A 57,671-nucleotide genomic window follows, 5' to 3' on the forward strand; every position below is an offset into this window, starting at 1 on the left:
AGAAATAATACTGACTATCCAATAGGTGATACTTGTTGCAATACCTGCTCCAACACCGCCAAATGCCGGTATTCCCAGCTTGCCAAAAATAAATATATAATTTAGAAGTGCATTAATTGGCAGAGAAATTAAGATAATAATCATAGAAGCTCTTGTTTGTCCCAACCCATCCATAAAGCTTCGGACGGTATGGAAAATAAATAATGGCATAATACCGGTAGCGAGTGATACTAAATAATATTTTGCTACATGATGTACGTCAGGCTCCAGACTCATCAGATGTAAAACAGGATCTAAAATAAAGAAGCCTGCAATAAGGATAATACAGGATAATACAATGGAAAGGTAAATACCTTGCTGAATAACTTGCGGGATATCTTTTTTCTCTTTAGCACCGATCAGCTGAGCGATGATAGGAGTTATTGCGAGAACAATGCCGTTTACAGCTGTTAAAATAGGTATCCAAAGACTGGAACCAATCGCAACTCCAGCTAAATCTACTGCACTGGCCTGCCCGGACATGACGGTATCAAAAAAATTCATCAGGTTCATACTGACCTGGGTTACAAGGATTGGCAGCATAATGATAATAAAAAGTTTAATCTTTTGTCTTCGGTTTGTTGTTTCATACATAGTTAATCTATCCTAACATTTCGTAATTAAGTTTTTAGTTAAATTAATAGGTGCATTGGTAATTATACGCTGATATAATAATTTGGGAAAGGATGAATTAATTCCATGGAAAAAAGAAATAAAAAACGTATTATATTTACTGGCGGCGGGACTGCCGGGCACGTCATTGTTAATTTAGCACTTATACCATATTATCAGGAGCAGGGTTATGCAGTAGAATACATCGGGTCATATGAAGGAATTGAAAGAAACTTGATTGAAAAGCTGGATGGCGTAACGTATCATCCAATATCTACTGGTAAACTGCGTCGCTACATGTCTAAAGAAAACTTTAAAGATCCATTTAAAGTCTTAAAAGGAACGATGCAGGCTTTTCGCATTTTGGGAAAAAGAAAAAAGCCGGCAGTTGTATTTTCTAAAGGCGGTTTTGTATCCGTACCAGTAGTTGCGGCTGCAAAATTAAGAGGAATTCCGTCTGTTATTCACGAGTCGGATTTTACACCAGGTCTGGCTAATAAGCTGTCCATACCATTTACAAGAAAGGTACTGGCAACATTTCCTGAAACAATGAAATATCTTCCGGAGAAGAAAGCCTCTTATGTTGGAGCGGTTATCCGTGATGAATTATTCACAGGGGATAAAAAGACAGGATTGGAATTTGCGCAGCTCCAGGGAGAAAAACCTGTTCTATTGATTATGGGAGGGAGCGGCGGATCTGAGAAGATTAACGAAACTATCCGTGAAGCGTTGGGTGAATTACTGACTACCTTTGAAATTATTCATATTTGCGGAAGCGGGAAAGTAGATTCATCTCTTCGAGTACCAGGATATGCCCAATTTGAATATGTGCATGAAGAATTAAAGGATATTTTTGCAGCAACAGATTTTGTTGTGTCTCGGGCCGGCTCCAATGCCATTTTTGAATTTCTGGCTTTACGGAAGCCGATGCTGCTAATTCCGCTTTCACGAGGAGTGAGCAGAGGAGATCAGATTATTAATGCAAATTCTTTTAAGAAAAAAAACTATGCCAAGGTTCTTGAAGAAGAAACATTAACAACTGAAAAGCTTATCCAGGAAACAGCTGCTCTGAAAAAAGCTGCTCCAATCATGCTGGATGAAATGAAAAAATATAAAAGTGAAGAATCAAGAAATAAAGTAATTGAAATTATTGAATCGGTTCAAAAAAAATAAGAAAGCTGCATTTTTAAAGAAAGGACCTCAGCAAACGCTCAGGTCCTCCTCTTATTTCTTTTAGTCTTCTCTTGTAACAACATCTAATTTGCCTGTTTCGGGGTCAATAACAAGTCCGTGAACTTTTACTTCCTTTGGCAACAGCGGATGATTACGAATTATCCCTACGCTCTGTGTTACAGAGTCTTCGATTTTTTCAAAGCCATGGAACTCTTTGTGAAGATTAATACCAGAATGCTCCAGGGTATGTAACGTTTCCTCTGGTATTCCACGATCCAGCATAGACTGTTGTAATGCTTCTGTATCTACGTTGGACATTCCGCAGCCATGGTGCCCGATAACAACAACTTCCTCTGCTTTTAAACTATAAATTGCTACAAGTAAACTTTTCATAATACTGTCAAATGGTTTTCGGATAATTGCTCCGGCATTTTTAACCATTTTCACATCACCATTACGAATATTCAATGCTCTTGGAAGCAGCTCTACTAAACGGGTGTCCATACATGTAAAAATGACCATCCGTTTATTTGGGAACTTGTCCGTTGTATATTCTTCATATCCTTTACTATCGACAAATTTTTCATTGAAATCTAAAAGTTGATCTAAATTCATTTTCTCATCTCCTTAACTAAAAATAATAGCACGTAATATAAAATATGAAAATAAATAGAATGTTAAAATCGGTTATAAAATTTAATGAATAAGTTAAATGAAAGGTCTAAATCTGGCGTCAAAGTGCGGTTAATCGCATTTCTATCAAAAATCTTTGCAAATGTATATTATCATTTATCCCTTTTTATGAAGGTAAGCAAAAGGACATAATTTATATACTATATCGGGATAAACAGCAGTGAAAAAATAATATATAATTTTGATAAAATTAAAAAAACAATTGACTTGCGATTTGGAAAAATATATAATGATAAGGCATTCAATTTTCAAATAAATGAGAAAAGGAGGATAACACAAAATGAATAACTTACAGCATCAAATTAATCAAACGAATCAATCTAACCAATTAAAACAGAATATGATTTTGTGGCCTCCAAAAACAAAAGGATGCTTTTTCTTCTAAATTTCTGGGGAGAAAAGTGCGTGTATGGCCGCGAATTTCCATGTGGCCGGCTGATAAGGGGATAAATAGGTTTTTTATAAGCATATGCCGACAAATGGTATATGCTTTTTTGGTGCTTTTTTAAACAGAAAATGGAATGTAAACAAATTTAATGGAAAAAGTTTAAGATGTAGGATGCTACATAGAAAGCAGGTGAAAAGATGTTTGCGGTTTTTAAGAAATTAAGCTGGTTTTTTGCACATTATTGGAAACGATATACATTTGCAATTATAGCGTTAGTTCTTGCGAGTGCAATTGGATTAATCCCTCCAAAATTAGTGGGATATATTATAGATCATATTCAATTTGAAACGTTAACGGCGCAAATCCTGACAGCAGTTATCGCAGGATATATAGTATTGCTTATTGTGCATTATATTATTTCATATTTATGGGATTATACACTTTTTGGCGGAGCTGTTATTTTAGAACGCTGGATGCGGAGTAAGCTGATGAAGCATTTTCTATCCATGTCACCGACATTTTTTGGGAAATACCGGACTGGTGATTTAATGGCCAGGTCGACTAATGATTTAAAAGCAATCAGCCTGACAGCAGGTTTTGGAGTACTGACGCTGATTGACTCCAGTATATTTATGCTGATGATTATTGCAGTAATGGGGTTAACAATCAGCTGGCCTCTTACTATTGCTGCTTTACTCCCTCTGCCAATCATGGCGGTCATTATGAATTTTTACGGCAGCGCAATCCACCAGCGTTTTACGAAAGCTCAGGAGGCTTTTGGAGAAATGAATAACAGTGTCCTGGAATCCATACGCGGTGTTCGGGCTATCCGGGCATTTGTTCAGGAGGAGCACGAGAAAGAACGGTTTGAGGATATGACGAAGGATGTGTATGACAAAAATATAGAAGTTGCTAAAATTGATGCTTTATTTGAACCGACGATGAAAATTCTGGTCGGGTTGTCTTACACCATTGGAATTGGTTACGGGGCAATGCTTGTCTTTGAAAACAGATTGACTTTAGGAGACCTTGTTACCTTTAATGTCTATTTAGGAATGCTGATTTGGCCAATGTTTGCAGTGGGAGAGCTGATTAATATCCTGCAGCGGGGAAACGCATCCCTGGACCGGGTAAATAAAACATTATCCTATACGCCGGATGTCCGGGATGTGCTGGAGCCGAAGCTGGTTGAAACGGTTAAAGAAATCTGTTTTCAGGATGTATCCTTTAACTATCCAAATACGGCAGAGAAGGCTTTAAAGGGAGTTTCCCTGGATGTGCAGGTTGGAGAGACCATTGGTGTTGTCGGGAAAACAGGAGCAGGAAAAACAACGTTATTTAAATTAATGCTGAGACAGTATCCGGACGTACAAGGAAATATACTCATCTCCGGAGAGAAAATAGAAACCATTCCATTAAAGCAAATCCGTGATTGGATAGGGTATGTACCACAGGATCAAATGATGTTTTCCAAAACAATCCGTGAAAATATTCAATTCGGTAAGGAAGCTGCGACAGATAAAGAAATATTCCATGCGCTTGAGCTTGCGTATTTCTCAAGTGACATTCTGCAGCTGCCTGAAGGATTGGATACCCAGGTTGGGGAGAGCGGGATTACATTATCAGGAGGACAAAAGCAGCGAGTAGCTTTGGCACGGGCTTTTATTAAAAATCCGGAGGTTCTTATTTTAGATGATTCCTTATCTGCAGTGGACGGCAAGACGGAAGCAGCAATTATTGCTCATCTAAAAGAGGAACGCAAAAATAAAACCACATTTATAGCTGCACATCGCTTATCTGCTGTAACACATGCTGATCATATTATTGTTCTGGAGGACGGCAGGATTGCAGAAGAAGGAAGTCATGAGCAGTTAATGAAAGAAAAAGGCTGGTACTATACACAATACGTTCAGCAGCAAATGGAAGAGGAGGTGTAAGAATGAAGAAGAGTACAGAGCGGCGGTTATTTCAATATGCCTTAAAATATAAAAAAGGAATTATTATCGGTCTTATCTGTTTAGTCATAGCTGTTGCTTTGGAGCTTGCCGGTCCTTTGATTGCCAAACGGGTTATTGATGATCATATTTTAGGTGTGGAGGGCTATTGGAAAGCAGTGGAATCAGCCGATGATACAGCGGCTCCTTATCATGGCGTGTTATTAAAACGGTCAGATCGTATTTCAGAGGAAGATATTCTCTCTGGGGATACTTATACTTTGTTGCAAATCGGTATTTCCTACTACATTTTTGAAGGGGAACTGCCGTTGACAGGACAACGGGAGATGAATGATGACGAATTAACTATCGAATTAAATGATAACGTTGTTCATGTTGAAGGAGAGCGTTTATCTGTTCAAGAAGCGTATCCATTTTTTGAACCGGAGAAAACACCAATTATCTGGTTATTGGTATTATATATGGTTTTATTAGTGATCGCTGGTGTTTTTCAGTTTTATCAGACATTTTTATTGCAAAAGTCTGCAAATCAGATTGTAAAGCAGATGCGGACGGATTTATTTGCACACACAGAGCGGCTGCCGATTAATTATTATATTGATCAGCCGGCTGGAACGATTGTTGCGAGAATTACAAATGATACCGAAGCAATTCGTGATTTATATGAGCGTGTTTTATCTATTGTTGTTACCAGTTTAATATATATGGCTGGAATCTTTGTTGCTTTATTTATTTTAGACCCTAAGCTTGCAGCACTCTGCCTGCTTGTCATTCCTTTATTATACGGATGGATGCAGCTTTATAAGTATTTTGGCAGTAAGTATAATAAGGTCATTCGAAAAACAATCAGTCAAATTAATGGGAACATCAATGAAGCAATTCAAGGAATGCCGATTATTCAGGCTTTCAATAAGGAAAAAGCGGTAAAAGAGGATTTTGAAGTATTAAATAACCGTAATTATACATTTCAAAAGAAATTGATCCGCTTAAGTGCGTTAACATCGTATAATTTAGTAACCGTATTTCGTAACATAACATTTGTCGGCTTCATCTGGTATTTTGGATCTTCTTCCTTTGATACGGCAAGTATGATTTCTATCGGTGTTCTATATGCTTTTGTGGATTATATTAACCGTTTATTTGAGCCGGTGACGGATATTGTGAACCAGCTCCCGTTAATTGAACAGGCAAGAGTAGCAGGCAGCCGGGTATTTGAACTGCTGGATCAGCCTGCTGAAGAAACAGATAACACCGAAATTGACAAGTATAGAGGAACTATTTGCTTTGACCACGTATATTTTGCTTATCAAAAAGAAGATTATGTTCTAAAGGATATTTCTTTTAAGGTAGATGCCGGCCAGACAACTGCCTTTGTAGGTCATACAGGTTCAGGGAAAAGCTCTATTATGAATTTACTGTTCCGTTTTTATGATCCGCAAAAAGGAAGGATTACCATAGACGGGATGGCCACATCTTCTTTATCCAGACAGCAGGTCCGTAGTCATATGGGGATCGTTCTTCAGGATCCGTTTTTATTCTCTGGTACTATTTTGAGTAATGTAACAATGCAGGATGAAAAAATTACAAGAGAAACAGCAATTGCTGCATTAAAAGCGGTGGGGGCAGACCGGTTTATTGAAAAGCTGCCGAATGGCTATGAGGAAGAGGTAACTGAAAATGGGTCTACCTATTCATTGGGCGAGAGACAATTAATTTCCTTTGCACGGGCGCTCGCCTTTGATCCATCTATCTTAATCCTGGATGAAGCGACAGCAAATATTGATACAGAAACAGAGCTGTTGATTCAACATGCACTTGAGGTGCTGAAAAAAGGAAGAACAACACTTGTTATCGCTCACAGGTTATCAACCATACAGCAGGCAGATCAAATTATTGTTCTGGATAAGGGAACTATTATTGAGCAGGGGAACCATGATACACTGATTGCAGAGCGCGGGTCATACTATCAGATGTATCAAATGCAGCAAGGGTCCTTGAAGGTTAGTGTTTAAAATAAAATCGAATGATTGTCAAAAGAAGGCTCATATATTCTTAAACAAAAGAGTATATGAGTTTTTTAAATAGAAAAAAAGGCTGCTTTTAATAATATTTGTTAAAATAAAGATGATTGATTTACAAGCAGAAGGGAGGCTGGGTGTTGTACAGTCAGGATGAAGATGACCGAACAAATAAACAGATGGATGAAGACTTAATTGAAGATATAGATGATGAGGAAATGCATGAACTGGTTATGCAGGCGAAGGCAGAAGCGTTGGCAAGAGCACAAGCAGAAAAAAATGAGCCTAAACCAAAGCGGCGATTTTCAAAGATAATAACAATTTTGATAGCTGTTGCAATGACTTTTTATGTCATTTCATTATTCCCCAGAGTCATATCCATTCCTGCTATAGAGTTTCTCCAGGCATCCAGCCGCTTATCGCAGGATGAAGAAGTGGCAGCATACAAAGAGGCAGTAGTTGTTATTGAAGCAGGGGATAGTAAAGGAACAGGATTTGCTATCTCTGAGGAAGGGACGATTTTAACGAATTATCATGTCATTGAAGATAATCAGAGTGTTACTGTAGCTTTCCCTGAAGAAGGTCTATTTCAAGGAGAAGTAGTAGAAGAGTATCCCGAGATTGATTTAGCAGTTGTTGAAGTTGACGGTGAAAACTTTCCATATTTAACTTTAGAGGAAGATGCTTCTGTAGAACATGGAGATTATATTCGCTTTATAGGTAATCCATTATTTTTCAATGGAATTGCCAATGAAGGTACTGTATTAGGTCCATTGCAGCTTTCCAGCTGGGAGCTGGAGGTCATGATGATCAAAGCCCCTGTGTATCGCGGGAATAGCGGCAGTCCTGTAATTAATGAAGAAGGCTACGTGATTGGAGTTGTTTTCGCAACATTGAATCACGAGGAGCATGGACGTGTAGGTCTTTATGTGCCTATAGATTATTTTACAAATTATTAACAATCCAAATAGAGCTGTTTAATTCCCCGGTAAAAGGGTATTAGATAATAAAACCTTTTACGGGGGTGTTTTTATGTTTCTCGGCTCAACATTAACAAATTTAAATATTCATGCTGTAGACGGAGAAATAGGAAAAGTAAAGGATTTATACTTTAATGATGATTGGGAGTTACGATTTATTATTGTGGATACAAGAAAATGGCTGCCCGGCAAGAAAGTTCTTTTGCCTTTCCATGTACAAGAGGAGATTAATTTAGAGGAAGGCTATATGAAAGTAGACAGACATAAAGAAACGATTCGCGAAAGTCCTAAAGTTCCAGAAGATAATGATTTAATTTCGTCTTATCAAGGAACTGTATTAGATTATTTTGGCTGGAATAATTATAAGGAAAATGCTGTGCTTGACTCAGATCATGGTCCGGTAACAACTGGTAATAATGAATACAATAACGGAGACATACCACCGGAACCGGATCTGGCTGCACCGGATGAGGGACAGAATGATAACCTTAGAAGTATTGATGAATTTTTGGAGTTTAAAGTACATGCAAAAGACGGTAAAATTGGTATGCTGGACGATGTTATTTTAACAGAAGATGGAAGGATACAGTATCTAGTTGTAAATAGCAGCGAAAGCTATGTAGAAAACAGCTTATATTTATATCGGGCTGATCAGGTAACATCTGTAGATTGGTTTGAAAAAGATTTGTATTTAGATGATTCTGTAAAAGGCATGGAGCTGGTAACACCATTTAAAAACAAAGAAGAAGTATTCCAACATTTAAATCATTCATAAATGACTTTATATTATTTGCAGTAGATACTTTTTTTGTTCTATTAGACACCGATTTACTTGCGAAGTTAATAAAAAATGGCAAATGTTATATAAGCTGAAAAAAGTATAGCTTTTTTATATTAATAAGAGGATTGCCCCTATGGTAATCCTCTTTATTAATATGCCAGGTGACGGAAGATATCCAGATAATGAAAAATTTGTCATTATCCAATCAGATAAGTATTACCTGGTAAGCTTTATTATTTAAGCACTCTCTCAATTTTTACCAGAGATTAAGAAAGAAGATTCTTTATTTTTTCATAAATATTCCTTGATTAAATATTTCTTACAAACTTCTACATTGTTCTGCTATATTTTACAAAAATATTGATTTCCGTCATATTAATTTAAATGAAATGTTATTCATTTGTGATAGTAAGTGCTGTGATTATAGGGTAGTATTATGTATACGGCATTATGAAGGCTGTATATATATAACCAATAAAATTGATTTTTATTGCTGACTAAAACAATTTATTCGTTTTAATTATAAATAATTAAGAAAGACAAAAAAATGGAGATTATTTAATATGAGAATAGAAAATAAAAAGAAACATTTCATAAAAATAAATTTAAAACCCGAAAAAATAAAAATATGTTCGAATAATATGATGATAGGGGGAATCTACCAATGATCATGACAAAGCAGTTAACAGGTACCCCTATTGAAGAAAAAATAGAAGCAATTCAGGCAGGTGATATTGTATTACAAAATGAAATTCTTCAAACATACAAGCCATTTATCGCCAAATGTGTTTCGGAAGTATGTAAAAGATATATTGATCCTAAGAAGGACGATGAATTCAGTGTCGGATTAATGGCATTTAATGACGCTATTTTTTCCTATGAGCAAGATAAGGGCAGCTCATTTCTGTCGTTTGCAAAACTTGTCGTAAAAAGAAAAGTAATTGATTATATTCGTTATCATCAAAAAAGGCCGAATCTGCTATCATTAGATGAAATAAACGATGCGGAGCAGATGGAAAATCCGCTCGTTATTGCTGCCGCAAAAGAAAAACATCAAATAGAAGCGGAAAATATTAAAAGGAAAGAAGAAATAGCTTTATTTAATGAAAAATTAAAAACGTACAAGCTTACATTGGAAGAACTGACGAAGGCTTCTCCTAAGCATAGGGATGCCAGAGAATCTGCGGTTCAGGTAGCTTATATTTTATACCTGGATGGCGAATTAAGTGAGTATGTTTATCGCAAAAAAAAGCTGCCAATCAAGAAATTATTAAAGAAAGTAGAAGTGAGCAAAAAAACATTAGAAAGAAACCGGAAATTTATTATAGCTATTTTTATTGTATTGAGCAGTGAGTATGCTTACCTTAAGGATTACCTTAAGGATTATCTCAAGGATGTGGAATAATGAAAAAAGGAATTGTGATGGAAATCCATCGCAAATATGCCATTTTACTTTCCAAAAATGGCAGTTTTGAAAAGGGGATTATTTTAACGGAGAATGCCGAAATAGGGGACGAGGTTATTTTTCAGCCGGTATATGAAAAATTCGAATGGAAAAGATGTTGGGGAAAATCACATATTACTGTAAGATTATCTGCAATTTTCATCCTGGCCTTGTTGCTTTTCGGTTTTCCTCTGTTTAAAACAGGGTTAAGCGATACAGAAACCCATGCTTATGTTGCCATTGATATAAACCCCAGTCTTGAATTGGAATTGAATGAGGACTTAATTGTTACAGATGTCAATGCATTAAATGAATCTGCATGCGAGTTGATAGACGAGGTAAGCAGTATTCAGGACGAGCCGATTACCTCTGTTTTAGCCAGTATTGTTGATGAAAGTGAAGATAAGGGTTTTGCAGATCATAAAACGATGATTGTAGGAATTAGTTATGAGGATCAGTATAGCAAAGATGAAGTCATCACAGAAATTACTCCATACATAGAATCGCTTCCTGATTGGGAGGTTTCAACTTTGATTATTCCAGAAGAGGTCCGGGAAATTGCGCAAAATCAAGATAAATCAATGAATGAAATAATGGCTCTTGAAATGGCAAACGGTGAAGAAGGTGAAATAGAACAGGTGAATGATGTTATAACAGACTCAGAAGAAGATAGTGCTATTATTGATTTTTTCTATGGAGAACAAGAGTCTGAGGCTGATGTTGACCGTTCTATCGAGCAAGATGAAGATCCTGCGGAACAACGAAATAATAAATTTACAGATGATGTACCTAACTTAGATGATGACGAGAAGGATGAGGAACAAAGCCAACAGGCTGATACAACTCAAGAAGTTGAGGAGGAGCCGGATCAAGACCACTCTTTCAAGGATGGTAATATGATACAGGAGTTAGAGAAGCCGTCGGAAAATGATACAAATATTGAATATAACCAGTATAAGGAAATAGAACAGTACAACAAGGAAAAGGAAGAAAATAAAAAGCCAGCTGATGTATTCTATGCGCAAAAAAAGGTAAATGTATTTCCAGAAGAAACAGAGAAAAATGTAAACAGGCATGAACAAGAGCAATATAATTCTCGAAACGAAACACAGGCTGGTGAAGACGAAGAAGATGCGGATATAGAACAGGATGAGCTTCCTCCTGTTCAGGAGGAAGAAACAGAGCCTGAAATAGTCACATACACAGGGTAAGGTTGTAAGCAGATGTAAGCCAAAATTATTTGACCGGCATCTGCTTAATAAGCAAGTAAATTATTCAACTTCATACATCCATGGACTGCTGATTTGGAGTGCATGTTCTAAATAGTAAAGCAGTGTATCATGAGATTGTTCAACGTTTTTTTGACTGGATGAATGGTGGTAATCGTAAAGAAAACGTTCAATTTTTTTTGCAAGTAAATCATCATCTGTCCGTGACATTAACAAAAATAAATTATCCCACTGTCCCCATATAGTGTAGTATAAAGCTTTGTCGTAATCAGGCATCTCAGGTATCAAAATTATCACTCCTTTATAAAGAAGGAAGACCATCTTAATATAGACAGGCTAAGTTAAAAAGGTAAATTACCTCGTTTATATCTTCTCCATTGCTCATTAAATATCCCTGCTACTTTCATGGTCTCGTTTCCAAAAATTAACGTTATTTACATGCATAAATCCTTACCTGCCTATCCATAATAAAGGCAAACAGGTAAGGAGGAATGAAAATGAAATTACGCTTATTTGCAGTTTTAACTGTTCTTATGATGGTGCTAGTAGCTTGTCAAAATACGGATAATGGGGATACGAATCCTAACGATAACGAGGGAAATGTAGAGCCGACACGATATCAGGGGCATAACATGGGTGATGATGCAAGGAATCAGGGCCGTGACCATACGTTAGAAAGAGTATCTGACCGTAACGGTGACGCGGATTACGATGTCTCCAAAGAGGCAGCTGAAAAAATAGCAGCTGAAATGGATGACATTGACAATGCTTATGTATTAACAACAAAAAATAATGCTTACGTTGGAGCTAATTTAGACACTGGCAATAATGAAGCTGGGCATGACAATGGTAATGGAATGGAAGTAACTGATGATGTAAAAGACAAAATTGCAGATATCGTCCGTTCTGTTGATCCATCTATCGATAACGTTTATGTAACAACTAACCCAGACTTTTTGGATCTGGCGGACAGATATGTAAACGATATGGATAATGGTCATCCGGTAGAAGGCTTCTTTGATCAAATCGGCAGCATGATTGATCGTGTTTTCCCAGATGCGAAATAATACTGCAGCACCATTGATTAGTAATTTTTCCACAAATTAATGTGATAAAAATCCAATTCCGTCAGCTTTAAAGCAGGAATTGGATTTTTATTTTCTGATGGAAGACTTGTGTGAAAAGTATAAAAAGGATGTACCGGCGTATGGATAGCACCGCTCTCTACTTTTCTTTGACGTTTTTTTCATGTATGATATATAAAGGTTCAAAGCACTGCAATTTTTGAAATACAAGGAAGTTTTAAGGCATGATATATGAGAAGCAGCAGAGATTCCAGCTTGTAAAGAAATTTAACAGGGCTGGGCAGCCGGTTGCTTTCTGGAAGGCACAAAAATATTGAACCATCAAAAGCACAGCATGAAGTATTCGAATAAGGATATGAGGCAGTTACGTAATACATTAATTTATTATAGGCAGCTGTTTATTTTAATTACATAATGTTGAAGGAGGAAATAAAATTATGAGCGAAAAAGCAATTGCTTACTTAAAAGAAAATCAGGAAGCATTACTAAAAAAATTATATGAATTCTTAGAAATTCCGAGTGTAAGTACAGACCCGGCACACAAGGATGATGTACATCGTGCTGCTGATTTTTTAACCGGGTATTTAAATGAGCTGGGATTTGAAAGCGTAGAAAAAATGGAAACAAAAGGCCATCCGCTTGTCTATGCTGAATATACAGCAGCCGGACCTGAGGCACCAACAGTTTTACTTTATGGTCATTATGATGTTCAGCCTGTTGATCCAATCAATTTATGGGATAGTGAGCCCTTCCAGCCAGAAGTGCGTGATGGAAGAATCTATGCCCGTGGATCAAGTGATGATAAAGGGCAAACTTTCATGCATCTTGCTGTTTTTGAAGCGTTTTTGAAAACGGAAGGGAAGCTTCCGATGAATGTAAAGGTTTGTATTGAAGGGGAAGAAGAAATTGGCAGTGAGAATCTTTATGAACTTCTGCACGAGAAGAAAGAGCAATTCCAGGCAGATTTTGCAGTTATTTCTGATTCTGGTATGGCAGAAAAAAATCAGCCGACTATTTTGTACGGTTTAAAAGGCTTTACAGGGATTGAAATTACATTAACAGGACCGGACCATGATCTTCACTCTGGTATGTACGGTGGAGCAGTCCGAAATCCTTTAATGGCAATGAGTCATTTGCTGGCATCTATGAAGGATGAGGAGGAAGTCATTACTGTTGCTGGTTTTTATGACGGCGTGAAGGATTTGACACCAGATGAAAGAGAGCTTATGGAGAAAGCTCCGGGAGAAGACTTTGTAGAAGCGACAAACATTCCGGAAACAGTATCTGAAAAAGGGTATACAGCGAAAGAACATACCATGGGCAGACCGACATTAGAAGTGAACGGACTATTTGGAGGCTATCAGGGAGAAGGTACGAAGACAATTATTCCTTCTACAGCAACAGCCAAAATTACATGTCGTCTTGTCCCTGGCCAGGACCCACGGGATGTCCAGGAAAAATTAGTAAACCATATTCATAAACATGCTCCTTCGGGTGTCCATGTTCATGTGGAAAAGGAAAAGCTCTCTGCAAAAGCATATAAAGTAGAACCGGATCATCCATTAATTAAAAAAGCAGCCAAAAGCTATACAAAAGCATTTGGAAAAGAAACAGTTTTCCTGAGAATGGGAGGCTCCATCCCTGTAGTGGAATGGCTGGAAGCTGCTTATCAATATCCAATTGTTCTTTTAGGATTTGGTACACCGGAAGACCGGCTTCATTCGCCAAATGAAAGCTTTCCGGTTGACAGCTTCGAAAAGGGTATGGAAACATTAGCTTATTATTGGAGCGAGCTGTAATATATTGTAAGTGTTGAAAAAAGATCAGCTTTCGATCGGTTAGTACTGGTTAAGGCTGATCTTTTACAAAGGATAAAGAATAATATCAGATTTAAAGAAAATACAGTATTTATTTGTACTTGTGATGTCAGTCATACATATAACGGATGTGTGTTTAGGACACATTAGATTTGTTTTATTTAAAAAGGGGAAATAAATAATAATTAGAATAGAGAGGGGTAAAGCGTATGGAGACAGCAATTATTACTGGGGCTTCGAAGGGGTTAGGTGCAGCGCTTGCAAAACTTTTTTTAGAGTCCGGAATAAATGTAGTGGGGATTTCCAGAACAGATAATACCAAATTATATGCATATGCTAAAGAAAACAATGCCGATTATAATTATGTGGCATGTGATCTATCTGAGAAAGCTTCCATACAGAAAGCAATGGAAGGCCTTGATGAAACTTTATTTAAAGATAATAGTGTGTCGAAAGTATACTTAATTAATAATGCAGGCTTAGTTGATCCGATTGATCGTGCCGAGAATATTGAAATAGATGATTTAATGAGACAAGTTCATGTAAACACAGTTGCACCGATGATTTTAACGAACCATTTCTTAGAGAAAGCATCAGAAAATAATGTTCAGCTTATCGCAGCAATAGTGACCTCGGGAGCAGCTGTAAAACCAAAGTATGGATGGAGCGTATATTGTTCTACAAAGGCCAGTATGAATATGTATACGCAGACAGTTGCTTTAGAACAGATGGAACAAGAAACAGAGCATGCTATCATTGCATTTAGCCCGGGAGTCATGGATACAGGAATGCAAAAGACAATTCGTGCCAGCTCAGAGGGTGCATTTAAAGATGTAGAAAGCTTTCGCGCATTAAAAGAGAATAATCAATTAAAGGATGCAGACATTATCGGTGGTGTATTGATTGATATCCTAATGGATGAACATTTAGAAAACGGAAAAATTTATGATGTCCGGGAGTATATTTAAAAAAATGGTCATTCGCCTTCCCAATTTGGATGAAGCTGCATAAGTTAAAGTAGTTCAGATAGAGGAGGTTATACACATGGGTAGAGAAGAATGTTGTGAAGATCGTCAAAGCTTCGGCTCAGCTGGCTTTGCGTTATTAGTTGTGTTATTTATCTTGTTGATTATTATTGGAACTGCGTATTCAGGCGGCAACCAGTGTTACACTGGCGGGTATTACTGTTAATTATTAAAAAAAGACTTGCCGGGTTATATTCCCGGCAAGTCTTTTTACATGGTTTGGAAAGTATAAAATTTTAGCTGATGCCTTTAGAGAGACTGTAATTGTGATCGCAACGACGAAATTTGATGCCGTAAAATTATAAAACAGCAAATATAAGAAAAGCTGCAGATTTGCTATTGGAAAAGCGAATGTGATTTTTAGATTAACTATCCAGTTTCTGCAACGTTTCCAAGGTTACTTTTTTCCGTAAATAAGTTTTTGCAATATCTGTTAAAGCTCCTACTGCAATCAGCAGAATGAGCATTATCAGATAAACATTCTTAATATTTGTATTCCAAAGTACAAGTGTTATAATACCAAAAACAGCTGTCTGCACAAGGGAAATAAAAAATGGTGTAAATCTTCCTTTAAATAATTCCTGTTCATCTGTCCAGTGAAGCTTTGGACTAAACACATCGATAAGAAAGTTAATAATTACTGCCAAATAATTATACAATAAGGAAATACCTATCCAGCCGATTAATATATGAATCGGGATATTTACATAAATTCCAACACAGGTAATAAGTGTAAATGGTATGAGCGGAATAAGGTAAGCAACCAGTAATTTTGCAAAAATTAAATGGTGAAAAGGGATAGGCAGGAATAAATTTATTTTTCGGCCTGCTCCATCTCTGGAAATAGCGGTAAATGCTGTAGCATTGGCACTTAGCATAATAATTGAGAACATAAATAAGATAAGAAACAGATTTTTTTCCGCTGTAATAGAGCCCAGTGATGACAAACCTTCTCCCAGGTCTAAAAACAGAATAACAGTTATAAATACAGGAAAGAACAATGGCTGAACAACAAACTGCATTAAAAAAGCCGGGGTTCGAATAATAATTTTTATATCCTTCAGTATATATGTTTTTAAAATGGAACGCTCTTTTGTTAATTTATGTGAGGCTTTCTCAGATAATTTTCCTTTACTTCCTGAACTCATGCCTCTTACACCCTTCAGATAAAAGTGGTGGCCTGCCAGGATAAATAACAATGCCGTGATTGTAAAAATAGCCAGAAGGGCCGCAAGAGCCGGCAAGCCTGACCAGCTGCCGGCGAAATGAAGGCTGAGTGCACCAAAATAGGCAGGTGGAAAAATCATTGTAATCATTTTCAATATACCTTCCTGCTCCTGCATATAGACAGTGAAGGTATTCATGAGCGCCGCATCATCTAAATTTAAGCGGACAAGCACATTAATCAGAATAACAAATAGCAGGGAACCGGCACCCATAAAGATTTTGGAACGGTCTTTATTTTTGGCAATATTTACGTATCTCATAACGAACATAAGTATAACCGCTACAATAGTAAACGGAATAATTGGGAAAACAATAAACAAAATAAGACCATAAACATAAAATAGAATAGGCGCATTGCTGATGCTTCCGTAAATAAACAGAAATGGAATAAAAATAACTGCCGATATTAAGTAATTGTAAATTAACGGATTTGCTGCTTTGCCAATTAATAATTGATGAGGATGTAAAGGTAACGGGATGTATGCTGTAATATCATCTGAAAAATAAAATGCTGATAAAATGGTGATAAAAGAAAAGAAGAGCAGTACAGCGGTAATAAAAAGAAATGCTAGACCAAGCAGCATGCTTTCCTGGTTTACCTCTGCCAGCAAGTGATAAACATTTTCAATAATTGAACGGAAGACCTGCATCATTATTATAAGGAAAAATGGAATCAGAATAACAACAAGTAAACCATAAATCCATGTATTACTCTGTTTGCTGGTGGACGAATATTGCATTTTTAACATAATTTTAGTTACTATCCATGTGTTACGCATCATTTGTCAACTCCAAAAATACATTTTCAAGTGACTGGTCTGTTTGATATTTTGCCTGGAGCTCTTCAATCGTTCCATAAAATAACAGCTTTCCGTGATTAATAATAGCTACTTCATCGCAGATCTGCTCAACAACCTCCAGACCATGACTGGAGAAAAAGACAGTATTTCCTTTGTCAGCATGCTCTCGCATCATTTGCTTTAAAGCATGTGAGGATTTTGGGTCCAGTCCAGTTAACGGTTCATCTAAAATCCAAATGTCGGGATCATGCAGAAGAACAGATGTAACCATTATTTTTTGCCGCATTCCATGGGAATAACTCTGAATATAATTTCCGAGCGCATGATCGATTGCGAATTGTTCTGTATAGTATTTGATTTTCTCCTGCCGTATTTCTTCAGGAACCTGATAAATATCAGCAATAAAATTAAGATATTCTAACCCTTTTAATCTTAGAAAGATATCTGAACGGTCAGGAACAAATCCGAAAATTTTTTTTGCTTTTAAAGGCTCCTTGTCAATATCAATATCATTTAGCGTAATTGTTCCCTTATCAATTGGTAAAATCCCCGTCATCATATTGATGGTAGTAGATTTACCTGCTCCATTTGGTCCAAGGAAGCCGACAATCTTCCCATCAGGAATGGTTAATGTTAAATTATCAATAATTTGATTCTTCCCATCAAAGCTTTTATTAATTTGAGATATTTCTATCATTGGAAAGCCTCCATTTCTGTTAATAGAGTAAAAAACTAAAATAGCAAGAAAAAATATATCTTTATCGTAACACGCTGTTTAAGTTTAGCAAAATAGGAATTTTCTAACTTTAACCACAAAAAATTGTTCCTGAAAGTATTACTCAATTTATACAACAAGAATATGGACTTTCATAAGGATGAGAAAGTTAACTTTCTGTTCGTTTTAGAGCGGTTGTGTTAAAATTTACAATGGACTATGGATACGAAACAGCATTTAAAATAAGCTTATTACCCATAAAGTATTGCGTATATAGAACATAGAAAGGAAGAAAAGTAAATGATAACTAGAAAAAGTAAACGAGAAGTACAGCAAATGCAGGAAGCTGCGGATTTGCTGGTGGCAACACATAAAGAAATTGCAAAGCGTATTAAACCGGGTGTTACTACACTGGAATTAGATACGTTTGTGGAAAAATTTTTAGAGGAGCATGGTGCAACACCGGAGCAAAAAGGCTATAACGGTTATCCTTATGCAATCTGTGCTTCCTTAAATGACGAAATCTGTCATGGATTCCCAAATGATATGCCTTTAAAAGACGGTGACATTGTGACGGTGGACATGGTCGTTAATTTAAATGGAGGGCTTGCAGACTCTGCTTGGACATATGCAGTTGGAAATGTAGACGAAAAAGGGCAGAAGCTGATTGATGTGACAAAAGAAGCGTTATATAAAGGAATTGCTCAGGCGAAACACGGAAATCGTTTAGGTGATATTGGCCATGCCATCCAGTCTTATGCCGAAGCGGAAGGATTTTCTGTTGTACGTGACTTTACTGGCCATGGAATTGGACCTACCATTCATGAAGATCCACATGTTCCACATTACGGATTGCCAAATAAAGGTATCCGTCTAAAAGAAGGCATGGTTATTACAATTGAACCGATGATTAATGAAGGTGACTGGCGCAGTAAGATGGATGATAACGGGTGGACTGCCAGAACAGTGGATAAAGGCCGTTCTGCACAATTTGAACATCAAATTGTTATCACGAAGGATGAAGCGATTATTTTAACAGAGCAGGATAAATAATTTTTAGAAATAGAAAAATCCCCAATGAGAGTGTTGAAACGCTCGTTCATTGGGGATTAACTTTTACTTTTTAGCTGTTCTCGCGCCAAATAAAATAGTGATTATTGGACTTAACAAGCAGAAAAATGCAAACGGCAGGTAAGCCAATACAGGAACACCGAGGACATCTGCGATAAACACACCGCACACACTCCAGGGAACGAGCGGGTTAATTACAGTTCCAGCGTCCTCTAAAGTTCGCGATAGTGCTTTCTTTGTTAACCCAGCGCGTTCATAAATCCGTTGAAATGTTTCTCCGGTTAACAGGATGGATAAATACTGTTCTCCGATAAAAACATTCACACCAATGGCTGTACCGGCAGTTGAAGCAATGATTGATCTCGTTCTTTTGAGCCGTGTTTGAAGTGCATCCAGTATTGTGGGCAGTAGACCAGTAACAAACAATAACCCGCCAAAGCTTAAAGCAAGGAGCACAAGGGCAATAGTGAAAAACATACTTTCCATACCGCCTTTTGTTATTAATTCATTAACAGGCTCGAAGTCTGAACCGCCAGTATACCCTTCAAACCAAGCTTTTGGGACGTCACTTAATGGAAATTTATTCACTGCCATAGCTATTATACTGGCAACCAAGCTGCTGATAGACAATGATAAGAAAGCAGAAAGCTTAAAGATAGTACAAACGATTAATACAATCAATGGAATCCAAGAGCTCCAATGAATCAATCCTGTAGCCTGTAAAGCATCCTGATATTGCGCAATATTATTGTTGGCATAGGATTTACCTGGTGATAAAATTGCAAAAGCAATAAAAGATATAATAAAAGCAGGAATAGTAGTTAAACTAATATGTTTAATATGCTCAAATAAATCTACCCCGACAATAGCTGAAGCAAGATTGGTCGTATCGGATAAAGGTGACATCTTATCACCAAAAAAAGCTCCAGAAACAATTGCGCCCGCTGTAATTGCTAAAGAAGCATCCATTGCTCCAGCCATTCCAATTAACGCGACTCCGACTGTCGCTGTTGTTGTCAGTGAGCTTCCTAAAGAAATTCCGATAATTGCTGTAATGGCAAATACAATCGCATAGAACCAGGTTGTAGAAATAATAGATAACCCTACCATCATCAGTGCCGGGATGGTGCCGCTAATCATCCAGCTGCTGATTAAAATACCGATAACGAAAAACAAGAATACTGCTCCCATGGCAGAGCCGGCGCCTAAAGCCATTGCGTGCTGAAGAGACTGATAGCTGATTTTGTTCCATAGACCATAACCGATTAAAATAAAAATAGCAATAAGAATTGGGATGTGAGGAGCGGTCTCCAGTACAATCATAAAAAAGCTGATAATACCAACAATCATTATAAAGAAGATGATTGAAACAGCTAATGAAGGATTATGCTTTGCCTCAATTGAATTCATTTTATTTCCTCCTTGAATTTACATTCTATATATCATTATCTTACTTCTATAAAAAATCAGGTGATTATTTTATTCAACAAAAAAACTCCGCCCCTAAAATAGGGACGAAGTATATCTCCGCGTTACCACCCTGCTTGATGCACAAAAGCACATCCACTTGATTGCAGTGACAAGTTTTATTACAAAGTCTGTAATTCAATCCATTATATACCAAGGTTTTCACCACCCACCTTGTCTCTATAAGCTGTCATATAATGATTTACTTCGGACTTTTACTGTCAGAACGATAGAATTGTTAATAATGACTATACAATTAATTTACTGGAATTGTCAATAACAGATTTTGATAATGCTCTAATTTACGTACAAATATAAAATTGTGATTTCAGTCTCGAGTTGTTGACTCTTTGTCTTCTTCATAAGGTTCAATATGAATTAATGCGTGATTAATTCCGTATTCCTTGTAAAGATAGTCTTCAATATGCTCTGTGATAGCATGACTGTCAACGACATTCAGTGTAGGATCCACCAGAATAGTTATATCTAAAAGCTCCTGGTTTCCGTGAATTCTGCCTTTAATATCAACAATATCACGGACATTTTTAAATGTTCGAATAGCATTCTTCATTTCATCCAATTTCTTATAATCAAACCCGTCTGTTAATGTAACAGTTGAGTCTTTAAAAATATCCCAGGCTGTTTTACAAATAATTAATCCAACTAACACAGCAACGACAGGATCTAGCCAGAAAAGCCCAAATTGTGCTCCGATAATACCGATAAATACACCAACACTTACAAAAGCATCAGAGCGGTTATCCATTGCCGCTGCAAAAAGTGCGCTGCTTCCTACTTTTTTTGACAGCTTCAAATTATAGCTGTAAACACCAAGCATAACGAAGGCAGCAAATAGAGCAACCCAGGCTGTCAGCATATCCGGTTGAGAGTAGTTGGATAGATACAGCGTCTGGCTGGCAGTAAATATAACTTGAAGGCCGATAAGCATCATAATAAAAGCTGCAAATAAAGAAGCAATACTTTCTGCCCGGTAATGGCCGTAACGGTGTACGGAGTCTGCTGGTTTCCGTGCTATTTTTAATCCCACTAATACAGCAATGGAAGCGATGATATCTGTAAAGTTATTTAATCCATCTGCCCGCAATCCGTCAGAACTTCCGATGGAAGCAATATAAAGCTTCATAACTGCTAAGAAGATATAAGCAACGATGCTTAACCAGGCGCCCTTTTCCCCGGTTTTTAAGTTTTCATTATGATTATTCATTTTAATCCCACCATATTTTAATATTCATTGTTTAGCGATGAAGAATTCCTTTTAGTTCGTGTTCAAAAAGTCCGATAAATAGGGCCACGAAGTTCAAGGCGACGAATATTTTTCAAACGGAGCGTATGCTTTATAATACGTGAGTATTGAAAAATATTTGTCAACGTAGAAATTCGCCATGTCATCTTTATTGGACTTTTTGAACATCCTCTTTTAAGAAGATAGCTTATATAGTCTATCAAATCACCTGCTGGTGGGTCTAGAGAAACATAACAGACCACAGGAAGAGTTATTGAAAGCTGCAAGCATATTTTCCTTTGGGAAAAAAACATTACTCAGGCAGTATTTATTGTGGCTCTCTATTTGAGAAATAATTCGGAAATAAGATTTCAAAATACAAAGCATAAACTCTATTTAGAACGAAGATAACGTGTAAGGTCACTGCTGCAGCGGACCGTTTTGCTGTCCTAGAGACATGCTCTTTATCTAACCTTTTCTAAGAAGAGCGCTTGGTAAAAGTGGATCTTCAGATGATGCTTTTCCTTTAGGAGTCAAAACAGCCCACCTCCGCTAGAAGGGGATCCTGTACTGTTTAATACAACTTAGCCAATAGAAATTAGACCAGTAAAGAACATTTTTTTCTTGGTGCATATAAAAATGTCCGTCATGATTACTTTCTATGTATAAAAGCTATTCCCGATATTTACTACCCCATGCTGTGACATCATTTAAATTGCCAAATCAACCATTTGAAACATTAAAATGATGTGGTATCTTGATAAATACCTTCCTAAAGCCTTGAAAATACATGTTTCACCGTATCTAAGAACTTAGTTTGCACGTACCTTAAATAAAGGCAATAAACCAAATAAGCAGAAAAAAATATTTTAAAATATATTTTAGTTGAAATTTATAGAAAGTTTGTGCATAATGGGAAAAAGGCTTAAGGGGGAATTTTCCGTGAAACAAGAAAAAGTCGTTTATCGCTTTTTTCAATATGTAGGAGAGCCGTTAACAGCAAGAAAAGAACTGGCGTTTGAAGAGCAGTTGTATGCACAATTATTATTGGACGAGCTTTGTTTTAACTGGAATAAATCTCACTTGGAAGATAAAATAAATCATGCAATTGAAACAAATAATTATAATGATTTTAAGAAATATAGTAAAGCTTACAAACAATATGTTTGGGAAGATTAAGCATACAAGCATAGGACGCTGTCTAAAGCGTGCCTATGCTTTTTTGTTTCTGTAATTATGCTTTTTACCGAAGTGAATATTTAGTAAATTCATATTGATTAAAAAACTGATAGGATAAACCAAATAAATCCATTATAATGCAAGTAAGAGGGGGGATAAGATGGACTCAAAATCGAAAAAGAAAATACAGCGCAGCTGGATGATGTATGATTTTGGAAACTCTGCTTTTGCAACAACGATTATGGCGGCAGTACTGCCGGTTTATTATTCAACTGTTGCTGCTTCGGGGCTGGATGATCATTTAGCAACGAGTTATTGGGGTTATTCACAATCTATCTCTGTTTTAATCGTAGCTATCCTTGCACCAATTCTGGGTGCTATCAGTGATTCTTCTGCGGCAAAGAAAAAATTTCTTCGTTTTTTTGCGTTTATGGGGATTATTGCAAGTATTCTAATGATCTTTATCAGTGAAGGCGATTATTTGCTCGCTTCTTTATTATTTATTATTGGTTCGATCGGGTTCTCCGGCGGAAATATATTTTATGATGGTTTTCTGCCAGAGATTGCAGAAAAAGAAGAGATGGATAAAGTATCATCAGGAGGCTTTGCATATGGATATATTGGCGGCGGAATTCTACTAGCCATTAATGTCATGATGGTATTAAATCCGTCATGGTTTGGTATTGCAGATACAGAGTGGGCAACCAGAATTTCACTTGCTTCTGTAGGAATATGGTGGCTTATTTTTACGATTCCGCTGCTTAAAAATATAAAAGAAGAGAAAAAAGAGAAAGTGGAACGGACGAAATCATATGTATCAATCGGTTTTCAACGAGTGGGTAATACTTTCCGGGAAATGAAACAATTCAAACAGCTGATTATTTTTCTGATAGCTTTCTGGCTTTATAATGACGGTATTTCCACCATTATTCGTATGGCTACTGTTTATGGAAGTGAGATAGGTATCGGCCCAAATGATTTAATTATTGCATTATTAATTACGCAGTTTGTCGGGATTCCATTTACATTCTTTTTCGGCTGGCTGGCGGTAAAAATTACAGCAAAAAAAGCCTTATTTATTACTTTATATGTTTATTTAGGAATAGTTATTATTGGTTATTTTATGAGTACAGCATTACATTTTTATATCTTAGCGATTATTGTAGGTATGGTCCAAGGAGGAGCGCAATCATTGAGCCGGTCTATTTTTGGAAGAATGATTCCGACTGGCAAGCACGCTGAGTTTTTTGGATTTTACGGTATTTCATCCAAATTTGCAGCCGTCATTGGACCGTTTATGTTTGCGCTTATTGGACAGCTGACAGGGAATAGCCGTTTAGGAATTCTGTCACTTATCTTTTTCTTTATTATTGGAATACTTCTCCTGAAATTTGTAGATATTGATAAAGGAATAGAAGAGGCGAAAAGAGCTTCGAATAAAAATGAGGAAGTAAAAATACGTCCGCAATAAATTGAATAAAAACAAAAAGAAGCGCATGCTGTTTGATTATACGAAATCAAAAAACATGTGCTTCTTTTTATTATACAATTGGTGCACTAAAACGGTTTGTGAAATGATCTGCTAAATGTGTACCAGTATCATATGAAATATTACCAATACGGCGGATCAGCTGTTTTTTTATAGATTCTTCGGCTTCATTCCAATAGTCAAAAGCCAGAGGAAGTACGCTAACTACATCATTTAAGGCATCCGTATATAATTCTTCAAAGCTTTCCTCATATAACTCTCCTGTAGCTGAATGAACCCAGGATGTTTTTCCTTCATTAAGATAATCGACATATTCATCAGCCGGCTGATGTGAATAGGAGCGGATAAATGGTTTCAACAGTTTATTTTTCAAGCCTGACGGATCAGAAAAAAGCTTTTGAGCGGTAATCATATCCTGGTAAGCAGTTTGAACAGTGTTTGTTTGAAAAGACAAATCAGGATAAACTTTCCGGATAGCTTCATCCAACAGATATAGAATGGCTGGCGACAGCATTTCGCCGAGGTAAATCTCTTCAAATACCGGATGCTTCCAAATCTCTTTTTGCCGATGTTTTAAAGCCATTTTTGTATCAATAATTGTTTCCAGCAGCTGATGTTTGCTTCCTTGGTAACCGGCACGGTAATGGATATAGGGATGTGTATGACGGTCCAAAAAATGATGTGTGATAAACCCAATTACATAAGCTTTTACCTCGTCCGGTTGTCTGTTTGCCTTCTCAATAAGATACAGTAGAAAAGGGCCGCATTCTTTTGTATGTAATGCATTACCGATATCATGCCCGGCCTTTTGACCGGAAAGCCAAGGCCAGAATCGATAATAGAAAAAAGGATCGGGACCTTGTGCGCCCAGAAATAAAGCATTTCTGTCAGGAGAATCGGGTATATCAAATGATAGTGAATTACAAGCATCTTCTGCGAAAAAAATATGTGTCCAGATATTCGGCATGTTTTATTCCTCATTTCTGTCAGGTTTAAAATGGGTGAAAAAGATAATATTTTCTGAAAATAAGATTACCTATATCATATCACGAAAAAGAAATCGAAAAAAATGAAATAATTTGGTACACTAGATATGGATTCAGGAAAAGTTCAAGGAGGAATCAGGATGGATTATCGCATAGAAAAAGATACGATTGGGGAAATCAAGGTCCCTGCAGACAAATATTGGGGAGCACAGACACAGCGCAGTAAGCAGAACTTTCCGATTGGTCAGGAAACAATGCCTGTAGAAATTATTAAAGCGTTTGCAATTTTAAAAAGAAGTACAGCAATTGCTAACTTTGAGCTGGGCTTAATGGAAGAAGAAAAAGCAGAAGCAATAAAATATGCCGCAGATCAAGTATTAGCAGATAAATTAAATGAACATTTTCCACTGGTAGTCTGGCAAACAGGAAGCGGGACACAATCAAATATGAATGTAAATGAAGTATTGGCTTATGTGGGTAATGGATGGTTAAAAGAGCAGGGCAGTGAATTAAAGCTTCACCCAAATGATGATGTGAATAAATCGCAAAGCTCAAATGATACATATCCTACAGCCATGCATGTAGCAGCGGTATTAAAATTGGAAGATACAGTGTTGCCTGCCATTCAACAATTAAAGGGAACCTTGGAAGAAAAGCAAAATAAATTCGCTGATATTGTAAAAATTGGCAGAACTCATCTGCAGGATGCAACACCACTGACATTAGGTCAGGAAATCAGCGGCTGGCATCGGATGTTAGAAAAATCGTACACAATGATCAAAGAAAGTAACGAACATCTGCGGGAATTGGCTATTGGCGGAACAGCTGTAGGAACTGGTTTAAATGCACATCCAGATTTCTCAGAAAAGGTTTGTAAAGCTATTTCAGAGTATACTGGAAAAAGCTTTATTTCTGCAAAAAATAAATTTCATGCATTAACTAGTCATGATGAGACTGTTTATGCCCACGGAGCATTAAAAGGACTTGCTGCAGATATGATGAAAATTGCCAATGATGTCCGCTGGTTAGCAAGTGGACCACGCTGCGGGATTGGAGAAATCACGATTCCAGCAAATGAGCCGGGCAGCTCTATCATGCCAGGGAAAGTAAACCCGACCCAAAGTGAAGCAGTAACCATGGTTGCGACACAGGTAATGGGAAATGATACAGCAATCGGTTTTGCTGCGAGTCAAGGGAATTTTGAATTAAATGTATTCAAACCTGTCATCGCTTATAACTTCTTACAGTCCAGTCAATTGCTAGCAGACAGCATTCTTTCCTTTGATGAGCGTTGTGCTGTAGGAATTGAAGCAAACCTGGAGCAAATCGAGAAAAACCTGCATGGCTCGCTAATGCTGGTAACAGCTTTAAACCCGCATATCGGCTATGAAAATGCTGCGAAAATTGCTAAAACAGCCTTTGCTGATAATGCAACATTAAAAGAAACAGCGGTGAAGCTAGGCTTACTGACAGCTGAGCAATTTGACGAATACGTGAAACCAGAAGAAATGACACATCCAAAATAAGTACAAGCAATCCGGAAAAACTGTTGAGTTTCTATTTTAAAACTCAACAGTTTTTTTGAGTAGAAAAAGCGGAATATTGGTGTGAAAGTAAACTTTTTTGTGTGAAAATCCAATATGCAGGACAAGACTCTCTGCAAATGATGTAACCGCTATCGAAAGCTGGAAAACACCAAGGAAATCGCTTCGCTTCCCTTGCAATCTTTTGAAGGGTACTATAAGCTGAACTTAAATTAAAAACTTCCATTTGAACTTTTTTCTCACTTATAATCGGTTTATTGTTTTCCTTTCTCTATTATTTATTGTTGAAGAGAAGATTTACATGCGAATAATTATAAAATACATAGAAATAGTTAATAGGTTTTACGCAGCCAGTTATATTTTACTGTTCTGTTTGGAGCGGAACTATAATGGAGGTGTCCGATGAAAAAGGTGAAAAAAGCATTCATGCAGCAAGGAGAGGATTATCATGGTAAAACAGAAGGAATTTACAGTTGCAGATGCAATTGTAAAAGAACTTGTCAAGGCAGGAGTAGATACAATTTTTGGAATTGTCAGTATCCATAATATGCCTATTTATGAGGCGATGCTGGAGGAAGGTTCCATCCGAATGGCGACTGCACGGGGAGAGAGTGGTGCCGTTAATATGGCAGATGCTTATTCACGCACAACAGGTAAATTAGGTGTTGTGCTTACCAGTACAGGGGCCGGAGCAGGTAATGGGGCAGGCTCATTAACGGAAACCTGGAATTCAGGAACACCGCTTCTTCACATTACAGGAGAAGCAAATTATAGCTATATTGGAAAAGATTTACGCTACATTCATGAATGTAAAGATCAGCAAAAAATGATGGAGGGTGTTAATAAAACATCTTACTTATTACGGCTGCCTCGTCAGATTACACCATTTATGCGGACAGCCATTAACGAGGCTCTCGAAGTCCCTAAAGGTCCTGTCACTGTATCTATTCCAACGAATTTCCAAGCACAGATTATCCCGCAAAACCAGATTATCGAGACAGAAATACAGCCGAAGAAGACAGAAATTACTGTACCAGAAGAAATAATTGAAGCAATTATATCTGCGAAAAGGCCGATTGTTTGGACAGGCGATGGCATTATTCATTCCGGAGCATCTGAAGAGCTTTTAACATTAGTAGAAAAGCTTCATCCGGCAGTTGTGACAAGTGAATCTGGAAAAGGCGGCATCCCGGAAAATCATCCGCTTTGTATCGGAAATTTTGCTGCAACGCCACAATTTACAGAGCTTCTGAAAAAATCAGATTTACTTATTAGTATCGGCGTCAGATTTCGTGAAACAGAAACCGCTGAAGGTACGCTGCCTTTGCCGGAAAATCATATCAATATTGATTTGAACCCACATGCTTTTAATCGTAATTATGCTACAAAATCCGGATTAATTGGTGATGCGAAAGCAGTTTTACAAACAATTAATAAAACGCTTGCAGAAAAACATGTTCAATCAGACAATTCCTATGTCGAAGAAATAAAAGCGTGCCGCCAAGCTGTTCGGAATGATTTAAACGAAACCATCCAGCCTTATGGAGAGTTTGCCCGTATTATGAATAAGCAATTGCCGGAAAACACAATTTTAGTAACGGATGTAACGATGCATGGATATATATGGGGAAACAAACTGGTAAATATTCATGAGCCTGGGAACTATCTGCATATGACCGGTGGAGGAATTGGGCAGGGGTTGCCGATGGCAGTCGGCGCAAAAATAGCGCAGCCGGAAAAGCCGGTTGTTTTAATAGCTGGTGATGGAGGGTTTATGGTGAATGCTGGAGAGATGATTTCAGCTGTTCAGGAGGATGCGCCAATCATTGTTTTGCTGTTTGATGACGGTGGCTATGGAATCCTGCAGTATTATCAGGATGCAGCGTATGGCAGACAGACAGCTGTTCATTTGAAAAATCCTGATTTTGCGATGATGGCAAAATCGATGGGCTTTGAAGCGGAAAAAGTAACATCTGCCAGTGAATTTGATAGCGTTCTGGAAAAAGCACTTGCAAGCAATCAATCCTGTATGATTGTTGTCGATGCCAATAAAATTGGTGATTTGAAATATGAAGATTCACCAGAATATATTCAATCATTCCGACCGCATCAATAATAAAGCAGCTAGAATCAATCAGATTTTATCAAAGGAGAATCGTAATATGACAAAACATTTAAAGCTGTATATAGATGGAGAATGGACCGATTCTGCCAATCCAAACATGCAGGACGTGATTAACCCTGCAAACCAGGAGGTTATTGCGAAAGCCTCACAAGCTACAAAAGAGGAAACAGAAAAAGCAATTTGTACTGCTAAAAAAACATTTGAAAGCGGCGTCTGGTCGGAACTGACGCCGGGAGAAAGAGCAGAGATACTGCTTCAAATTGCAGATAAGATAGAAGTAAATTTGAATGAATTGGCAGAGCTTGAAGTAATGAATAACGGTAAAACAAAAAGAGAAGCTGATGCTGATGTGGAAGACGCCGTAAATACCTTCCGTTATTATGCCGGGTTGTTACACAATCAAACTGATGAAACCTTTGAGGCAGACAAAGATTTGCAAACAGTGATTGTGAAAGAGCCGATAGGAGTAGCCGGTTTAATTGTACCTTGGAATTTTCCAATTCTGATGAGCGTTTGGAAAATAGCACCTGCTCTGGCAGCAGGGAATTCCATTATTTTAAAGCCTGCAGAGATAACTCCGGTAACAGCAGTTAAGCTTTATGAACTTATAGAACAGACAGATTTACCTAAAGGTGTTTCGCAGCTGCTGCTGGGAACAGGATCTGTTGTTGGCCAGACACTTGCTGAAAGTAATGATGTGGACATTGTTTCCTTCACAGGCAGCACGAAGGTCGGGCAGCAAATTATGCAGGCTGCGGCGGGAAATTTAAAAAAAGTTTCCCTTGAGCTGGGCGGGAAATCTCCGAATATTATTTTAGGTGATGCAAACATTGATTTAGCAGTAGATTATGCTTTATTCGGTATTTTTATGGGAGCTGGACAAGTCTGTACGTCCGGAAGCCGGCTGCTTATTCAGGAAAACATTTATGATGAATTTATAGAAAAATATATAGAAAGAGCGAGTGCCATTCGTGTCGGTCCTGGAAAGGATACAAAATCAGAAATGGGAGCGATTGTCAGCGAAAGACACATGGAAAGCATTTTAAACTATATCCAAATTGGAAAAGAAGAGGGTGCACGTCTGGCCTTAGGCGGCAACCGTATAGAAAAAAACGGTTTGGAGAAAGGCTTTTTCATTGAGCCGACAATATTTACGGATGTTACAAGCGATATGCGTATCGTCCGGGAAGAAATTTTTGGTCCTGTTATTGTTATTCAGAAATTTAAAGATGAAAAGGATGCAATTCAAATCGCAAATGATACCGATTACGGGCTTGCAGGTTCAGTATTTACCAAGGAGCAGGGCAAGGCTATCCGCATCATAAAGAAGATACGTGCCGGCATTACATGGGTGAATACATATCACTTATCCAGTGTACAATCTCCGTGGGGAGGATATAAAACAAGCGGTATCGGAAGAAGTCTTGGGAAATATGGGTTGAATGAATATCAGGAGACAAAACAAATTAATATCAGCATAAACCCTGAGAGACTTGACTGGTTTGATGGAAATAAATAATTTGAAAGAAAAATAAAGGAGAAGAGAAATGTTAAAACCATACTTAGTTCTAGAATGGAATGATACAGAAACAGATGCTCAAGGCTGGCTTGTTGTTCAAAATTTAAAAAAGGGATATTCCGGCGGAGGAACCAGAATGCATCCTTCCGTAACGAAAAAAGAAGTGATCCGGCTTGCTGAAGCAATGGCTTATAAATATGTAGCAAGCGGTTCTCAAACCACAGGCGGATGTAAAGCAGGAATTGCTTATGATTATAAAGCGCCGGATGCACACGGTGTATTAAAACGATTTTTAATCGCTATGATGCCGTATATTGATAACGGTGTGTCCTTAGGGAATGATTTAGGAACAAAATACGAAGATATCCTGGAAGTCTTCCATGAATTTAGTATTGATATCCCGCTGACAAAATCAATGAAAGAAGATCCCGTCGTCTTAAAAGGAATAAAAGACTATGATTATTTGTTAACACAAAAAATGGATGGGCTTCTTTTAAACGATATTGTTACAGGCTACGGAGCTGCATTTGCAACAGATGAAGCATGGAAGTTTACGAATGGAAAAGGTGGGGCAAAAGTAGTTATTCAGGGATTTGGCTGTGTTGGTGCCAGCTGCGCATTAAAATTGCATAACCTGGGATACAAGGTAGTAGGTATTTCTGATGCTAATTTATTGGTAAGCTGTGAAGAAGGATTAGATATTCCTTCCCTTATTGAACATAAAAATGAATATGGTGAAATGGATCAGGCTTATTTTGAACCAGACTATCGTGTAAGACCAAACAATGAGTGGCTGGACGTAGATACAGATATTTTAATTCCTTGTGCACTGGAAGATGTGATTAATGAATCCAATGCAGATAAAGTCAATGCAAGCCTGATTGCAGAAGCAGCAAATATTCCGATTTCTGCTGGAGGAGACAAAATCATTAAAGAAAAAGGAATTCATTTAGTAAATGATTATGTAGTGAATTTAGGATCTGTACGTGCTTATGATGTAGTGGTATTCGGTCTTGTAGACCCGACGCCTCAAGCTGTGATAGATGATATTGAACAGCTGTGCCGGAAAAATGTACAGCATTTGTTTATGGAAGCTGAAAAACAAAAAAGATATCAGAGGGAAGTAGCAAATGAGCTTTTTAAGCCTGGGAAAAGTGATTTATTAGAATATTAAAAGACAGTGGAGAGCGCAGAGTGATGCGTTCTCCATTTTACAAATCAGATAACAGTTAAGGCGGGGTATTCGGATGGAAAAAATCTTAAAAGAGAAATTAGCAGACATTCAACAGCGATTATGGGATATAAGCGATAAAATGTACCATAACCCGGAATTGGGAGATGAAGAATTTGCATCAATGGAGCTTTTGACGAATTTGTTAAGAGAACATCAATTTCAAGTGGAGACAAATATTATTAATCGTCCGACTGCATTCAAAGCAGCTTATGACAGCGGCAAGCCTGGCCCGGCAATCGCCTATTTGGCAGAATATGATGCACTGCCCGAGATTGGTCATGGCTGTGGACATAATTTAATTGGAACGATGAGTACTGGCGCAGGAATAGCTTTAAGCAAGGTGCTCGATCAAACAGGAGGGAAAGTGATTGTCTTTGGTACACCTGCAGAAGAAACGAACGGAGCAAAGGTGCCAATGAGCAAAGAAGGTATCTTTAATGATATGGATGTGGCTATGATTCTTCATCCGGAAGGCGAATCCAGAGAAAGTGGAGCTTCACTGGCAAATGATGCGCTTGAATTTAAATATACAGGAAAAGCAGCGCATGCAGCCGCATCTCCTGAAGAGGGAATTAACGCGCTTGACAGTGTTATTCAATTATACAATGGTATAAATGCTTTAAGAGAGCATTTACCAGATGACATCAGTATACATGGAATCATTACTAAGGGCGGAGAGGCAGCGAATGTTGTCCCTGATTTGGCTGCGGCTGAATTTTATATTCGGGCCCAATCACGCCAAACTTTAGATGAAGCCAAAGAGAGGGTCATGCAGATTGCAAAAGGAGCAGCATTAATAACTGGCGCGGAAATCGAGATAATAGAACAGGAAGGTAGTTATAATAATATGGTGACTAACCGGACGCTTTCAGATATATTTACAAAAAATTTAAAAGCAGCAACTGGTGAAATTGTATATCCTCCTCAGCTTTTGAAAGCTTCTATGGATATGGGAGATGTGAGTCGGGTTGTACCGGCAATACATCCATCGATTGGAATAGGTGACGCTTCACTGGTTCTGCATACAAAAGCGTTCGCAGATCAGACTGTTAGTCCAGCTGGGAAGCAGGCTCTGGTTAATGGTGCACTGGCATTAGCTTGTACCGGCTATGATATTTTATCCGATACTGTATTATTGGATGAAATAGAAAAAGAGTTTGAAGAAGTAAAGGAGTAACATCGTTTTTGAGCCATCTCTTTTATATGTATAGAATGTAAGGAGTTTGAATAAAAGTGTTTGGCTGCAGTAAAATTTTATAATTATAAACGATAAGCTATTTGCCATCATAATTACCAATAATTAACTATCATAAGTTCAGAAAAAATGCAGATGATATGTTTACAGGAGGTGATAACTATGGCAAATAACAATTCAAACCAATTAGTAGTGCCTGGAGTACAACAAGCTCTTGATCAAATGAAGTACGAAATTGCTCAAGAATTTGGTGTAAACCTTGGTCCAGATTCAACTTCTCGTGCAAACGGTTCTGTAGGTGGGGAAATCACTAAACGTTTAGTGCAAACTGCTCAACAACAAATGCATGGTAAATAATTTTATTTAAAAAAATATTACTGGCTAACAGGGGGAGCTCATTATGAGCTCCCCCTTACCAATTTTTTATTTTAGAATTGTATTAACGTATACGCTGTTCATTGTCTTTATCAAAGAAGTGGACTTTATTCATATCAAAGGAAAGCTCTAATTCGTCTCCGCCTTGTACATCAGTACGGGAATCAACACGTGCAACAAATTCCTGTCCATCAATACTGGAATAAAGAATAGATTCAGCTCCCATTAACTCAGCAACTTCAATTTTTGCTGTTATTTTTGAATCAGGAGAAGCTTCCAGGAAAACCAGCTCATCATGGATATCCTCAGGACGAACACCAATAATCAGCTCTTTTCCTTCATATCCCTGATCACGCAGAGGTATCAGCTTCGCTTCTGGAATTAAGAAAGTGCTGCCGCCAATTTTGAATTTGTTTCCTTCCAGTGTTCCAGTAAAGAAATTCATGGATGGGGAGCCGATAAATCCGCCCACAAAAATATTTTCTGGTAAATCATACACATCCTTTGGAGCTCCAAGCTGCTGGATAACACCGTCTTTCATAACAACCAGTCTTGTTGCCATTGTCATTGCTTCCGTTTGGTCATGCGTTACATAGATGGTAGTCGTTTGCAGGCGCTGATGAAGCTTTTGGATTTCTGCACGCATTTGTACACGTAATTTGGCATCTAGGTTGGATAGAGGCTCATCCATCAGGAATACCTTTGCATCACGGACAATCGCACGTCCTAATGCAACACGCTGTCTTTGTCCACCTGACAATGCTTTCGGTTTTCTATCTAAGTATGCTTCCAAACCTAAAATTTTAGCAGCCTGATCAACCCGCTGTTTAATTTCTTCTTTTTTGAATTTACGAAGCTTAAGTCCAAATGCCATATTATCATATACATTCATATGCGGATATAGAGCATAGTTTTGGAATACCATAGCGATATCACGATCTTTTGGTGCGACATCGTTCATTAACTTTTCATCAATGTATAATTCTCCATCAGATATTTCTTCTAGGCCGGCAATCATACGCAGAGTCGTCGATTTTCCGCAGCCGGATGGGCCGACAAATACAATAAATTCTTTATCCTGGATATGTAGATTGAAATCTTTTACCGCCAATACATCTTTATCATATTTCTTTTGAATATGCTCTAATTTTAATTCTGCCATGCTTACATCTCCTTCGATTGTTTAAATTTCAAAAGTTTATATTTGAAAGCGTTTTAACATCTGGTTTCATTTTACTGAAAAAGCTGTAAAAACAATATGGAAATGTTGCACAAAATTATGTGTGGAAATTGTGCATGTTTGCCAGAATAGCTAAATAAACGGTAAAAGCCTTATCAAATTGTTTGATATCAATGCCTGTGCTTTCATGAAATTTATCAAGCCGATACTGTAAGCTGTTTCTGTGAATATATAATTTCTTTGCGGTTTCTGAGACATTTAAATTACATTCAATAAACATCTGAATGGTATCTAATGCTTCCTGATCTGTTGTAAACTCCTTTAAAATCCATTGGCTCAGCTGCTGCTGTTCTTTGGAGGAGAGAGTTTCAATAAGAAAAGAAGGATATACTTGGGTATAGTCAATCACAGCAGTATCCATTTTGCGAAAGCTCATCTCTGCCATCTGTGTGATTTGTTGGATATAGTCTTCTAAATCACTGTCATTTTCCAAGTAAGGACCGATGAAGAAAGTAGTTTTTACATATAATTCACTCATTAATGTATCCGCAAGATGATGATAAGCTAAATCTTCTTCCAAATAATTCTTGCGGTCTTCAATAATAAATCCTTTATTTCCATTATTCCAAAGAATAGATAAATCTCCATAAAAAAATTCTTGCAGGATTTGTTTAAATGTATCCAGATCAACCTGTCCTTTTTCAATTTGAAAGAAAATAAAACGATAGCGCCCTTCTTTTCCAAGGTTTTGGTTATTCTTTTCTTGAATGCGAATTTCCCATTCCTTTTCTTTGGATGTTTGGACTGGTAATTGAATTTGATAAGCGGGAAGAAAGGTGCCTAAAAGTATTCTATCTCTCTCAGTCAATTCTTTATTATCAATACCGATAATTGTATTTTCAAATTGATACCATCGATAATCAGGATTAATATCCTCACGGTTTTTGGGCAATTTTATTAAACTTGGGTAGAGTCTCTTTAATCGTTGTAAATTCAATCTTATTTCCCCTTTTTCATTTATGTATGAAGAAAAAAATCTTACATATAAATAATAATTAGTACAGCGGCTTTTTCCTTGAAAATATATATACTCCTTTTCATTATACCTGAAATATAACTGTAGAATTTTTTCGTGACACCAAATAGATATAGCTATACATACGTTAACAGCTTTGTTATAGTAGCAAGAGACGATGAAGGAGGAATTATATTTTATGGCAAATTTACAAGAGCAAGCAAATCAATTAGAACAAGCACTTCGTGAAAGCGCAGAATTTAAAGATTTAAAACAGGCTTATGATGCAGTGATGTCTGACCCTGCTGCAAAGCAAATGTTTGAAAACTTCCGTGAAACACAACTCAACCTACAAGAAAAGCATATGCAAGGCTTAGATATTTCCGAAGAAGAAATTGAAAAAGCAAGACAAATTGTTGAGACTGTACAACAGCATGAAGCAATCTCGAAATTAATGGAAGAAGAGCAAAAACTAAACAATGTGATTAACGAAATTTCTCAAATTATCACAAAACCATTAGAAGAACTCTATGGTGCTGCTGAATAAACAGTTTGATAAATACCCCGCTGCTACAAAATGTAATGTAGCAGCGGGGTATTTTTAACGATGGAAGAGGACCAGTTTAGCACTTGGACTGGCACAACGATGTGTATGTTCGGCGTATCCTTCATTCTCAAGTTTACCCTTACCTATTTCTTTCGCATCTAAATCATTCGAAGCTTCAAACTGCTCATCCAGCAGCTTTTCCCCAGTTTTTGAAAATACCGTTAAATAATATGCAGCCATGATATACCCTCCAATAAATGAAATCGCTTTATTTATAAATTGTAAATCAAAGTGAGTAAATATTGCAATGAATATTTATTCATTTTTGAATGGAAAGCGTTTAAGACATAGGTACCAGACAAAATATACATGAGGAAATATAAGAAAAGATGAAACGATTTTATTTTTTGTGCGTATTACAAGTTGAATAAATAAAAATTTGAATATAATTGAACCTTTTCATTCGTTCAATTGTATAAGTTAGTAAAAGGAAGGGAGAGAGGTATGTGCTGAAATTATCAAATGTAACGAAGCGGTTTGGAGAACATACTGCTGTGAATAATTTATCTCTTGAGATACCAGAAAGTGAGATGTTTGGTTTCTTAGGAGGAAATGGAGCTGGTAAAACAACGACCTTCCGGATGATTCTCGGGTTACTAGATAAAACATCTGGAGATATCACCTGGCAGGATAAACCCATTTCTTATAATGAAAGCCATTTAATTGGTTATCTGCCGGAAGAAAGAGGATTGTACCCGAAATTAACTGTGAAAGAGCAGATTATTTACTTAGGTCGATTAAGAGGAATGAAAAAACAAGATATTCTTCAGAAGCTTGATGAATGGCTGGAACGGTTTAAAGTGCCTGAGTACTTAGATAAAAAAGTACAGGAATTATCGAAAGGGAACCAGCAGAAAATACAGTTTATTTCTGCCGTAATTCATGAGCCCAAGTTATTAATATTAGATGAACCATTTTCCGGGTTAGATCCGGTTAATGTGGAGATGTTAAAAGGTGCTGTCAAGGATTTAAAAAATCAAGGGACATCCATTGTTTTCTCTTCTCATCAGATGGAGCATGTGGAGGAGATGTGTCAGCATATCTGTATTCTGCAAAAAGGGGCTCCTGTTGTACATGGCTCATTACGGGAAATTAAACGCAGCTTTGGAAAGAAAAATCTTAATATCCGCGGCGATTTTTCCATGGAATTTTTAAAAGATTATCATGGCGTGGCTTCTTATAAAGAATTGCCGGATGGATGTGCACTGCAGATTGAGGATGAGCAGACGGCGCAGGATATCTTTTCAAGTTTACATGGGAAAGGTTTTGTCCGAAAGTTCGAAATAGAAGAACCATCTTTAAATGACATTTTTATCGCAAAGGTAGGTGCTTCTTATGAATAAGTTCTGGACGATTGTTGGACACACATATTTTTCCAGAGTTAAAGCGAAATCATTTATTATTACAACGGCTATTACATTGGCAATCATTATTGGCTTAGCAAATTTACCTTCCATTCTTGAAATGTTTTCAAGTGATGACGAATCCGAACATGTACTTGTCATTGATGAATCTGAAATTTACAGCAGTTATTTGCAGGAAGATGAGATAAGTGGCGGGGCCGGGATTACCTTTGAAAATTTTGAAGGAACAGAGGAATCTGCCAAACAGGAAGTAATAGATGAAAAATACGATGGTTTACTTATAATTACAACGGATGAAAATAATTTACCTGAGGGAAGTTATTACGCAAACCGTATTTCTGAAATGGGAGAACAAGTAGAAATTGAGCAGGTATTACAGCAGCTGAAAACGGTTGTTGGAACACAGGAGACCGGGATTGACCAGGAAACGTTGGCGACTATTTATGCTCCTGTGACCTTAGATACAGAACAACTGGATGACAGTGCAAGAACAGCGGAAGAAATGAATCAGTCAAGAGGTCTAGTTTACGTGATGCTGTTTGTTCTGTATATGACTGTTTTAGTCTATGGACAGATGATTGCCACAGATGTTGCAACAGAAAAATCTTCCCGTGTGATGGAGCTTCTTATCTCCAGTGCTCCTCCAATTACACATATGTTTGCAAAAATTATTGGGATTGCCTTCTTAGGATTAACACAAGTTATCATACTGCTTGGTGGAGGTTATTTTGCCATCCAAGCAAATCAAGACACGATGGCAGGCGAATTTTTTGAAGTGATGGGACTTACAAATAATGATCCGGTGATTTATATTTACGCAGTTGTCTTTTTCTTATTAGGGTATTTCCTTTATGCAACATTAGCTGCGATGCTGGGATCATTAGTTAGCCGGATAGAGGATGTTAATCAATTAATTATGCCAATGGTTATGTTAATTGTTATTGCATTTATACTTGCGGCAACAGGTCTAAGCGTGCCTGAATCGACAATGATTACTGTAACATCCTATATACCTTTTTTTGCGCCGATGATTATGTTTCTTCGAATCGGCATGCTGAATATCCCAATCTGGGAAATAGCCTTGTCCATCAGTATTCTTGTTTTGACCATAGCTGCATTTGCTGCATTGGCAGCACGAGTCTACAAAGGCGGCGTACTGATGTATGGTAAGTCTGGATCATTGAAGGATTTAAAACGTGCTATAAACTTATCGAAAAAAGAATAGATGCAAAAAGCCTCCAGCGATTGGAGGTTTTTCACTTATATTTCAAATTTTTATTTATTCCACTTCACGTATTCTAACAATCCCTTTTCAGTCTTATGCTAAATGTATTTGCCGAAAAAAGATCTTATCTTATATAATTACTGCTAATAAGGAATAATATAAAAAACAGCTATAAAATAATAATGGATAATTTATGTTATATTAAAGATAAAGTTTATTATGCGCTATTATTATACCTTAAGTTCATTTCTTTTCAGTAATTATACTCTCAGCCTTTAAGTGAACGCTTCTTCGTTGACATATATACGGTAGGGTGGTATTTTATAGATGAAGACAAAAGGAGGGATACGATGGATTCCTTACATGAGCATACATTGAAACCAAGAACAGAAACAGAGAAAAAAGCAGTTACCAATCGATTAAAAAGAATAGAAGGCCAGGTGCGCGGCATTCAAAAAATGATTGATGAAGATAGATACTGTGTGGATATTCTTGTTCAAATCAGTGCCATCAATTCAGCGTTGAAGCGTGTAGGATTTGAAGTAGCTGAACGTCATGTCAAACACTGCGTCAGCGATGCAGTGAAGTCTGGAGAAGGCGATGAAGCGATTGAAGAGCTGATGGATGTACTTCATCAGTTTACAAAATAAAATATGTTTTGAAAAGTCTGCCCTGGGCAGGCTTTTTTATTTGATGATAGAACGTGCATTCTATTATTAGCTCTGTTAAAATAAGGATATCATTAAACTGGGAGTGGAGATTGTGGATTCTGCGGTTACTTTTATTCATGCAGCGGATTTACACTTAGACAGCTTGTTTAAAGGCTTAAGGCATGTACCTGCAAATATATTTAAAGAAATTCAAGAAAGCACGTTTACCGCTTTGAACCATTTGGTCGATGAAGCGATAAACAATAACGTTGACTTTGTTTTGTTAGCCGGTGATTTATACGACCATGAATCACAAAGTTTAAAAGCACAAATAAGATTGCGGCGTGCCTTTGAACGACTGGCAGAACAGAATATTGATGTATTTTTATCCTATGGGAACCATGATTTTATGAAAGGTGATTCCTTTGATGTGGAATATCCTGATAATGTGCACATCTTTTCAGAGGAGAGAGTAACATGCATTCCTTTTTATAAAAACGGTGAAGCAGCTGCAGCAATATATGGATTTAGTTATGAAAATAGAGCGGTATATGAAAATAAATCATCTGAGTATAAGATTGCTGATGGAGAATTTCCATTTCATATTGCCATGCTGCATGGAAGTGTGGCAACGAATACGGAACATGATTCGTATGCACCGTTTCTAATAAAGGACTTGTTAAATAAAGGAATGGATTATTGGGCTTTGGGCCATATACATACAAGACAGCAGTTGTATACCAATCCGCCGGTTATTTATCCTGGTAATATCCAGGGGAGGCACCGGAAGGAAACGGGAGAAAAAGGCTGTTACCTTATAAGTTTGAGCAAGCACAATATAAAACAGACATTTCTACCGCTTCAGGCAATCCGTTATGAAGAGGTTGAGGTGGACATCCGAGAGTGTCCTACTCCGTCACATGCAGAAAAGTCCATTATGAGCCAGCTGCCAGCATATAGTGTACCGAGCTTATTATATTTAAAAATAACAGCAAAAGAAAATGAATTGTTCACACCGGATGAAGGATTCATTCAAGATTTAATTGAAGTGGTCAATGAATCTGTGGCTGAAGCCTTTCCATGGCAGTATATCTACCATTACCGGCTTGTTTTGGAGAAAGAATCGACCTGGATGGAGGACTCCTTTTTAAAAGACATATTGGAAGAAGCAGATACTTCATTTATCCAAGAAGGCTTAAATGAAATTTATCATCACCGGAATGCACGTAAATTCCTATCCTCCTTATCCGATGAAGAGGAGCAGGATGTTAAAGAGGATGCCTATCAGCTGCTGAATATGTTATTGCGAAGGGAGAGAGCGGAGTGAAGATAAAGGAAATAACGATATACGGATTTGGCCGGTGGGTCGATCAGACTTTTTCCTTTTCCAATTCCAATCTGATAACACTTCTTGGCGATAATGAATCTGGCAAAACAACCTTGCATCAATTTATTATATATATGCTTTTCGGTATGACAAAAAAGAAATGTGATTTTTATCGTCCAAAAACAAGCAGTAAGCTGGGGGGAAGGATGATTATAGATCATCCTTTTGAGGGTACTGTATGGATAGAAAGACTGGATGCTTCACAAGTACAATATTTTGCTAATAATGGGGAAGAAAGGGATGAAGCCTGGTTCAGGAAGCTTTTGGGAAATATGAATGCAGAAGCCTTTCAATCGATTTATTCCTTTTCCAACCAGGATTTAGCTGTCTTCCAGAATATGAAGGAATCGGATATAAGTGAACTTCTGTTAAGTATCGGTTTAACAGGGTCAGCAGCGGTTTATAAGGTAGAGAAGAAACTGCAGTCAGAATTACAAAAGCAATTTAAACCCTCTGGTACAAAGCCGGTTATTAATGAAAAATTAAATGAGATACGTGCTATGGATAAACAGTTGGGAGAAAGTAAGAGACTTGAAAAATCATATAAAGAACAGGTAGAAAAAATCCATACGCTGGAGAAAAAGCACACATTAAAAAAAGCACAAATTGCACAAACGAATGAACAGCTTGAGAAAGAACAGCTTATGGAGAAAATACTGCCTGTCCGAAAAGAAATGCAACTTATTTCTGGAGAGCTTCAAGAGCTGGCTGATGTGCGTGATTTCCCGTTAGATGATCAAGAGCAAATAAAAACGCTGTATATAGATATAAATAATATTAATAGAGAGCTTGAATCTCAGCAGGCTACATTGGATACTTATACGAAGAAAAAAAAGGATTTAGAAATTGCCTCCCTCCAGAATGAGAAAAAAGAACAGTTAGATTCTCTTTTGAATCAAAAAGCGGAAATAACATTAATGCGGGAACGCCAGAGAACGTTAGAACAGGATTACAGTTATAAAACCCGTGAAATAACAGAAATGATTCAGGAGAAGCAGATTCATATAACAGCGGATGAACTGGAGCAGCAGGAATTGCCATTCTATCTTGAAAAAGAATGGGGATCCTTACGGAAAGAACAGGAAAATATACAGGATAAACTTACTGGGAATATTCAAAAAAAAGAACAGCTTTTAAAAGAAAAATCCCGAATGGAGGAAGAGCAGAAGGATTTAAACCAGGAACTGCTTGCTGAAGCACATATAAAAGAATTAAATCAGCGGATAGAAGCTTATAAACAGAAGAATCATCAGGATGGAAGGCAGCAAAAGAATATGTATCAAATCCTTGAGAAAATGATTCAAGAGAAGCAAAAGCAAGGGCGGATGCTCGCTATCACTGGAGCAGTGATAGCTTTGGCTGGAGCTTTGACTGGTTTTGCAGCAGATATTCCCTGGCTGTATCTGATAAGTCTTGCCGTCGTTGCGGGAGTATATTATTTTCGGCGTATACAGCTGCAGGATATTAAACAATTAAAGCAGCAGCGGGAAAGCCCGCAGCAGAATCATCCTGGCCAGGAAACTGGCGTGACAGAAGCGGAGTACCAGGAGGCAAAGGAAATCCTGGAAGAGCAGCAGGAATTACAGCGCAGGCTGCATTCATTAGAAGACAGATTACAGCATACACGCAGTCAATTTGAGGCAAATGAAGCAGTACGATTTGATTTAGCAGAGCAGCAAAATAGTTTGGAAGAGAATGTTGTTGATCAGCAAAATCAGTTTCCCTTTTTACAGACTGTGAATGTTTTATACTGGCAGGATATCTATCATCTCTTACAAAAGCTGATTCAGCTGACCAATGAAAAACAAAGTTTAGAAAAAGAATTGGATAGAGTAACAGAAAGGATATACGAGTTTTCTAACCAGGTCAAGAATTGGTTTAAGACAAATGGGTTAGCCAATCAAACCAACCTGGAAGAAATGATGCTCGCACTGGAGGATATACAACAGCACGAACAGCAGCATCAGCACGAGCTTCAGCAGCTTACACAATTCATAATGGATGTCCAGAATAAACTGACGGTGTTAAAACAAAAACGAAGCCGTTATGTGGAGGAAAGAGATAAACTCTTAAAAGCCTCTGGGACAGAGTCAGAAGAGATCTATTTTGAAAAACAAACGAGAAAAGAGCGATATAATAAGCTTTATGAACGTCTGGAGGAGCTAAAAGAAAGGCTTCAGATATTGATTCCTGAAGAATGGCAGCAGGAATTGACTGATGCTCCTTTAGAAGCGGAGAACTATTATAAGAATAAAAAAGAACTGGAATTAGCGCTGGCTGATTATGAAGAAGACTTAGAACAATTAAAAAGCCAACTTGCAGAGCAGAGATTGCGGATAGAGCAGCTTGAATCCGAGGAAGACATATCCTTGCAAATGCATCAGCTGGCAATGGAAAAGGAAGAGCTGGAGGATCTGGTGAGAAATTGGGCAGTGCAAAAAACGGCTTTACGCATGCTGCAAGCTGCTAAAAATCAATTTAAGGACAAGTACCTGGCACTTGTTATAGAAACAGCACAAATCTATTTTAAAGAGATTACAGCAAATCAATATGATACAATATATTCACCGGCAGCGGAAAGATCTTTTCAGGTAGAAAATAGTAAGAAAAAACAGCGGTTTTATGTAGAGGAGCTTTCTCAGGGAACCAAGGATCAGCTATACATTTCCTTGAGGTTTGCTATAAATGAGGTGATGGCAAAAACATCTGGTTTACCATTCCTTATGGATGATGCTTTTGTACATTTTGATATGAATCGTACAGAGAAAATGCAAAAGGTGTTAAGGAGATTAGCTGAAGAACAGCAAGTGATATTATTTACATGCCGCAGGGAGCTGGCTGAAGCTGCCAATGGGGATATAATTCATCTCTCCACATAATGTTTTATTGATTTGGAAGGAGGAATAAAAATGAAAAAAGGCATTGCAAATTTAACCGTCGGGGATAAATTTGAAGGATTTTTATTAATAAATGAAGCGACCAAAGGCACAACAAGTAATGGAAAGCCATTCCTGACATTAATGCTGCGCGATGAATCTGGTGAATTGGAAGCAAAGTTATGGGATGCCACCAAAGAAGATGAAGAAAATTTGCTGGCAGAGCAAATTATTCATGTGACAGGAGATATTAATCAATTTCGCGGAAAAAATCAATTGCGGATTCATTCTATCCGTCTGTCTCAGCCTACAGATCAGGTTCAAGTAAGTGATTTTGTCGGTAAGGCTCCTATAGGTCAAGAAGAGCTGGGTGAAAAACTGACAGAAGCTATTTTTGAAATGAAGAACCCTACATTACAACGTATCGTACGGGGATTTGTAAAAAAATATCAGCATGAATTACTTATTTATCCAGCTGCTGCTAAAAATCATCATGATGTAGCATCGGGTTTGGCTTATCATATTGTCAGTATGCTCGGGATTGCAAGACAGCTTCACGAGCTTTATCCTTCCATCAATAAAGATTTATTATATGCAGGTATTATTCTTCATGATATTGGGAAAATAAAGGAATTGTCAGGTGTTGTGTCGACTACATATACACTTGAAGGAAAGCTTCTTGGCCATATAACGATAATGGTAGAGGAAATAGCAGAAATGGCTAAGGAGCTGCAGGTTGAAGAAAAAGAAGAAGTACTTATATTGCAGCATCTAATTCTGAGTCATCATGGAAAAGCAGAGTGGGGAAGTCCGAAGCCTCCAATGGTTAAAGAGGCAGAGCTTCTGCATATCATAGACTTAATTGATGCAAAAATGAATATGCTGGATAAAGCTTTGGATAAAGTTCAGCCGGGTGAATTTACTGAACGGCTTTTTGCGATGGATAATCGTTCTTTTTACAAGCCGTCCTTTGAGTAAATTTCAATTCGAAATAGTATATCTGCAAGATAAAAATGAAGTTCGTGTCATTTTCTATTAACTTGTTCATATATATTTAGTAAGGAATGGACAAGGGGGATATAAGATGAGCTCGATTCCAATTTGGGTTTTTGCAGTGATTCTATTAATTTTTCTAAGTGGATATATGGCAATACGTGCGTTTTTGGCAGAGAAAAAGCTGGATAGGCAGTTTATTGAACGTGAAGGCAAAATATATATGGAACGTATCCAGGAAGAGCGGATGAAACGAAGAGAACAGGAATGAAATATGAAGTTACCGAAGCACTATATTATTCCATTAACGGAAGGAATAATATAGTGCTTTTATATTTGAGAACTTACATTGACGAAACACAAAAATTCTGATAACGTTTAACAAAAATATTTATGTGGAGGAATGAAGATGTCATACACTATTGAACTGGGGACGAAGGCACCAGGTTTTTCTCTTCTGGCAACGGATGGGAGGAATTATAGTTTAAATGATTTTAAGAATGCAAAAATATTAGTTGTATTTTTCACATGCAATCACTGCCCGTATGTTATCGGATCTGATGAGGTGACAAGAGAAACTGCTGATAACTTTAAAGATAAAGGAGTTGCTTTTGTAGGAATTAATTCTAACAGTGTGGAGACAAAGGTATTGGATTCCTATGATTTTATGGTTAAAAGAATGGAAGAAAAACGATTTCCTTGGGTTTATCTCAGAGATGAAAATCAAGAAATTGCCAAAGCCTATGGAGCATTAAAAACACCGCACTTTTTTATTTTTAATGAAGACCGTGAGCTTATATACACTGGCAGGGGCCTGGATAACCCTAAAAATCCGGAAGATGCATCGATAAATGATTTACAAAATGCATTGGAGGAAGCAGTTACAGGTAAACAAATCACAACACCAGCCACCAATCCGCTCGGATGTAATATAAAATGGAATGGGAAAGATAAATATTGGATGCCGGCAGAAGCTTGTGACCTGGTTCCGAGAAGCTGATTGTATAACTTAAGAAAATATCTTTGGAGACTGACTATCTGATATAAAAGATTTGTTAGTCTTTTTTTGTTTGGTTAAACGATAAAATAAAGGTGTTGACATATTGTAATTAAATATATAAAATATATGTTATAAAAACGTTTAACCAAAACTTGAAATAGATAGGGGTAGTTTACATGAGCGGAGATTTTAAGAAACCAGTTGTTGCAGTTACAATGGGGGATCCGGCTGGGATAGGACCGGAAATAACAGTGGACACTATGCTGACGGAGAAGGTTTATGACGAATGTAATCCTTTTCTTATTGGATCTGTTGATATAGTAAAAAGAGCTTTAGAGATAAAGAACAGTGATTTTGAAATTAATAACATTGCTTCCCCTTCAGAAGCGAAATTTACTTATGGCATTATTGATGTGCTGGAGCCGAAAGAATATGACTGCTCACAAATTGAGTACGGCAAGGTACAAAAATTAGCTGGAGAAATGGCGTATGATTACGTTACAAAATCAATTGAATTAGGGCTGAATAAAGAAATAGATATTGTCTCTACAGCTCCGATTCACAAAGAAGCGATTAAATTAGCCGGATGTAAACATGAGGGCCATACAGAAATATTTGGTGATTTAACGAATTCTGATTATGCACTTACTATGTTTAACTGTCATAACTTGAAAGTATTCTTTGTCAGCCGGCATAAAGCGCTGATTGAGGCTTGCCGCTATGCTACAAAGGATGTTGTTTTAGATACTTTACGTCAAATTGATACAGAATTAAAGGGGATTGGATACGAAAATCCGGAAATCGCATTGGCCGCACTAAATCCACATGCATCTGATAATGGACTGTTTGGCACAGAAGAGAAGGATCATTTAATTCCTGCAGTGGAAGCTGCGAAAGAAGAAGGAATGAATGTTGTTGGTCCTGTACCGGCTGACTCTGTATTCCACCTTGGATTACAAGGGAACTATGACGCTATTTTATCTCTTTACCATGACCAGGGACATATTGCTTGTAAAACATATGATTTTGAAAAATCTATTACAATTACTTGGGGGCTTCCGTTTATGCGCAGCTCTGTAGACCATGGTACAGCATTTGATATTGCTGGTAAAGGAATTGCGGGCTCTGTAAGTATGATTGAGTCTACATTGGTTCCAGTTCAGTATTGGAAAAAACAACAAAAAGCATTACAAGGATAAATAGCAATTTCATCCTGACAGACTTTACTCCATAAAAATAGAGGTGAAAACAGGGAGGGAGACTTTCCTGTTTTTATTTCTATATATGGTCAGACAAACGAGGTGCGGAAATGTCGAAATTAGGTATTATTGCTGATGATTTAACGGGCGCAACAACGGTGGGGGTATTATTAGCAAGGTCAAATATATCTGTCGCAGCTTATTTTGAGGCAGAAAATTTATCAAGGGATAATGAACAGGAAGCATTTGTTTTAACAACAGATTCCAGAGCGATAAAAAAAGAAGATGCAAAAGCAAGAGTTAGAGAAGCTGTTATCAGCTTAAAAGAAAACGGTGCCACATACTTATCAAAAAGAATAGATACAACACTGAGAGGTAACATCGGTGCAGAAGTAGAAGCTATGCTTGAGATGATGGATGAGAGTACAATTGGTATTATGGTTCCAGCGATGCCACAGTCTAAACGTATTTTAGTCGGAGGATATTCTATTATTGACAGTGTGCCTTTATCTCAGACACCTGTAGCTAAAGATGTTCGTACACCTGTTGAGGAATCGCACTGTCCTACATTAATAGAAAAACAAACAGATTATCCGATTGAAACTATTTCATTAAATACTATATTAGCCGGTAAAGAATCACTTCGGAATAGTCTTATAGAAGCTCGTAATAAGGGAGCGAAAATTATAATTGCTGATGCTGTTTCTTTGGAGCATATTGACTTGATTGCCCAGGTTATTTCAGGCTTAAAATGGAATATACTGATGATTGACCCAGGACCGTTCACAGAAAGAATGGCTTATTATAATGGGTTTGGGAAGAAAGACGAAGCACCTGGTAAGGTTAGTGCTTCTGCTGATCAACTAAACGGAACTGTTCTTGCTGTTGCAGGAAGTGCTTCTTCTGTAACGAAGGAGCAAATTAATCATTTATCAAAGCAGGAGAATGTAATTCAAATACCAGTCACTGCAAAAGATTTAATTTGCTGTAATGAAATTTCGTCTAAAGAAATAAAGCGTGTAATTGATTTAGCGGTAAACCATTTAAAGAAATCTTCACCACAGGCTCTTGTTATTGAAACGTCGGTTACAAATGAAAGAGTTGACTTAAAAGCAGAGGAAAAAAGAAACGGGCTGCAGCCGGGCGAGTCTGCAGATAATATTAATAAGGCATTAGGTGAAATTACCAAAGGAATATTGCTGCAGACATCTAAAATTAGAGGGATATACATGACGGGTGGAGATACAATGGTTCACATCTTGAAAATGCTTGAGGCTGTTGGTATTAAGCTTGTTGATTATGTTATTCCGCAAGCTGATTTAGGTGTTGTTATCGGCGGTTATTCTGATGGATTAGTTGTTGTTGGCAAGGGCGGGTTGACAGGCACTGTTCAGACAGCAGCAGCTATAATAGAGCGGATTGTTAAAGAGGCAAGTGTCCGGGATTTGATAGAAAACTAAAAGCAGAAAAGTAAAAAAACATCAATTTTAATAAGATGGTTTTTTACTTTTCTGCTTTGTTTTTATTGTACGGTTTATTCGCCTCCAAAGAAACGGATAACCTCCAAAACAGCTTCTTCAGCATCTTTTCCCTCTGCGCGTACAGTAGCTTCAACACCATTTCTCAGTTGCAGTGTAGCAAGTCCCAAAACACTTTTAGGGTTTACTTCGTGAATTTGATTGCCTGATTCATTCCGGATAAACACTTCGCAATCATATTTTTGAAGCAGATAGCTTAATTCAATAATAGTCTGCTGCTCGGTAATATTGATTACAGTATTCTTTTTAAACGATGATATAGTAATCTCCTCCTTTTAATATATAACTATTTAAAGTATATAGGAAAAAAGAGAAAAATTAAAGAAAAACGTTTAACCTAACAGCCGCAGGATTTTCTTTTTATCAAATAGGTTGGAACTATAACCTTATTAATATAGTCTGGATTATTTATTTTATTTAAAAGCATATCAAAAGCGGTTCTTCCCATTGTTTCAGCAGATGCACTAATTGTTGTAATCGGCCGGCTGATAATTGATGCGGAAGGGAAATCACCAAAACCGATAATTGCCATGTCATTTGGAATGGAAACATTCATATCCTTTAAAGCAGAAATAGCACCAATGGTCATAGAGTCATTCAGAAGGAACATTGCTGTAATATCCGGCTGGTTATTAATTAATTTCTTCACGGCCTTCTCAGCCCCCTGAACCGTTGCTTCTCCGTCAATAATCTGTTCGGGATCCAATGTCAATCCTTCCTGTTCTAATGCTGCTTTAAATCCTTTAATACGGTTAAAAGTAGGTCCGATATCGTCCATTGCATACACAACTACCATTTTTTTATGTCCGTGTGACAGAAAATGCTTTGCTGCATCGAAACCTGCCTGATAATCATCCTGACAAACCATAGGGGTATCTGACAAAGCATCATGATATCTGCTGATTAAAACAACAGGCAGGTTTTTCATAATACTATGAATATCATATGGAAAAGGCTTGGAATAGCTGGCTGCAGGGGAAAGAATAATACCATCCACCATCTGGGAGCTAAAAAGCTTCAAAGTAGATTCTTCATAATCTACATCCTCATTTGTATTTACGAAAAGTAAATTATAATTCATTTCCTTTGCCCTTAAGGAAATAGCATTTATATACTGTGTGACAAAAGAATCCGGGAAACTTGGAACAATGAGACCGGCTGTTTTCGTTGTGTTATTTCTTAAATTTTTTGCAGAATAGTTAGGCACATAATTGTATTTATTTACGATGTCCATTACTCTGTTATATGTTTCTTCAGTTATTTTTTTGCTGCCGTTAATTACATGTGAAACCGTCGTGACAGATACACCGGCTTCTTTAGCTATTTCTTTCATTGTGATACGCATTATATTCACCTCGTAGAGTTGGATACTGTTGTATATAAATAATGTAGCATCTGGCAGTGTTAATACGTTTAGAAGATAATGCCGGCTACAGTCATTTTTACATGAAGAAAAATTTCGTTTAACAATAATTTTTATTTTTGTCGATTATATAGAATTATTTTACAATATGCTTCTATATTATATCAATGTTAACTTCAGATTGCGATAAAATGGTTTTCTATTATTTTACCAGAGGTGTGAGGAAATATGATTATCTAAAGAAGAGTAGGGGAAGCAGGTTATAATTTTCTATAATGATGAGAATAAAACAACAATCGCATACTGTTAAAAGCAGCATGCGATTGTTGTTAATTATTATAAAGGTATTGTCTAGAGAGACTTTTGCTTATTACTCTTCAGTTTCTGAAGTATCTGCACCTTCGTCTTCTGTTTTAAATAAATCTTCAAGGCCATCTGCCTTAACATCTACATTAGCTTCTTCGATGATTTTTTGAAGTTTTGCCTGGATTTTTTCCTGGTCTGCCTGCTGAAGTACTAATTCACTTCTTAATTCATCTTTTAATTCGTCGAAGTCACCGATTGTTTCTTCTTTTTCACGAACATCATTTACTTTAATGATGTGGTAGCCAAATTGAGATTGTACTGGGTCGCTAATCTCGCCTGGTTCCATAGAGAACGCTACTTCTTCAAATTCAGGAATCATATCCCCTGCAGAGAAATAACCAAGGCTGCCATCATTTTCTGCGCTGCCGCTGTCTGTAGAGTACTCCGCAACAAGGTCTTCAAACTCTTCTCCATCGTCTAATTTCTGTTTTACTTCATTAGCTGTTTCTTCATCCTCCACAAGAATATGCTGTGCATCTACCTCTGTATTCTTTTTATCGTAGTACTCCTTTAAATCTTCATCTGTAATATCCATATCTTCAGAAATAGCAGCTTCTTGAAGCATTCCTACATAAACAAGATCTTTAAGGGCTTCTTCACCGCCAAATTGCTGTTCTACCATTGAATCAAATTCTTCAGGGCTGCCAAACTCGTCCTTCATTTTTTCAATTTCGTCATTTACCTGATCGTCAGTAACGTCGTATTTATCCTCAAGAACTTTGATAGTAACAAGTTCTTCAAGAACAGCTTCTCCATTACGGTCTTTCAATTCATCGTAAAATTCTTCTTTTGTGATATCGCCGGCATCCGTAGTTGCAACTACATCGCCGTCCGAAGAATTACATGCAGCCAATGCAAGCAAGCTGGCAGATATTGTTGCTGCTAATGTCCATTTTTTCATGTCTGATATACACTCCTACTCTTTCCTAATATTACTTTTATTGTTTACCATGATTAATATATCATACTTTTCCATTTTAAATAAATATTTTCAACAATTTACTTAAAAATCACATTAAACTGTCACATTTAAAATCCGGATATATGAACACACAAGCATAGCTACCAGTATCATGTTTGTAACCCGGTCCATTCTTTCTGACTTCTGTCTGGACAGCTCCATCTTCGTACAAATAGCACTGATCATGACGTTAAAAATAAGTAATACAAAAAAACCAAAAATAATATAGAAGATAGCCATGTTCTATGTAACGCCCCTTTACAATAATAATACTCCTATAACTCTATCAAAAACAAATAGTGTTGAACAGTAATAAAGTATATGTAATATTACTTTCTTTACAAATGAATGCCTAAAAAGTGCAATAAAAAATAATTCATCGGGAAAAAGAACCCCTGTTAGAACTCTTCAGAATCAATGTAGCGCGGGAGATTATTCCCTTGTTTTTCCACTACTGCCGCGGACCTGGCAAAATTGTTTTTTTATTTCCTGCTCTGTAAGAGGGGATGAAGAGCATAATAGAAGTATTTTGATTGACTGATAATAAAAAGAAAGCTTTTGCCTGTATACTCACTGGCAAAAGCTTTCTTTCTTATGAATTGGCATTTGTGTTTTTAATTTTTTCTTCTAATTCACGAATACTTGATTCAATTTGCTCCAATGATTGATGAATATTTTCCTGCTGAGGTTCTACAGCATTTTTCCAGTCCTCTACAGATTTTCGCATTTCTTCTGTCAAATCTTTGACTAGAACGGCACCTTCTTTAGAAGTCCGAAGCAGCTGTTCTTTAATTCGGATACTGTCCTCTTTTAGGTTCATCAGTAGTTCTTTTAATTCTAAGGATTGGTTTTTAACTCTTACACGGATGTCTTTTCCGGATTCTGGTGTGCTTAATAATGCAATGCCGGCGCTGACGGATGCTCCAACCAGAAACCCGAGCGTTAATGATTTTTTCTTAGACATAGGAAACGCACTCCTTTCTTCTTTCGTATATACTTTCCTTTTACCACATGTAATTAAACATTTTACAATAAAGAGGATGTTCAAAAAGTTCCCAAATGATAAGCGGCGAATCTCTGCGTTGACGTGGATTTTACGATGGGGCTGGGACTGCGATTACTCGCCCCACCAAAAGCGTTACTCACGTATTTAAAAGCATAGAGGAACTTCTGCTAAGTACGTCCACGTCCTGTGGACAACACAGAAGTCATCACATCCTGTGAAAGGCCGCTCGTAAAATCCACGTCGCCTTGATCTTCTTGCTTCTAATTTGTCTACTTTTTGAACACTCATATAAAGTAAATCCTATATACTTATTATAGGAAATGGAATCATTTTCTGCTAGTAATAATGTTTTTAACCTACCTTTATATTAACACAAAATAGTTAATATATGATAAATATACTTTGTGATAACAGAAAAAAGCATTCGTTCAAATAAAAATGGAACGAATGCTTTTGAAGACGAAGAAGGGGAAAGAAGTTTTCTTTTTCCTTTTCCTTCTTCTTCATTTAAACCGTAGCCACCTTACTTCGTTTCATAATACCTTCCACAATTGGGTAAACAACTAACATGATAACTGTATTCATTACTGCTGCCGGAAGAACAATTCCTGCAAATAAAGCAAGAAAACCGCCTTCTAAAAAACCAAGAACGAAAAGGGCTACCGATAAAAAGATACTGCCGCTGATCAGTGTCCCTGCAAAAGTTAATACAGATGCTGTTATCTTTGTATTCCATTGCTTTCCTACTAATAAAAATAGCAGGAAGAAAACAACTGCGGTTATTGGTTTATCAATTAGATTGGCAATTTGCCCTCCAGGCGCAGCAGTTGTTAGTGCGGAAATAGCTGCTGTTGCAAATGCAATCAGAAGTACATAATTCCATTTTGGGAATAAAATAATTCCTAAAAACATCATTGCCAGCATCATATCAGGCTTCACTCCAAATAATAACGGGGGCATTACCAAGTGCAGTACGGTTCCGATACTTACCAAAAGGGCAAGCATAGTTAAAATTTTTGTCTTCATAGCTTAACTCTCCTCCGCTTTTCTAAACTCTGCTTTCCGGCTGTGCGCTCATTGCCAGCCGCGAAAGGATACAGACAGTATATCAAATACTGTTTAAAATAAAAAGAACTAAATTCACTGCTTCTAACGCTTTATTTGCTCGTTAATTGCTTTAGCGACAGCTTGTAAATCCTCTGATGAGTAATCTTCTGTATGTGTTGTCCAGTTTGGATAATACCCGTCTCCATCACCGTAACGCGGAATCAAATGTACATGCAGATGGAAAACAGACTGCTCTGCTGCTGCTTCATTATTGTTTAGCAGATTGATTCCCAGCGGCTGATATGCATCGCGAATGGCGTTAGCAATAACGGGTATTCTACTAAATAGCTCTTGCGCTGTTTCTGGTGAAGTTTCATAAATGTTTTTTGTGTGTTCCTTAGGAATAACAAGTGTGTGTCCTTTTGTTACCTGACTGATATCGAGGAAAGCATATACCTTTTCATCCTCATAAACCTTTGCGGAAGGTATGTCTCCATCGATAATTTTACAAAAAATACAATCTTCATGAGCCATCTTTTGTTCCTCCTTATCAATAGAAAAAAATATTCTTTTTTCTATTGTAAAGAGTTATGTCGGGTAAAGTAAAGGATTCTATATTATTCTATAGAAGGAAGTGTACAAGGTTTCTCTAAAAATAGAATTTTAAAAAGGAACTCTGTGTTTTTTTGCAATTAAAATGAATGTTGCTTAGGTACTAACTAGACAAATTATATCTTCTGATCAAACGCTGCTTAGACAGCTTTAAGCTCTATTTTTCAAGAAATTAAATATTTGATATGACTTACTAGCTTTTATCTTTAGCAAAAGTTCCCGCAATTTGTAGAACGGTTCATTTTGGAATCTTTCTGGAATGATGATAAAATCAAAGTAATGAACAAAGGAGGATGACAGGGTGACTACCTTATTACATATAGAAAACTTATACGGAGGCTATACCCATAAAAATGTTTTACACGATATATCATTTGATTTAAATAAAGGAGAAATCGTTGGGCTCATTGGATTAAATGGCGCCGGAAAAAGTACAACCATTAAACATATTATCGGTTTAATGCAGCCTAAAAAAGGGGAAGTGCTGGTTCAGGGAAAAAGCTTTCAAAATGATCCAGAAGCATATCGTAATCAGATGGCATACATTCCAGAAATGCCAATTCTCTATGATGAACTGACTTTATATGAACACCTCAGGCTGACCGCAATGGCTTACGGAATTGAAGAAGAGGTGTTTGAACAGAGACTGCCAAAGCTTTTAAAAGAATTCCGTCTCGAAAAGAAATTGAATTGGTTCCCGGTTCATTTCTCAAAAGGAATGCGGCAGAAGGTCATGATTATGTGTGCTTTTCTTATTGAACCGCCACTCTATATTGTTGATGAACCGTTTGTCGGACTGGATCCATTGGGAATCCAATCTTATCTGCAGATGATGGATTCCATGAAAAAGCAAGGGGCAGGGGTGTTAATGTCTACACATATTCTGGCTACAGCTGAAAGATACTGTGACCGTTTTATCATTTTACATGATGGAAAATTACGGGCAGAAGGGACCTTGGAAGAGCTTCGGAGAGAGTTCCAGATGCCGGATGCAACACTAGATGATTTATATGTTCAGCTGACAAAGGAAGATGACCATGTTTGATTCCCATGCATTTTATAAAAAACGTTTATCTGCGCATGTAAAAAATTTAAGCAGGTATTTAAAATATATGTTCAACGGGCATATTGCATTTGCTATGTTTTTTTTCATAGCTGCAACAGCTTATTACTATCAGCAATGGCTGGAACAAATCCCCACAAATTTCCCAACAGGCATTATCATGGGAATCGTTTTAGGACTGCTGATAAGCTATAATCCAATAAGAACACTGCTGCAGGAACCGGACCTGGTATTTCTTTTAGCAGCAGAACAGCAGATGGGACCGTATTTCCGCAATAGTATTATTTATAGCTTCGTCATCCAGACATATCTGATTGTGTTAGCATCCGCTGCATTCAGTCCGTTGTATTTCACCAGCTTCAGTGAACGGTCAGGGAGTGTTTTTCTTGTTACAATTTTCTTGTTCCTTCTTTTAAAAGGGATGAATATGCTGATAAACTGGTACATGCTGAAAGTCCGGGATAAAAGTTTAAGAACAATTGATTTAACAGTACGGACTCTGCTTAATATTGTCATAGCCTATTTTGTTATTGAGGGGCTGGCTTTATATGCTGTTATAACGATTGTGCTGCTTTTTCTGGTCATCGTGTATGATTTTATTGTGGCATCGAAGCAGCCTGGAATCTTTTGGGACTTATTGATCGAGAAGGATCAGAGCCGTTTACAATCCTTTTACCGCATTGCCAATTTATTTGCAGATGTTCCGCATTTGAAAAATAAAGTAAAAAGAAGGGAATGGCTGACGAAAACGTTTATCAGCAGAATTCCATTTGAACGGTCAGCAACCTATGATTATTTATATCAGATTTCCTTTCTGCGCAGCGGTGATTATTTAGGAATGTACCTCCGGCTTGTCGTAATTGGCGGGATTTTTATTTGGGTTATTCCTAATATCTGGATTAAAATGATATTCGCGATTCTGTTTATCTATTTAAGTGTCTTCCAAATGATGGCTCTTTATCAGCATCATCGTACACAAATGTGGCTGGATCTTTATCCGGTTAACCCGGGTTTGAAGCAAACAGCTGTTATCGGGATTATTCGGAAGCTTGGCTATGTACAGGCATTTGCTTTTACTTTTTTATTTATATTCCAGCTTGAATGGCTGGGGACTATGATTATATTAATTGGAGGGCTTAGCTTTGTTTGGGCATATATTAAGCTCTATGTAAAACCTAAATTGGATAAAGTATAAAAAAACAAGCTGACGGTCATGTGATAGCCGTCAGCTTGTTTTATTTTGCTTGGTCCTGATAGGTTAAGTAAATATTGGCGAACGCCTTTGCAGCGATGACCATTGATTTTTCATCAATATCGAATTTAGGATGATGATGCGGGTAATCATTTCCTTCCAGATTTGCGCCTGTGAGGAAGAAAGATCCGGGTTTTTCTAATAAATAATAAGAAAAATCCTCTCCTACCATTAATGGCTCTGTAATAGCAGTGAGATCTACCCCGTCAATTTTCTTTGTTGTCTGCAGAACGAGATCTGTTTGTTCCGGATGATTAATAACTGGCGGATACCCTTTAACATAGTTAAATTCATAGGAAGCTCCAAAAGAATCACAAATTCCCTTTAAAATCTGTTCCATTTCTCCAATAATTTTTTCCTGAACAGCAATATCGAAGTGTCTGACTGTTCCAACGAGTTTCGATTGGTCTGCAATCACATTAAAAGCATTTCCTGCTTCAAAAATACCAATAGAAATCACAGCGGATGCTAACGGGCTTAAGCGTCTGCTGACAATCTGCTGGAATTGTGATACCACTTCAGCACCAATTACAATGGCGTCCTTCGTATCCTGTGGAATAGCACCATGCCCGCCTTTCCCTTGAATGGTAATTTCAAACCGGTCTGCGCCGGCCATGATTGCCTGATGTGAAGAGTAGATAGTACCAAGCGGGAGAGGAGCCCATAAATGTGTGCCGAATACAGCATCTACATCTTTTAAGGCGCCTGCTTCAACAATTGATTTCGCTCCGCCTGGAGCATACTCTTCTGCATGCTGATGAATAAAAACAATGGTTCCCTCCAATTCATTCTCGAACTGCTGCATAACTTTTGCAAATGTAAGCAGGATAGCCGTATGTCCATCATGGCCGCAAGCATGCATGACACCAGGTACTTGTGATTTGTATGGGACATCTTTTTCGTCCTGTATAGGTAAAGCATCAAAGTCGGCACGGAAAGCGACCGTTTTACCCGGTTTTGCTCCCTTAAGTGTTGCAACAACACCATTTCCACCAACATTTTTTTCATAAGGAATACCTAATTTTTCATAATAATTCGCAATATATTTTGCTGTTTCCGTTTCTTGAAAAGACAATTCCGGATGCTGATGCAAATATCTGCGAATGTCAACCATTTCTTCATATGTGTTATCAATTTGCGAATGAATAGCTGATAACATTTAATCACCTCTTAAGTATTGTAGTACATCTGAGAATTATGTGAAATCTCTTTTTATTGCCAATCTATTTTATTATATCACTAATTAATTATACTGTAGAATAAAATAATTCGAGGCTGGAATAATTTTGTTAATGCAAATAAATATAAAAATCCATGAAGCGGTAAATACCTCATGGATAGAAAGAGTTATATATCAGTTATTTTTAATTAATACGCGGGTCTTCTAATAATCTTTCAATTTCTTCTTTGTGATGTGTTTCATCAGAGATTAAATCCTCTAACTTAACTACAAGCTCTGTTAAACCCAGTTCATCAGCCTGTGCTTTTCTTTTTTCGTAACGTTCAATCGTATCCGTCTCAGATTGAAGAGAAGCTTTTAATAAATCAGCAACTTGTGT

53 protein-coding genes (2 of these 53 running past the window's edge) are annotated in these 57,671 nt (G+C 37.3%); 33 read left to right on the forward strand and 20 right to left on the reverse strand.

The window, feature by feature from the left end; all coding sequences use genetic code 11:
- Window positions 1-633 carry the beginning of an MATE family efflux transporter gene (locus MKY30_RS16535; RefSeq protein ID WP_147208217.1) on the reverse strand. Its footprint begins 741 nt before the window's first position, so the window shows 633 of its 1,374 coding nt (coding positions 1-633); its start codon is at window positions 631-633; its stop codon lies off the left edge, out of view.
- 105 nt (window positions 634-738) lie between these two features.
- Here MKY30_RS16535 and MKY30_RS16540 point away from each other — a divergent pair, with 105 nt between their 5' ends.
- Entirely contained in the window at window positions 739-1,824 is a 1,086-nt protein-coding gene (locus MKY30_RS16540) for an undecaprenyldiphospho-muramoylpentapeptide beta-N-acetylglucosaminyltransferase (RefSeq protein ID WP_341084843.1), read from the forward strand.
- Between the two features lie 60 nt (window positions 1,825-1,884).
- Here the strand turns inward: MKY30_RS16540 and MKY30_RS16545 are convergent, their stop codons facing one another.
- A complete protein-coding gene (locus tag MKY30_RS16545; RefSeq protein WP_147208213.1) occupies window positions 1,885-2,439 on the reverse strand; it encodes a beta-class carbonic anhydrase in 555 nt (184 codons plus the stop codon).
- Window positions 2,440-3,102: 663 nt separating this feature from the next.
- On the opposite strand from MKY30_RS16545, the gene MKY30_RS16550 reads away from it, so the two are divergent.
- From MKY30_RS16550 to MKY30_RS16575, 6 genes are all read left to right on the forward strand, one after another.
- Window positions 3,103-4,842, forward strand: a complete 1,740-nt coding sequence (locus MKY30_RS16550; protein WP_147208212.1) for an ABC transporter ATP-binding protein — start codon at window positions 3,103-3,105, stop codon at window positions 4,840-4,842.
- Between the two features lie 2 nt (window positions 4,843-4,844).
- Window positions 4,845-6,872, forward strand: coding sequence for an ABC transporter ATP-binding protein (locus MKY30_RS16555; protein WP_147208210.1), 2,028 nt, complete (start codon window positions 4,845-4,847; stop codon window positions 6,870-6,872).
- Window positions 6,873-7,018: 146 nt separating this feature from the next.
- Complete coding sequence (locus tag MKY30_RS16560; RefSeq protein WP_246145008.1) at window positions 7,019-7,837, forward strand: S1C family serine protease; 819 nt, start codon at window positions 7,019-7,021, stop codon at window positions 7,835-7,837.
- Window positions 7,838-7,910: 73 nt separating this feature from the next.
- A complete protein-coding gene (locus tag MKY30_RS16565) occupies window positions 7,911-8,633 on the forward strand; it encodes a PRC-barrel domain-containing protein (protein ID WP_147208208.1) in 723 nt (240 codons plus the stop codon).
- A gap of 670 nt (window positions 8,634-9,303) precedes the next feature.
- Complete coding sequence (gene sigI / locus MKY30_RS16570; protein ID WP_341084848.1) at window positions 9,304-10,044, forward strand: RNA polymerase sigma-I factor; 741 nt, start codon at window positions 9,304-9,306, stop codon at window positions 10,042-10,044.
- Window positions 10,044-11,294, forward strand: a complete 1,251-nt coding sequence (locus MKY30_RS16575; RefSeq protein WP_341084849.1) for an anti-sigma factor domain-containing protein — start codon at window positions 10,044-10,046, stop codon at window positions 11,292-11,294. Before sigI ends, MKY30_RS16575 begins: the two co-directional genes overlap by 1 nt.
- A gap of 60 nt (window positions 11,295-11,354) precedes the next feature.
- Here the strand turns inward: MKY30_RS16575 and MKY30_RS16580 are convergent, their stop codons facing one another.
- Entirely contained in the window at window positions 11,355-11,588 is a 234-nt protein-coding gene (locus MKY30_RS16580; RefSeq protein WP_147208794.1) for a YhdB family protein, read from the reverse strand.
- Window positions 11,589-11,809: 221 nt separating this feature from the next.
- On the opposite strand from MKY30_RS16580, the gene MKY30_RS16585 reads away from it, so the two are divergent.
- The 4 genes from MKY30_RS16585 (at window position 11,810) to MKY30_RS16600 (ending at window position 15,405) form a co-directional block, all read left to right on the forward strand.
- Window positions 11,810-12,379 (forward strand): YhcN/YlaJ family sporulation lipoprotein, encoded by a 570-nt coding sequence (locus tag MKY30_RS16585; RefSeq protein ID WP_147208202.1) that lies wholly within the window; start codon window positions 11,810-11,812, stop codon window positions 12,377-12,379.
- A 455-nt stretch (window positions 12,380-12,834) separates the two neighbouring features.
- Window positions 12,835-14,196, forward strand: a complete 1,362-nt coding sequence (locus MKY30_RS16590) for a dipeptidase (protein ID WP_156985459.1) — start codon at window positions 12,835-12,837, stop codon at window positions 14,194-14,196.
- A gap of 227 nt (window positions 14,197-14,423) precedes the next feature.
- On the forward strand, window positions 14,424-15,182 hold the full coding sequence (locus MKY30_RS16595) for a (S)-benzoin forming benzil reductase (protein ID WP_147208198.1): 759 nt from the start codon (window positions 14,424-14,426) through the stop codon (window positions 15,180-15,182).
- A gap of 76 nt (window positions 15,183-15,258) precedes the next feature.
- Window positions 15,259-15,405, forward strand: a complete 147-nt coding sequence (locus MKY30_RS16600; RefSeq protein ID WP_147208196.1) for a YjcZ family sporulation protein — start codon at window positions 15,259-15,261, stop codon at window positions 15,403-15,405.
- Window positions 15,406-15,604: 199 nt separating this feature from the next.
- On the opposite strand, the gene MKY30_RS16605 is transcribed toward MKY30_RS16600, so the two are convergent.
- Window positions 15,605-17,248, reverse strand: coding sequence for a putative ABC transporter permease subunit (locus tag MKY30_RS16605; protein ID WP_341084852.1), 1,644 nt, complete (start codon window positions 17,246-17,248; stop codon window positions 15,605-15,607).
- On the reverse strand, window positions 17,238-17,963 hold the full coding sequence (locus tag MKY30_RS16610; protein ID WP_156985457.1) for an ATP-binding cassette domain-containing protein: 726 nt from the start codon (window positions 17,961-17,963) through the stop codon (window positions 17,238-17,240). Before MKY30_RS16610 ends, MKY30_RS16605 begins: the two co-directional genes overlap by 11 nt.
- Before the next feature lie 318 nt (window positions 17,964-18,281).
- On the opposite strand from MKY30_RS16610, the gene map reads away from it, so the two are divergent.
- Complete coding sequence (gene map, locus MKY30_RS16615) at window positions 18,282-19,034, forward strand: type I methionyl aminopeptidase (protein ID WP_147208190.1); 753 nt, start codon at window positions 18,282-18,284, stop codon at window positions 19,032-19,034.
- A 63-nt stretch (window positions 19,035-19,097) separates the two neighbouring features.
- Here the strand turns inward: map and nhaC are convergent, their stop codons facing one another.
- Together nhaC and MKY30_RS16625 are read right to left on the reverse strand one after the other, a co-directional pair.
- Entirely contained in the window at window positions 19,098-20,462 is a 1,365-nt protein-coding gene (gene nhaC, locus MKY30_RS16620; RefSeq protein WP_147208188.1) for a Na+/H+ antiporter NhaC, read from the reverse strand.
- A 385-nt stretch (window positions 20,463-20,847) separates the two neighbouring features.
- The gene (locus MKY30_RS16625; RefSeq protein ID WP_147208186.1) at window positions 20,848-21,744 is read right to left on the reverse strand and encodes a cation diffusion facilitator family transporter; all 897 of its coding nucleotides are present in this window, start codon (window positions 21,742-21,744) and stop codon (window positions 20,848-20,850) included.
- A gap of 960 nt (window positions 21,745-22,704) precedes the next feature.
- Here MKY30_RS16625 and MKY30_RS16630 point away from each other — a divergent pair.
- A complete protein-coding gene (locus MKY30_RS16630; protein WP_077603344.1) occupies window positions 22,705-22,941 on the forward strand; it encodes a hypothetical protein in 237 nt (78 codons plus the stop codon).
- 160 nt (window positions 22,942-23,101) lie between these two features.
- Window positions 23,102-24,412, forward strand: a complete 1,311-nt coding sequence (locus MKY30_RS16635; RefSeq protein ID WP_341084856.1) for an MFS transporter — start codon at window positions 23,102-23,104, stop codon at window positions 24,410-24,412.
- 70 nt (window positions 24,413-24,482) lie between these two features.
- Here the strand turns inward: MKY30_RS16635 and MKY30_RS16640 are convergent, their stop codons facing one another.
- A complete protein-coding gene (locus MKY30_RS16640) occupies window positions 24,483-25,397 on the reverse strand; it encodes a zinc dependent phospholipase C family protein (protein WP_147208182.1) in 915 nt (304 codons plus the stop codon).
- Between the two features lie 159 nt (window positions 25,398-25,556).
- On the opposite strand from MKY30_RS16640, the gene fumC reads away from it, so the two are divergent.
- The 6 genes from fumC to MKY30_RS16670 all read left to right on the forward strand — a co-directional run bounded on the left by fumC (window position 25,557) and on the right by MKY30_RS16670 (window position 33,390).
- Entirely contained in the window at window positions 25,557-26,942 is a 1,386-nt protein-coding gene (gene fumC, locus MKY30_RS16645; RefSeq protein ID WP_147208180.1) for a class II fumarate hydratase, read from the forward strand.
- 466 nt (window positions 26,943-27,408) lie between these two features.
- Window positions 27,409-29,076, forward strand: coding sequence for a thiamine pyrophosphate-binding protein (locus MKY30_RS16650; RefSeq protein WP_341084859.1), 1,668 nt, complete (start codon window positions 27,409-27,411; stop codon window positions 29,074-29,076).
- A gap of 46 nt (window positions 29,077-29,122) precedes the next feature.
- Complete coding sequence (locus MKY30_RS16655) at window positions 29,123-30,604, forward strand: aldehyde dehydrogenase family protein (protein WP_339285916.1); 1,482 nt, start codon at window positions 29,123-29,125, stop codon at window positions 30,602-30,604.
- A gap of 28 nt (window positions 30,605-30,632) precedes the next feature.
- Window positions 30,633-31,778 carry a Glu/Leu/Phe/Val dehydrogenase dimerization domain-containing protein gene (locus tag MKY30_RS16660; protein ID WP_339285918.1) on the forward strand — a complete coding sequence of 382 codons (1,146 nt, stop codon included), beginning with the start codon at window positions 30,633-30,635 and terminating at the stop codon, window positions 31,776-31,778.
- Between the two features lie 73 nt (window positions 31,779-31,851).
- Window positions 31,852-33,015, forward strand: coding sequence for a M20 family metallopeptidase (locus MKY30_RS16665; RefSeq protein ID WP_339285920.1), 1,164 nt, complete (start codon window positions 31,852-31,854; stop codon window positions 33,013-33,015).
- Between the two features lie 180 nt (window positions 33,016-33,195).
- Window positions 33,196-33,390 carry an alpha/beta-type small acid-soluble spore protein gene (locus MKY30_RS16670; protein ID WP_077603336.1) on the forward strand — a complete coding sequence of 65 codons (195 nt, stop codon included), beginning with the start codon at window positions 33,196-33,198 and terminating at the stop codon, window positions 33,388-33,390.
- Between the two features lie 82 nt (window positions 33,391-33,472).
- On the opposite strand, the gene MKY30_RS16675 is transcribed toward MKY30_RS16670, so the two are convergent.
- Both MKY30_RS16675 and MKY30_RS16680 read right to left on the reverse strand, forming a co-directional pair.
- Complete coding sequence (locus MKY30_RS16675; RefSeq protein ID WP_077603335.1) at window positions 33,473-34,570, reverse strand: ABC transporter ATP-binding protein; 1,098 nt, start codon at window positions 34,568-34,570, stop codon at window positions 33,473-33,475.
- Between the two features lie 115 nt (window positions 34,571-34,685).
- Window positions 34,686-35,585, reverse strand: a complete 900-nt coding sequence (locus tag MKY30_RS16680) for a PucR family transcriptional regulator (RefSeq protein WP_147208170.1) — start codon at window positions 35,583-35,585, stop codon at window positions 34,686-34,688.
- Between the two features lie 217 nt (window positions 35,586-35,802).
- Between MKY30_RS16680 and MKY30_RS16685 the strand changes: the two genes are divergently transcribed.
- Window positions 35,803-36,150 carry a YlbF family regulator gene (locus tag MKY30_RS16685; RefSeq protein WP_147208168.1) on the forward strand — a complete coding sequence of 116 codons (348 nt, stop codon included), beginning with the start codon at window positions 35,803-35,805 and terminating at the stop codon, window positions 36,148-36,150.
- Between the two features lie 54 nt (window positions 36,151-36,204).
- Here MKY30_RS16685 and MKY30_RS16690 read toward each other — a convergent pair whose 3' ends face one another.
- On the reverse strand, window positions 36,205-36,390 hold the full coding sequence (locus MKY30_RS16690) for a YhzD family protein (RefSeq protein ID WP_339285922.1): 186 nt from the start codon (window positions 36,388-36,390) through the stop codon (window positions 36,205-36,207).
- Between the two features lie 266 nt (window positions 36,391-36,656).
- Here MKY30_RS16690 and MKY30_RS16695 point away from each other — a divergent pair, with 266 nt between their 5' ends.
- From MKY30_RS16695 to MKY30_RS16740, 10 genes are all read left to right on the forward strand, one after another.
- On the forward strand, window positions 36,657-37,553 hold the full coding sequence (locus tag MKY30_RS16695; RefSeq protein ID WP_339285924.1) for an ABC transporter ATP-binding protein: 897 nt from the start codon (window positions 36,657-36,659) through the stop codon (window positions 37,551-37,553).
- Entirely contained in the window at window positions 37,546-38,799 is a 1,254-nt protein-coding gene (locus MKY30_RS16700) for an ABC transporter permease (RefSeq protein ID WP_339285926.1), read from the forward strand. The genes MKY30_RS16695 and MKY30_RS16700 overlap by 8 nt, the downstream gene beginning before the upstream one ends.
- Before the next feature lie 350 nt (window positions 38,800-39,149).
- Window positions 39,150-39,449: a metal-sensing transcriptional repressor gene (locus tag MKY30_RS16705; protein ID WP_077603324.1), complete on the forward strand. Its 300-nt coding sequence runs from the start codon at window positions 39,150-39,152 to the stop codon at window positions 39,447-39,449.
- A 112-nt stretch (window positions 39,450-39,561) separates the two neighbouring features.
- Window positions 39,562-40,776: a metallophosphoesterase family protein gene (locus MKY30_RS16710; RefSeq protein WP_339285928.1), complete on the forward strand. Its 1,215-nt coding sequence runs from the start codon at window positions 39,562-39,564 to the stop codon at window positions 40,774-40,776.
- On the forward strand, window positions 40,773-43,715 hold the full coding sequence (locus MKY30_RS16715; protein WP_339285929.1) for an AAA family ATPase: 2,943 nt from the start codon (window positions 40,773-40,775) through the stop codon (window positions 43,713-43,715). The genes MKY30_RS16710 and MKY30_RS16715 overlap by 4 nt, the downstream gene beginning before the upstream one ends.
- Before the next feature lie 30 nt (window positions 43,716-43,745).
- Window positions 43,746-44,690: a 3'-5' exoribonuclease YhaM gene (yhaM, locus tag MKY30_RS16720; RefSeq protein WP_339285930.1), complete on the forward strand. Its 945-nt coding sequence runs from the start codon at window positions 43,746-43,748 to the stop codon at window positions 44,688-44,690.
- 106 nt (window positions 44,691-44,796) lie between these two features.
- Window positions 44,797-44,976: a sporulation YhaL family protein gene (locus MKY30_RS16725; RefSeq protein ID WP_147208153.1), complete on the forward strand. Its 180-nt coding sequence runs from the start codon at window positions 44,797-44,799 to the stop codon at window positions 44,974-44,976.
- Window positions 44,977-45,114: 138 nt separating this feature from the next.
- Window positions 45,115-45,705, forward strand: a complete 591-nt coding sequence (locus MKY30_RS16730) for a thioredoxin family protein (RefSeq protein ID WP_339285932.1) — start codon at window positions 45,115-45,117, stop codon at window positions 45,703-45,705.
- A 176-nt stretch (window positions 45,706-45,881) separates the two neighbouring features.
- Window positions 45,882-46,904 carry a 4-hydroxythreonine-4-phosphate dehydrogenase PdxA gene (gene pdxA / locus MKY30_RS16735; RefSeq protein ID WP_339285933.1) on the forward strand — a complete coding sequence of 341 codons (1,023 nt, stop codon included), beginning with the start codon at window positions 45,882-45,884 and terminating at the stop codon, window positions 46,902-46,904.
- A 110-nt stretch (window positions 46,905-47,014) separates the two neighbouring features.
- Window positions 47,015-48,364 carry a four-carbon acid sugar kinase family protein gene (locus MKY30_RS16740; RefSeq protein ID WP_339285934.1) on the forward strand — a complete coding sequence of 450 codons (1,350 nt, stop codon included), beginning with the start codon at window positions 47,015-47,017 and terminating at the stop codon, window positions 48,362-48,364.
- 74 nt (window positions 48,365-48,438) lie between these two features.
- On the opposite strand, the gene MKY30_RS16745 is transcribed toward MKY30_RS16740, so the two are convergent.
- From MKY30_RS16745 to MKY30_RS16775, 7 genes are all read right to left on the reverse strand, one after another.
- Window positions 48,439-48,708, reverse strand: a complete 270-nt coding sequence (locus MKY30_RS16745) for an HPr family phosphocarrier protein (protein WP_339286296.1) — start codon at window positions 48,706-48,708, stop codon at window positions 48,439-48,441.
- Window positions 48,709-48,779: 71 nt separating this feature from the next.
- Complete coding sequence (locus MKY30_RS16750) at window positions 48,780-49,787, reverse strand: LacI family DNA-binding transcriptional regulator (protein ID WP_339285936.1); 1,008 nt, start codon at window positions 49,785-49,787, stop codon at window positions 48,780-48,782.
- A gap of 388 nt (window positions 49,788-50,175) precedes the next feature.
- Window positions 50,176-51,072 carry a peptidylprolyl isomerase gene (locus MKY30_RS16755; RefSeq protein ID WP_339285938.1) on the reverse strand — a complete coding sequence of 299 codons (897 nt, stop codon included), beginning with the start codon at window positions 51,070-51,072 and terminating at the stop codon, window positions 50,176-50,178.
- 114 nt (window positions 51,073-51,186) lie between these two features.
- Window positions 51,187-51,372 (reverse strand): hypothetical protein, encoded by a 186-nt coding sequence (locus tag MKY30_RS16760; RefSeq protein WP_147208139.1) that lies wholly within the window; start codon window positions 51,370-51,372, stop codon window positions 51,187-51,189.
- Window positions 51,373-51,724: 352 nt separating this feature from the next.
- Window positions 51,725-52,096, reverse strand: a complete 372-nt coding sequence (locus MKY30_RS16765) for a YtxH domain-containing protein (protein WP_339285941.1) — start codon at window positions 52,094-52,096, stop codon at window positions 51,725-51,727.
- A 549-nt stretch (window positions 52,097-52,645) separates the two neighbouring features.
- Window positions 52,646-53,164: a tryptophan transporter gene (locus MKY30_RS16770; protein WP_339285943.1), complete on the reverse strand. Its 519-nt coding sequence runs from the start codon at window positions 53,162-53,164 to the stop codon at window positions 52,646-52,648.
- Between the two features lie 123 nt (window positions 53,165-53,287).
- On the reverse strand, window positions 53,288-53,740 hold the full coding sequence (locus MKY30_RS16775; RefSeq protein ID WP_339286297.1) for an HIT family protein: 453 nt from the start codon (window positions 53,738-53,740) through the stop codon (window positions 53,288-53,290).
- Window positions 53,741-54,098: 358 nt separating this feature from the next.
- Here MKY30_RS16775 and MKY30_RS16780 point away from each other — a divergent pair, with 358 nt between their 5' ends.
- Together MKY30_RS16780 and MKY30_RS16785 are read left to right on the forward strand one after the other, a co-directional pair.
- On the forward strand, window positions 54,099-54,842 hold the full coding sequence (locus MKY30_RS16780; protein ID WP_147208132.1) for an ABC transporter ATP-binding protein: 744 nt from the start codon (window positions 54,099-54,101) through the stop codon (window positions 54,840-54,842).
- On the forward strand, window positions 54,835-56,055 hold the full coding sequence (locus MKY30_RS16785) for an ABC transporter permease (RefSeq protein WP_147208131.1): 1,221 nt from the start codon (window positions 54,835-54,837) through the stop codon (window positions 56,053-56,055). The genes MKY30_RS16780 and MKY30_RS16785 overlap by 8 nt, the downstream gene beginning before the upstream one ends.
- Before the next feature lie 40 nt (window positions 56,056-56,095).
- Here the strand turns inward: MKY30_RS16785 and MKY30_RS16790 are convergent, their stop codons facing one another.
- Both MKY30_RS16790 and MKY30_RS16795 read right to left on the reverse strand, forming a co-directional pair.
- The gene (locus MKY30_RS16790; RefSeq protein ID WP_147208129.1) at window positions 56,096-57,271 is read right to left on the reverse strand and encodes a M20 family metallopeptidase; all 1,176 of its coding nucleotides are present in this window, start codon (window positions 57,269-57,271) and stop codon (window positions 56,096-56,098) included.
- A gap of 205 nt (window positions 57,272-57,476) precedes the next feature.
- On the reverse strand, window positions 57,477-57,671 hold the 3' end of the coding sequence (locus MKY30_RS16795) for a ferritin-like domain-containing protein (protein WP_339285949.1). It continues 240 nt past the right edge of the window; 195 of the gene's 435 nt are visible here — the last part of the coding sequence; its start codon lies beyond the right edge, outside the window — the gene reads right to left on this strand; the stop codon is at window positions 57,477-57,479.

It is taken from the genome of Oceanobacillus sp. FSL W8-0428 (assembly GCF_038004405.1).
In the GTDB taxonomy this organism is placed as follows: Bacteria; Bacillota; Bacilli; order Bacillales; family Amphibacillaceae; genus Oceanobacillus; species Oceanobacillus sojae.

What these genes read in the sequence shown, in the direction of transcription:
- yhaM (WP_339285930.1), top strand. Translation starts at nt 43,746, where the DNA reads ATGAAAAAAGGCATTGCAAATTTAACCGTCGGGGATAAATTTGAAGGA.
- MKY30_RS16590 (WP_156985459.1), top strand. Translation starts at nt 12,835, where the DNA reads ATGAGCGAAAAAGCAATTGCTTACTTAAAAGAAAATCAGGAAGCATTA.
- MKY30_RS16635 (WP_341084856.1), top strand. Translation starts at nt 23,102, where the DNA reads ATGGACTCAAAATCGAAAAAGAAAATACAGCGCAGCTGGATGATGTAT.
- MKY30_RS16565 (WP_147208208.1), top strand. Translation starts at nt 7,911, where the DNA reads ATGTTTCTCGGCTCAACATTAACAAATTTAAATATTCATGCTGTAGAC.
- MKY30_RS16580 (WP_147208794.1), bottom strand. Translation starts at nt 11,588, where the DNA reads ATGCCTGATTACGACAAAGCTTTATACTACACTATATGGGGACAGTGG.
- MKY30_RS16690 (WP_339285922.1), bottom strand. Translation starts at nt 36,390, where the DNA reads ATGGCTGCATATTATTTAACGGTATTTTCAAAAACTGGGGAAAAGCTG.
- MKY30_RS16660 (WP_339285918.1), top strand. Translation starts at nt 30,633, where the DNA reads ATGTTAAAACCATACTTAGTTCTAGAATGGAATGATACAGAAACAGAT.
- MKY30_RS16675 (WP_077603335.1), bottom strand. Translation starts at nt 34,570, where the DNA reads ATGGCAGAATTAAAATTAGAGCATATTCAAAAGAAATATGATAAAGAT.
- MKY30_RS16605 (WP_341084852.1), bottom strand. Translation starts at nt 17,248, where the DNA reads ATGATGCGTAACACATGGATAGTAACTAAAATTATGTTAAAAATGCAA.
- MKY30_RS16670 (WP_077603336.1), top strand. Translation starts at nt 33,196, where the DNA reads ATGGCAAATAACAATTCAAACCAATTAGTAGTGCCTGGAGTACAACAA.
- MKY30_RS16730 (WP_339285932.1), top strand. Translation starts at nt 45,115, where the DNA reads ATGTCATACACTATTGAACTGGGGACGAAGGCACCAGGTTTTTCTCTT.
- MKY30_RS16750 (WP_339285936.1), bottom strand. Translation starts at nt 49,787, where the DNA reads ATGCGTATCACAATGAAAGAAATAGCTAAAGAAGCCGGTGTATCTGTC.
- MKY30_RS16740 (WP_339285934.1), top strand. Translation starts at nt 47,015, where the DNA reads ATGTCGAAATTAGGTATTATTGCTGATGATTTAACGGGCGCAACAACG.
- MKY30_RS16545 (WP_147208213.1), bottom strand. Translation starts at nt 2,439, where the DNA reads ATGAATTTAGATCAACTTTTAGATTTCAATGAAAAATTTGTCGATAGT.
- MKY30_RS16550 (WP_147208212.1), top strand. Translation starts at nt 3,103, where the DNA reads ATGTTTGCGGTTTTTAAGAAATTAAGCTGGTTTTTTGCACATTATTGG.
- MKY30_RS16585 (WP_147208202.1), top strand. Translation starts at nt 11,810, where the DNA reads ATGAAATTACGCTTATTTGCAGTTTTAACTGTTCTTATGATGGTGCTA.
- MKY30_RS16785 (WP_147208131.1), top strand. Translation starts at nt 54,835, where the DNA reads ATGTTTGATTCCCATGCATTTTATAAAAAACGTTTATCTGCGCATGTA.
- MKY30_RS16765 (WP_339285941.1), bottom strand. Translation starts at nt 52,096, where the DNA reads ATGTCTAAGAAAAAATCATTAACGCTCGGGTTTCTGGTTGGAGCATCC.
- MKY30_RS16610 (WP_156985457.1), bottom strand. Translation starts at nt 17,963, where the DNA reads ATGATAGAAATATCTCAAATTAATAAAAGCTTTGATGGGAAGAATCAA.
- MKY30_RS16555 (WP_147208210.1), top strand. Translation starts at nt 4,845, where the DNA reads ATGAAGAAGAGTACAGAGCGGCGGTTATTTCAATATGCCTTAAAATAT.
- MKY30_RS16725 (WP_147208153.1), top strand. Translation starts at nt 44,797, where the DNA reads ATGAGCTCGATTCCAATTTGGGTTTTTGCAGTGATTCTATTAATTTTT.
- MKY30_RS16700 (WP_339285926.1), top strand. Translation starts at nt 37,546, where the DNA reads ATGAATAAGTTCTGGACGATTGTTGGACACACATATTTTTCCAGAGTT.
- MKY30_RS16685 (WP_147208168.1), top strand. Translation starts at nt 35,803, where the DNA reads ATGGCAAATTTACAAGAGCAAGCAAATCAATTAGAACAAGCACTTCGT.
- MKY30_RS16755 (WP_339285938.1), bottom strand. Translation starts at nt 51,072, where the DNA reads ATGAAAAAATGGACATTAGCAGCAACAATATCTGCCAGCTTGCTTGCA.
- MKY30_RS16575 (WP_341084849.1), top strand. Translation starts at nt 10,044, where the DNA reads ATGAAAAAAGGAATTGTGATGGAAATCCATCGCAAATATGCCATTTTA.
- sigI (WP_341084848.1), top strand. Translation starts at nt 9,304, where the DNA reads ATGATCATGACAAAGCAGTTAACAGGTACCCCTATTGAAGAAAAAATA.
- fumC (WP_147208180.1), top strand. Translation starts at nt 25,557, where the DNA reads ATGGATTATCGCATAGAAAAAGATACGATTGGGGAAATCAAGGTCCCT.
- MKY30_RS16540 (WP_341084843.1), top strand. Translation starts at nt 739, where the DNA reads ATGGAAAAAAGAAATAAAAAACGTATTATATTTACTGGCGGCGGGACT.
- MKY30_RS16655 (WP_339285916.1), top strand. Translation starts at nt 29,123, where the DNA reads ATGACAAAACATTTAAAGCTGTATATAGATGGAGAATGGACCGATTCT.
- map (WP_147208190.1), top strand. Translation starts at nt 18,282, where the DNA reads ATGATAACTAGAAAAAGTAAACGAGAAGTACAGCAAATGCAGGAAGCT.
- pdxA (WP_339285933.1), top strand. Translation starts at nt 45,882, where the DNA reads ATGAGCGGAGATTTTAAGAAACCAGTTGTTGCAGTTACAATGGGGGAT.
- MKY30_RS16790 (WP_147208129.1), bottom strand. Translation starts at nt 57,271, where the DNA reads ATGTTATCAGCTATTCATTCGCAAATTGATAACACATATGAAGAAATG.
- MKY30_RS16705 (WP_077603324.1), top strand. Translation starts at nt 39,150, where the DNA reads ATGGATTCCTTACATGAGCATACATTGAAACCAAGAACAGAAACAGAG.
- MKY30_RS16650 (WP_341084859.1), top strand. Translation starts at nt 27,409, where the DNA reads ATGGTAAAACAGAAGGAATTTACAGTTGCAGATGCAATTGTAAAAGAA.
- MKY30_RS16640 (WP_147208182.1), bottom strand. Translation starts at nt 25,397, where the DNA reads ATGCCGAATATCTGGACACATATTTTTTTCGCAGAAGATGCTTGTAAT.
- MKY30_RS16625 (WP_147208186.1), bottom strand. Translation starts at nt 21,744, where the DNA reads ATGAATAATCATAATGAAAACTTAAAAACCGGGGAAAAGGGCGCCTGG.
- MKY30_RS16665 (WP_339285920.1), top strand. Translation starts at nt 31,852, where the DNA reads ATGGAAAAAATCTTAAAAGAGAAATTAGCAGACATTCAACAGCGATTA.
- MKY30_RS16595 (WP_147208198.1), top strand. Translation starts at nt 14,424, where the DNA reads ATGGAGACAGCAATTATTACTGGGGCTTCGAAGGGGTTAGGTGCAGCG.
- MKY30_RS16770 (WP_339285943.1), bottom strand. Translation starts at nt 53,164, where the DNA reads ATGAAGACAAAAATTTTAACTATGCTTGCCCTTTTGGTAAGTATCGGA.
- nhaC (WP_147208188.1), bottom strand. Translation starts at nt 20,462, where the DNA reads ATGAATTCAATTGAGGCAAAGCATAATCCTTCATTAGCTGTTTCAATC.
- MKY30_RS16760 (WP_147208139.1), bottom strand. Translation starts at nt 51,372, where the DNA reads ATGGCTATCTTCTATATTATTTTTGGTTTTTTTGTATTACTTATTTTT.
- MKY30_RS16600 (WP_147208196.1), top strand. Translation starts at nt 15,259, where the DNA reads ATGGGTAGAGAAGAATGTTGTGAAGATCGTCAAAGCTTCGGCTCAGCT.